We start from the raw sequence: 57,671 nt of genomic DNA on the forward strand, positions 1-57,671 counted from the left end.
CCGAGTAGAGCGACCGCTGGGCGTCGAGCACATCGAGGAGGCTGGTCTCGCCAGCCTTGAAGAGCGTGCTTTCCAGGCGCACCGCCTCGCCATAGGATTTCGCGGAAGAGGCAAGCCTGCCGTTCTTGATGCGCTCCTGGCGCAGCGAAATGATCGCGTTTTCCACATCCTCGAGCGCTGTCAGCACCGACGATCTGTAAGCGATGAAATACTGGTCGCGCTGGGCTTTGGCGACCTCGACGGCGGCCTTCAACTGGCCGGCGTTGAAGACCGGCACGCTGAGCGTTGGCCCGAAAGACCAGCCGATCGAGGAGTTCTTGCCGAGGTCGCCGAGTTTGAGCGCGGATGTGTCGATGTCTCCGGTGAGACTGACGCTGGGATAGCGGGCCGCCTCCGCCTGGCCGATCTTGGCGGTGTATTGCGCGTATTGCCGCTCAGCCATGCGCACATCGGGGCGGGCAAGCAGAATGTCGGACGGAATCCCGGTCGGGATAGGCAGACGCGGCGCCGGTATCGGCGCGCCGTGCTTCAGCCGCTCGTTCAGGGCGGCGGGCGGTCGGCCGGTGAGCACCGAAAGGCGGTGTACCGCTTCGGCATAGCCTGCTTCCAGCGTCGGGATATCGGCTTCGGTGCTGCTTGCCTGGCCCATGGCTTTCGCGACATCCGCTGCCGTCGCAGTGCCGGCCTTCGCCATGGCCCGGGTGAGTGCGGCGGTTTGATTTTGCGAGGCGGCTGCGCGCCGGGCGAGTTGGATACGCGCCTGATAGCCACGCGCCTGGGTGTAATAGGATGCAACATCGCCGACCAGTGTCAGCAGGGTCGAGCGCAGCTCCTCCGCGGAAGCATCCAGCCTGTAGCGGGCGGCCTCTACGCTTCTATGATTGGCGCCGAACAGGTCGAGTTCCCAACTGGCGTCGAAACCCGCCTGGTATTCGCTGTAGGTAGCGCTGGTGCCTGACGTAGTCGCCGCCGACTTGCTGCGGGCGGCGGAGCCGGAGCCATCGACCGACGGCAGCAATGTGCCGAGGCTCTGGCGATAGCTGGCGCGCGCCTCGCGGATCCTGGCCTTGGCGGTGGCGACATCGAGATTACTGGAAACCGCCTGCTCGACAAGCGCGTTCAACTCCGGATCGCGCAGGCGCTGCCACCATTTCGACAGTTGCGCCGGTTGAGCGGATTTTGCCGGCTTCTGGCCGCTCCAGTTTGCCGGCATCGGCAGGATCGGTGTTTGATAATCCGGACCGACGACGCATCCCGAGAGCAGGGCGGCGGTGAAAATAGGCACAATCGTCCGCCTCGCGGCCCACGAGCCACGTTCAAAACCTGTCATGGAAAGAACCCTTATTGCTGGTTGGCTGTTGCTGGCGTCTCGCCCGTATCCTGCCCAGTATCCTTGACTGCCTTGCCCCTAAAGATGCGCCGCACCGTGACGAACAGCAGCGGCACCAGGAACACGCCAATCACCGTCGCCGCGATCATGCCGCCCATGACGCCGATGCCGACGGAGTTCTGCGCCCCCGAGCCGGCGCCGCTGGCGATGGCGAGCGGCGTGACGCCGAGGATGAAGGCCAGCGACGTCATCAGGATCGGTCGCAGCCGTTGTCGCGCAGCCTCCAGCGTCGCCTCGACGAGACCCATGCCGGCGGTCTGCCGCTCGATGGCAAACTCGACGATGAGGATGGCGTTCTTGGCGGCGAGGCCGATCGTGGTCAGCAGCCCGACCTTGAAATAGACGTCGTTGGTCTGGCCGAACAGGCTCGCCGCCAAGAGCGCACCGAAGATGCCGATCGGCACCGACAGCATGACCGCGAAAGGGATCGACCAGCTTTCATAGAGCGCGGCCAGGCACAGGAACACGACCAGCGCCGAAATCGCATAGAGCGACAGCGCCTGATTGCCGGAAAGCCGCTCCTGATGCGACAGCCCGGTCCATTCGTGGGAATATCCTGCGGGAAGCTGCGCCACCAGCCTGTCGATCTCGTCCATCGCAGCACCTGAACTCACGCCAGTGGCCGCAGCGCCCTGGATCTCCACCGCCGCCGAACCATTGTAGCGTTCGAGCCTGGGCGAGCCGAATGTCCAGTGGCTGGAGGCGAAGGCAGAGAACGGCACCATGGCGCCGTTGGAATTGCGGACCCGCCATTTGTCCAGGTCTTCCGGCTGCATGCGGAAGTTCGGGTCCGACTGCAGATAGACCGGCTTCACCCGTCCGCGATCGATGAAGTCGTTGACGTAGTCGCTGCCCCAGGCAGTGGAAAGCGTGTTGTTGATGTCGGCGAGGCTGACGCCCAGCGCGCTCGCCTTTTCCTCGTCGATATCCACCGAAAATTGCGGCTGGTCTTCCTGGCCGTTGGGGCGAGTATTGGCGAGCAGCTTGCTCTGCCCGGCCAAGGCCAGAAGCTGGTTGCGCGTCTGGATCAGCGCGTCATGGCCGGCGCCGTTGACGTCCTGCAGGTAGAAGTCGAAGCCGTTGGTGTTGCCGAAACCCTGGATGGCGGGAGGGGCAAGCGCGAAGACCTGGGCATCCCTGATCTTGGAAAAAGCGCCCATCGCCCGGCCGGCGACAGCTTGCGCCGCCAAGGCCGGCGATTTGCGATGGCTGAAATCCTTCAGTGGCACGAACGCAATACCGACATTCTGCCCGGCGCCGCCAAAGCCGAAGCCCGAGGCGGTGAAGACCCCTTCGACCGCGTCCTTTTCGTCCTTGAGATAGTGGTCGGTCACTTGGGCCAGCACGCGCTCGGTCCGGTCCTGCGTCGCGCCGACCGGCAATTGCACGCTGGTGATCAGGATGCCCTGGTCCTCTTCCGGCAGGAACGAACTCGGCAACCGGGCAAACATCCAGCCCATGGCGATGACGATGGCCAGGAACACGACGAGGAAGCGCTTGCCCCGGTTGATGATGCCATGCGAGCCGTCGCGATAGGCTGTTGTGCCGCGGTCGAAGACCCGGTTGAACCAGCCGAACGGACCCTTCTGCGTCGCATGGTCCTTGGGTGGCCGCAGGATGGTGGCGCAAAGCGCCGGCGTCAGCACAAGTGCTACCAGCACCGACAGCACCATCGCCGAGACGATAGTGACCGAGAATTGCCGGTAGATGATACCGGTCGAGCCGCCGAAGAACGCCATCGGCACGAACACCGCCGACAGCACGGTGGCGATGCCGACCAGCGCACCGGTGATTTCGTTCATCGACTTGCGCGTCGCCTCCTTGGGCGGCAGGCCCTCCTCCTGCATCACGCGCTCGACATTCTCGACGACGACGATGGCGTCGTCGACGAGCAGGCCGATGGCCAGCACCATGGCGAACATGGTCAGCGTGTTGACCGAATAGCCGAAGAGCGACAGCACGCCGAACGTGCCGAGCAGCACAACCGGCACGGCGATCGTTGGAATGATGGTCGCGCGCAGGTTCTGCAGGAAGACGAACATCACCAGGAACACCAGCACGATCGCCTCGGCCAGCGTCTTGACCACCTCCTCGATCGACAGCCGCACGAAGGGCGAGGTGTCGTAGGGATAGACGACCTCGACGCCTTGCGGGAAGGTCGAGCTCAGCCGGTTGATCGTCGTGCGCACCGCCTCGGCGGTATTGATGGCGTTGGCGCCGGTCGCCAGGTTGACGGCGACACCAGCTGCCGGCTTGCCGTTGTAGTTGGCTTGAGTCGTATAGCTTTCGGCGCCGAGTTCGACAGTCGCGACATCGTTGAGGCGAACCAGCGAGCCGTCCGTCTGGCTCTTCAGGATGATGTTGCGAAACTGTTCGGCGGTTTGCAGCCGGCTCTTGGCGGTCACCGTGGCATTGAGCTGCTGGCCCTTGCGCGCCGGCAGGCCGCCGAGCTGGCCTGCTGAAACCTGCGTGTTCTGCGCTTCGATCGCCGAGGCGATGTCGCTCGGCATCAGGGCATATTTGGCGAGCTGGTCCGGGTCGAGCCAGATGCGCATGGCATAGCCGGAGCCGAAAAGCTGCGTCGAGCCGACACCCTCGACGCGCTTCAGCGTGTCGTTGATGGTAGAGTCGACATAGTCGGCGAGATCGGTCGAGTTCATCTTGCCGTCGCTGGAGACGAAGCCGATGACCATCAGGAAGCCGGTCGAGGATTTGGAGACGGTGATGCCGTTGCTCTGCACCACCTGCGGCAGTTGCGACTGCACCAGTTGCAGCTTGTTTTGCGTCTGCACCTGGGCGGTGTCGGGATCGGCGGCCGTGGTGAAGGTCAGCGTTATCGAGGCTGAACCGGTCGAGGTCGACGTCGCCGTCATATAGTCGAGATTGTCGATGCCGGTCATGCCTTGCTCGATGACCTTGGTCACCGAATTTTCCACCGTCTGGGCGTCGGCGCCCGGATAGGTCGCGCTGATGTTGACCGTGGTCGGCGCAATCTGCGGGTATTGCGAGATCGGCAGCGAGGTGAGCGCGAGCAGGCCGCCCAGCATGATCACGATGGCGATCACCCAGGCAAAGATCGGCCGGTTGATGAAAAACGCGGACATGATGTGCCTCAGTTGTTGCTTGAGGCGCCTTGCGCCGGTTTCTGGCCGCTATCGGCTGCTTGCAAGGGAGCGGGCGCGGCCGAGGATTGACGCTCCTCGATCTCGCCGGTCGCTTCGTCGATCGTCACTTCGACACCCGTTGCATCGCCGCCGGCGCGCACGAGCTGCATGCCCTCGACGATGACGCGGTCGCCGTCGCCGACGCCTGAATCCACCAGCCAGTTGTTGCCGACGCTGTTGCGCACGGCGAGAACGCGCGTCTCGACCTTGCCCTCGGCATTGATGACCATTGCCGTCGCCTCGCCCTTGGTGTTGCGGCTGACGCCGCGCTGCGGCACCAGGAAACTGTTCGGGGCGACGCCCTCCTCGACCAGCGCCCGCACATACATGCCGGGCAGAAGCAGGCGGTCCGGATTGGGGAACTCGGCTCTCAGCGCGAAAGTGCCGGTCGTCTGGTCGACATTGGCGCCAGAGAATTCCAGCTTGCCGGTCTGCGCATAGATGGTGCCGTTGTCGAGCTTCAGCTTGACGCTGACATTGGGGCCGCTGAACTTCAGCCGCCCTTCCGAAATGGCCTGGCGCAGATTGAGCAGATTGGTACTCGACTGCGTGACATCGACATTGATCGGATCGAGCGCACGGATGGTGGTCAGCACCGTATCCTGGTTGGCGGTGACCAGGGCTCCGGGGGTCAGCGTGGATTTGTCGATGCGGCCGGCGATCGGCGCGGTGATCGAGGTGCGGTCGAGACTGATGCGCGCGGTCTCGACGCTGGCCTTGGCCGACGCCACATCCGCCTGGGCCTGTGCAAGTGTGGCGGCGGCATCGTCATAATCCTGTTTCGAGACCACGTTCTGCTTCAGCAATCCGGCATAGCGGTCGAACTTGGCCTGCGCGGAAGGCAAGGCGGCCTCCGCCTTCTGCCGGGCCGCGACGGCGCTGTCATAGTCCGCTTTGTAGCTTGCCGGATCGATGAGGTAGAGCGGCTGCCCCGCCACCACTTCGCTGCCCTCCTTGAACAGCCGCTGCTGGATGATGCCATTCACCTGCGGCCGGACCTCGGCAATCAGCGAAGCCGAGGTGCGCCCCGGCAATTCGGCGGTGATCGCCACCGATTGCGGATGCAAGGTGACGACGCCGACCTCGGGTTTGCCGACACCGCCCATACCTGCAGGGGCGTTGCTTTGCTCCTGCGAGCAGGCAGCCAGAAGAAGCGCCGCGCACAGCATTCCGGCCCAGGGCGCGATCCGGCGTAGCGGCAGCGGAGACTGACTAGACTGGATGCGCATGGCCTGGATCTTTCCCTGAAATTGCGGTCGCCGCCTGGCTGTCGGCATCGGATCGTTCCACCAGGAGCCGAGACAGATGCCGGCCGAGAAAGTGCTGGATATCGTCCATGAAGGTGTAGACGACCGGCACGTAGACGAGGCTGAGCAGGGTCGACGAGATGAGCCCGCCGATTACGGCGATGGCCATCGGCGCGCGCGTCTCGGCATCGGCGCCGATGCCGAGTGCGATCGGCAGCATGCCGGCGCCCATGGCGATCGATGTCATGACGATCGGCCGCGCCCGCTTGCGGGCGGCGTCGAGCAGTGCCTCGAAACGGCTCATGCCGCGTTCCTTCTGCGCCACCAGAGCATACTCCACGAGCAGGATCGAGTTTTTGGCCGCGATGCCCATCAGCATCAGTATGCCGATGAGCGGCGATAAGCCAAGCGCCTTGCCGGTGATCAGCATGAAGCCGAGCGCACCGCCCACCGACAGCGGCAGCGCCACCAGGATCGTCACCGGCTGCACGAAGCCGCGGAACAGAAGCACCAGTGTCAGATACATCAGCACGATGCCGGCGGCGATCGCCATGGCAAATCCGCTGAACAGTTCCTGCATGCGGGCGGCGTCGCCCCGCGCCAGTTCGTGCACGCCCGCCGGCAGATTTTGCATGGCCGGCAAATCGCGGATCGCCGTAGTCGCCTCGCCGAGCGTGATGCGGGAAAGATCAGCCTCTATCGTGGCGCTGCGGCTGCGATCCACCCGCGTGATGCTGTTGGGGCCTGCGCTGAAGCTGATGTCGGCGATCGCGGCAAGCGGTACGGTGCCCTTGCTGCCGGTCAGCGGCAGGATGGCAAGCTTTGCGGGATCGTCGATCGCGCCATCGGGCAAGGTCACCACGATCGACACCTGGCGGTCGCCGAGATTGAATTTCGGCAGGCTGGTGTCGGTGTCGCCGACGGTGGCGATCTTCACCGTCTGGGCGATCTCGGTCGGAGTAATGCCGAGCTCGGCCGCCCTGGCGCTGTCGGGGCGCACGATCAGCTCCGGCTTTGTAGTCGCAGCCGTCGAGGTCGGATTGCTGAGGCCGGGAACCGACTTCATCTGGTCGATCAGCGCATCGCTGGTCTGCTGCAGCGCATCGCCATTGTCGCCGACCAGCGTGATCGACACCTTGGCGCCCGAAAAGCCGTCGGCGCCGAACTGGATACGGGCACCGGGAATGTCGTTGAGCTTCGGTGAGGCGTCGGCCTCAAATTCCTGCTGGCTGACCATTCGCTCGTCGCGCGGCTTCAGATTGACGGTGACATTGGCGCTGCGCACTTCGGCCGAGGTCGATCCGCGATTCGGGCCGCCGCCCGACTCGGCCGCCGTGCCAATCGTGGCGAAGACGCTGTCGACCGCCGGTTCGCCCTCGAGGCGTTTGGTGATGTCCTTGACCACGGCCGTCGTCTGCTCGATCGTCGATCCCGGCTGCAGCTCGACCGAGATCATCGAGCGGCCGCGATCGGTCGCCGCCATGAATTCGGTCGGCAGCTGCGCCGCCAGCGCCATCGAGCCGGCAAAGAAGGCGATGCCGGCCAAAAGCGTGATCCAGCGATGGTCGAGCGCCTTGCGCAGCAGCCACAGATAGGTCGGCACCCAGGCCGGCGTGTCCTCTTCGCTGTGGCCGCCGGCGCGCACGAGGTAGGCGCCCATCAGCGGGGTCAGCATGCGCGCCACCAGGAGCGAGAATAGCACCGACACGCACACCGCGACCGCGAACGAGAAGAAGAATTTTCCGGGAATGCCCGGCATGAAGGCCACCGGCAGGAAGACGGCGACGATGGTGGCGGTGGTCGCCACCACGGCGAGCCCGATCTCGTCGGCAGCCTCGATCGCCGCCTGATAGGCGCTGACGCCGGTCTGTCGCATATGGCGCACGATGTTCTCGATCTCGACGATGGCGTCGTCCACGAGGATGCCGACCACCAGCGACAGCGCAAGCAAGGTGATATTGTTGAGCGAGATGTCGAACGCCGCCATCACCGCGAAGGTCGGGATCAGCGACAGCGGCATGGCGACCGCCGACACCAGCGTCGCCCTGATGTCGCGCAGGAACAGCCAGACGACGCCAATGGCCAGCAGCGCGCCGAGCCACAGCGCCTCGAACGCCGCATCGTAACTTTCCCTTACGAAGCCGGAAGACGAGGTGACCTCGGTAAATGTCGCCGCTGTTGTCTTCGAACCCATCTCCGCGATTGCGGCGCGCGCGGCCTTGACCACGTCGATTTCGCTCGAGCCGACGGACCTGTAGATATTGAAAGCGACGACCTCCCTGCCATCGAGATAGGCGGCCTGCCGTGGCTTTTCCCAGCTGTCGACGACTTTGCCGAGGTCGGAGAGCTTGACGTCGCCGGCCTTCGAAAACGCAACGCGTGTATCTGCCAGTGCCTCGACAGTGGTAACGCTGCCCAGCGTGCGCACCGACTGCTCCTGGCTGCCGATGGTGGTGCGGCCGCCCGGCTGGTTGACGTTGATGGCAGCGAGCGTCTGGCTGACATCGCCGGCGCTGATCCCGAGCGCGGCGAGGCGGTCGGGATCGAGCTCGACACGGATGACCCGGTCGACGCCGCCCGAACGGGTGATCTTGGACACGCCGCCGACGCCGAGCATCGCCTTGGCGACATCGTTGTCGATATACCAGCTCAACGCATCGGGCGACATGGTTGGCGCCTCGACCACATAGGTCAGCACCGAATTGCCCGTCGCATTGACCTTCGCCACGACCGGCGCCTGGGCGGCCGCCGGCAGGCTGGCCTGCACGCCGGAAACCGCATTGCGCACATCGTTGGTGGCCGTCTCGGGGTCGGTGTCGAGCGTGAACTCGACCGTGGTAACCGAGGACCCTTCACTGAGCGAGGTCGAGACGTCATCGACGCCGTCCAGGCTCGCCACGGCGTTCTCGATGACTTGCGCGACCTGCACTTCCATCTCGCTGGGTGCTGCACCCGCCTGCGTCACCGTGACAGTGACCGTCGGCAGGTCGATGTCCGGCATGTTGTTGGTGCGCAGTTGCATGAAGCCGTAGAGGCCGGCGATCGTCAGTGACAGGAACAGAACGATGGTCGGAACCGGATTGCGGATCGACCAGGAGGAAATAGCGTTCATCGCACCGTCTCCGTGCTCGATACGGCCTTGTCACTGTCGCCCGCCGCGACGCGAACGAGGTTGCCGTCATTGAGCAGGCCGGCGCCGGAGACGACGACGCTCTCGCCTTCAGCCAGCCCGGAGGCGATGGCGACGCGGCCATCCTTGCGGCTGTCGGTCTCGACGCGGCGGGCCGCGACCTTGCCATCCTTGCCGACGACGAAGACTCCCGGCCTGCCGTCGCGCCAGGTCAGCGCGCTTTCCGCGACGTTCAGCACCTCCGCCGCCGACGTGGCGATCGAGACTCGGGCGAACATGCCCGGCCGGAGCCCAGAATTGTCCAGCGGCGCGACATAGACCGTGCCCAGCCTTGTGGTGCCGTCGACCTTCTCGGCGATCGAGCTGACCCTGCCGGAAAACACCCGGCCGGAGGCGTCGGTTATGGTCGCCGCCTGGTCGGTCGTGATCGCCGCCAGATCCTTCTCGGGCACCTGCACGGCGACCTCGACCTTGCCGTCGCGCACAATCCGCATCAGTTCCGTGCCTGACTGAACGATGGAGCCGGCGACCGCCGGCCTGGTGGAAACCGTGCCGTCGAAGGGAGCGTGGATTTCAGTCCGTGCGAGCTGCGCGGCGATGTTGTCCGCCGCCGCCTCGGCCTGGGCGAGCTGCGCCTGGCTGGTCCTGACCGTGGTTGCTCTTTCCTCGGCCGTCTCGGCGCTGATCGCATTGCTGGCGATGAGTTTCCTGGCGCGGGCCGCCGCCGTCTCGGCCGCCTCCAGCGTCGCGCGCGCCTGCTCGATGGCTGCCTTCTGCTCGGCGAGTTGGGCCTTCAGCACCGCATCGTCGAGGCGCGCGATCACCTCGCCCTTGCTGACATGGTCGCCTTCGGCAACGAGGATCTCGGTCAGTTGCAGGCCGCTGGTTTGCGCGCCGATCATGGCTTCCTGCCATGCCTGGGCCGTGCCGGTGGCGGTGATCACCGCAGCGATTTCATCCTTGCGCACCTTTTCGACCGAAACTGTCAGGGAGGCCTGCGTGACGGCGGCCACGCGGTTCGCGGTCGCGCCAGCCTCGCTCGCATCGGCATTGCCGCGGCCATAGGCCTTGAGGATGGCGGCAATCGCAATGGCGAGAATGACGGCGCAAAGCAGCAGGTATTTCTTGCGCGATGAACTAGAGGCCATGTGACTTTTCGCCGTCAACTGAATTCTCGATAAAGGGAGCGCCGAGCGAAAGACGCCAGGTGCCGAAGACGAGCCTGGTCGCGCCGGTGAAGGCCTGCAGCGACCGAAGCGCCGTCGCCGAACCGCGGCGATGCTGCTGGGGCGCGGCCGCCATCAGCAGCCGCAGCATAAAGAACATCTCCCACATGGAAATCCTCGTTCATAAGAGGCCGGCCGGCCCGGCACAACGGCGGGGGGCGACGGGCCGGCCGGTGCAGCCGGTCAGAGTTGCTCGCCCATCCGGGGTAGGGGTGGCGGAAGCTGCCTGCCAGGATCGGGCAGGCCTCCGGAGCCGGCTGCATCATTCGGCGGATTGCCCCATGGGCCTCGGGGTGGTCCATGAGGTCTATCCGCCGAAGCAAGGATTTCGAGCTGTTCGGGCGTCAGCTTGGCGCGAAGTGTCGCGATCGCATCCTTCAGCTTTGCTGCCGAGGCGGCGCGAGCGGTGACATCGTCGGCCAGCTTTTCCTGGAAAGCGAAGGGATCGCGTGGACCCTGATTGCCATTGCCGCCAGGGCCTCCCGCGGCGGCACCGTGCTTGCCGGGACCATCCGGACCATGATCGGGCCGCGCCAGCACCGCTTGCAGCGCGCTGGTATAGTCGCGCCAGGCGTCGAGCTGCTCGACCCTGACGCCGATACGGGTCTCCAGCATGGACAGCCGGGCGGCGAGTCTGAATTCCGGCGGTGGTCCCATGCGGCGCGGCCCGCTGCCTTGCGGGCCGAAGCGCTGCGGATCGGAACCATCCGGGCCGGGCCGCATCGGCCGGTGTGGGCCGCCCCACGACATTGGACCGTCATCCGCCCCGCTCTGCATAACTGCGAACTGCGGTTCCCCGCCGGATCCACCGGCAGGGTCGGTCGGCTGCGAAAGCGCCGGATGGATGAGCGCGATGGAGAAGAGGCTGAGGGCAAGAAGTCTGCTTTGCATGATGTAATCCTTTCCCGCATGCTTCGGATGGCAGCAGGATAGGAAGCGTCCTTTTCTCCTTTGCTTCGCTCTGTTGCCAAAGGTTTCCAGAAAAGGGAGATTTGTTTCCGAATGTTTCTGCCTGCCTGCCGGAAACATTCAGTTGCAATTTTCCATGCCGCTCGCCCACCGCACTCCCTATAATCGGCACGGAACAGGCAACAGGCTGACAATGCAGGCACAATCCCACATCCTTGTCGTCGACGACGACCGCGAGATCAGGACGCTGCTTGGGCGCTATCTCGACGGCCAGGGTTTTCGTGTCTCGGTGGCGGCCGACCGGCGCGAATGCGAGCAGAAGCTCGGCTCCGGCCAGTTCGACATGATCGTGCTCGATGTCATGCTGCCCGACGGCTCCGGGCTCGACATCTGTCGCGCCTTGCGGGATCGCAAGCCACATATTCCGGTCATCCTGCTGACGGCGCTGAAGGAGGATGTGGACCGCATCATCGGTCTGGAGCTCGGCGCCGACGATTATCTCGGCAAGCCGTTCAATCCGCGCGAACTTACCGCCCGTATTCGAGCTGTTCTCAGGCGCTCGACGCCGGAGGAGACCGCCCCGCCTCGCATGCGCGTCTACCGGTTCGCCGGCTACAGGCTGGAGCCGGACACGCGCAAGGTGACGGATGCCGAGGGCGCGCAGGTCGACCTTACCGGCGCCGAGTTCGACCTGCTTCAGGTCTTCCTTGACCGCCCCGGACGGCTGCTGTCGCGCGATCAGCTGCTTGATCTGACGCAAGGCCGCGAGCGCGATCCGCTCGAACGTTCCGTCGATGTGCTGATGAGCCGGCTGCGCCGCAAGTTCGCCGGGATCGACGAGGGACCCTTGTTCAAGACGGTGCGCAATGGTGGCTACCAGCTCACTGCGCGCGTCGAGACGGCGGAGACCTAGCCATGACCTCGCTGCGCAGGCGCCTGATCATCCTGCTGGTGGTCTCGATCATCGGCGTCGTCGGCCTTGCAACGACGGTCGCGATCAAGATCCTCGGCGGGCCTTCGCCGGAGCTGATCATGGGGCCGGTCGCCCGCGAGATCCAGCTTATGGTGCAACTGGTTCCGGGCCATGTGGCGGGCTTGGGCGACGCGCCGATAACCGTCGAAGACCATCCCGCCGCCGGCCTGGAGGACCGCAAGCACACGCGCGTGCTCAACGACATCCTGCATCGCGAAGGCCTCGATCTATCGGCCGTCGTCAGCCGCAATCCCGACGGCCCCGGCATGGTCGCTTCGGTCGCGCTGCCTGACAGGCGCTGGATGATCGTCGACGTCCCCGACTTCAACCCGCCGCGAGACGTCTGGCTCGTGCTCGCCGGCTGGATCACGCTGATCGCGCTCGGCGCCACCGCGGTGTCGGTCTATTTCACCGCCGTGCTGGTGCGGCCGCTTGAGATGCTCGAAACCGCCGTCAGCAAGATCGGGTCGGACGGTGTGCTGGCAACGGTGCCGGAAGAGGGGTCCGCCGAGGTCAGGGCGACAGCGCATGCACTCAACCAGCTCTCCGCCAGGCTGAAGACGGCGATGGAAAGCCGCATGCGCCTGGTCGCCGCCGCCGGCCATGATCTCAGAACACCCATGACGCGCATGCGGCTGCGCGCCGAATTCCTCGACGAGGACCGCGAAAAATGGCTTCACGATCTCGACGAACTCGACCGCATCGCCGACAGCGCCATCCGGCTGGTGCGCGAGGAGGTCGACCAGGATGCCGTCGAACCGGTCGATCTGGCAAAGCTGGTCCGCGACATCGAGGCCGAGATGATTTCGCTTGGCCATGCGGTCTCGGTCAGCCACCTGGACAAGGTCTCGGTCCGGGCAGGCGCGCTCGGCCTTCGCCGCGCCTTGCGCAACCTGATCGTCAACGCCGCGACGCACGGCAAGGCCTGCAGCGTTTCCCTGTCGGGCACGGAAGGTCGGGCTATCCTCACCATCGACGATCGCGGCCCAGGCATCCCACCGGAATTGCTCGGCAAGGCGTTCGAGCCGTTCTTCCGCGTCAATCCCGGCCGCCTGCAATCGATCCCGGGCGCCGGCCTCGGCCTCGCCATCGCCAAGGAAATCATCGAACGCTACGGCGGCGCCATCACGCTGGAAAACCGCGGCGGCGGCGGCCTTTCCCAGAGGGTGGTTTTCGACGCTGTCTCCTGATTGAGGAATACCACCCTTCTCAGGCACGTTGGGCGTTCTAAGTTTGCTCCTTCAAAGGAGATAACAGCAAGGCTGGCAGGTACCGACGTGGAGCAACCTTGATCAGCTTCTGGCAACGTCCTCAAAACTCAGATCGAACCGCGAGAGATATTTGCGCAGCCGGTCGGCGTCGTTACCTGTGGTCTTTTGCAGCCGCGAGACCGCGAACAGTTTTCGCCCAGCCGCGCTGATCGACTTGCTGTCGCGGCAAACCTCAAGCACGGCGGCAAGCTGCGCTCGATCGAACATGTCGATCCGGCTTTGCCGGTCGAGACCTAGAACGTCCAGCAGGATGGCTTCCCGGTCGCTGGCGTCGCCGGCTCGCCACAGCGCCGTCAGGCGCTCGATCTCGTCGCGTACGGCCTCTTCGTTGATGCGGCCAAGCGGCGCCAGAGTCGCCATGCGCGTGACGGAGGCCGAGAGGTCGCGGAAATTCGCTCGCCACATGGCATCAGGCGCCATGGCAAATTTCAGGTAGAGCTCGCGTGCCTCCTTGTTGAAGGTAGCATTCTGTCCCTCGCGCTCGCTGAACCGGCGGAGTTCGAATTCCAGGTTCGGTTCGATGTCCTCCTTGCGGTCGCGCAGCGCCGGCAGCTGGAATGTCCACAAATTGAGCCGCGCGAAAAGATCCTCGCGAAACTTGCCTTCCTTCACGCCGATCGACAGGTCACGATTGGTGCCAGCGAGAAGCTGGAAATCCGACATGACATCCTGATCGGCGCCGACCGGCAGAAAACGCTTTTCCTCGATCGCGCGCAGGCACATGGCCTGTTCGTCGAGACCGAGTTCGCCGATCTCGTCGAGAAACAGGACGCCCTTGTTGGCCGATTTCATCAGCCCTGCGCGCTCATTCTGGGCGCCGGTGAACGCTCCCTTGACGTGGCCGAACAGCGTCGACATCGCCTGGTCGCCGCGCAGCGTCGCGCAATTGACCTCGATGAAGGCACCGGTCACTTGCCGCTGCGCCTTCTTGAGTTCGTAGATGCGCCTGGCTAGCTGCGACTTGCCAGCGCCTGTCGGGCCGGTGAGCAGCACCGGCGCGCGTGAGCGGATCGCCACCTTCTCGATCTGGTCGATCATCTGGTTGAAGGCGGGATTGCGCGTGGCGATGCCTGACTTCAGAAACGACGTCGCCTCATCACGTTCGGCGGCAAAGCGTGTGGCGATCGCATCATAGCGGGACAGGTCGAGATCGATGATCGAATGGCTGCCGGAAACCTCATCGCTGCCCTCGCGCCTGCGTGGCGAGAGCTGAAGCAGCCGCGCCGGGATGAAACGTGCTTCGATGAGCAGGAACCAGCAGATCTGGGCGACATGCGTGCCGGTCGTGATGTTGACGAGATAGTCTTCCTTCTCGGGATCGAACGCATAGGCGCCGGCAAAATCGCGCAGGTGGGTATAGACCTCGCTGAAATCCCAGGGATCCTTCATGCCGATGATGTGCGGCCTGACTTCGGTTGCTGGCGAAACCTGTTCTATGTCGGCAATGATCTGAGTGGCCAATCGCTGCGAATGCACGTCATGGATGAGCTCTAGCCGATCAATGAACAGTCCCGGCTGCTGGCACAGCGCAACCGTTGGCCGCCACCTTTTCCAGCGGTCGTCCCGCCCGCTGGCGTCGAGTGTGGTGCCAAGAATGCCTATCGCAACGCGTCTTCGCATTTTATCCTTTGATATAAATTACGATATCCATATATCAGTTCTCTGATACTGGCGTAAACAGCTTTGATTGCCGCCTGATTTCCATTCGAAATTATTTAATAACAAAACCAACGGTTTGTGCAGCATGCGCAATCGAAAGGCAGGTTCCCCCTTTAAACTGGCACGCGGCTTGTAATGCTGCTGGTGTGAAAATGAAGGATGAGAACAATGGCGAACAAATCCGTGTTTGCGACGATTGCAGGAAAGCTGCTCCCGCCGGCTGACGCTCGGAACCATGAGGGCGCCCAGGCTTATCGCCTGTCGCCTGAGCAGGCTCTGGCGCAGCTGGCGGCGACGGGAACGTTCAACGCGACCTTCTATGCCGAGCCGCGCGAGCAGCTGGACGAGGTACTGAAGCTCGCCTTGCAGGTCGAGCCGGGATTCCTGGCCAAAACCGCCGTCCACGCCTTCGAGCAGGGCTACATGAAGGATATGCCGGCATTGCTGCTGGCCGTTCTCTCCTCGATGCAGGGCGACGAGTTCGACCGTGCTTTTGGGCGTATCGTCAGGAACGGCAAGATGCTGCGCAACTTCGTGCAGGTCATGCGTTCCGGCGCCACCGGGCGCAAGTCGCTCGGTACGCGGCCGAAGCGCCTTGTCCAGGCTTGGCTCGAACAGGCGGCCGATTACGAGATCATGCGGGCTGCGGTCGGCAACGATCCGTCGCTGGCCGATGTCATCAAGATGGTTCACCCGAAGCCGAAATCGGCCTCGCGTGAAACGCTCTACGGCTACCTGATCGGCAAGCCGCATGACGTGGCCGTGCTGCCGGACGTGGTAAAGTCATTCGAGGCGTTCAAGCGCGATCCGTCGCTGCCTGTGCCTGAAGTGCCGTTCCAGATGTTGACCTCGATGCCGCTTTCGCGCGAGCATTGGGTGCAGATCGCGGAAACGGCCGGATGGCAGATGCTGCGGCAGAACCTCAACACCTTCGCCCGCAATGGCGTGTTCGAAGTGGAGGGGTTCGCGGAAAGGCTGGCAGCGCGCTTGCGCGATCCGGAAGAGGTCCGGCGCGCGCGGGTGTTCCCGTACCAGCTCATGGTGGCGTTCACCATGGCCGATGTGAAGGTGCCTGGCGTTGTCCGGGACGCGTTGCAGGATGCGATGGAAATCGCACTCGGCAACGTTCCCCGGATCAGTGGCCATGTGGTCGTGTGCCCGGACGTTTCGGGCTCGATGAGCTCGCCGGCGACCGGTTACCGCAAGGGCGCGACGTCGGCCGTCCGCTGCATCGACGTGGCTGCCCTGGTGGCCGCCGCGCTGCTGCACAGGAATCCGACAGCCAGGGTAATGCCGTTCGAGAACGATGTGGTTGATATCAGCCTCAACGCTCGCGACACGGTGATGACCAACGCCGCCAGACTTGCTGCCATCGGTGGTGGCGGAACCAACTGTTCGGCTCCGCTGGCACGGCTGGTGCGCGAGAAGGCGAAGGTCGACCTGGTGGTGTTCGTGTCGGACAACCAGTCCTGGGTGGATGCCTCTGCGCATGCGCATCGGGGCACCACGACGATGCAAGAATGGCAGAAGCTGAAGGGGTGGAACCCGGCAGCCAAGCTGGTCTGCATTGACATCCAGTCTCATCTGACGACGCAGGCCAAGTCGCAGGTCGACATCCTGAATGTCGGCGGCTTCTCCGACCGCGTCTTCGATGTGGTCGGCACGATGCTGTCTTCGGGCGGCGACCCGGACCATTGGGTGCGCACGATCGAGGCGATCGAACTGTAGAACAATGATCCCGGCGGCGCGTCCGCCGGGACCACCGGGACAAAAAACAGAAAACAGAGCATGACGAATGCCGATGGAACTACAGGCTGTTCACCTCCAGGTCGCGGGTTCGAATCCCGTCGGGTCCGCCACTATGGACCCGTAGCTCAGCGGTCAGAGCGGGACGTTTCGTCAAACCTTGTCGTCATGCCCGACAGCTTTTGCGCGGCTCGGGTCGAACCTCGAGAAGAAAGGAACTGAATATAGGCATGACGGATGCCGGTGGAACTACAGCTTCAGGTGCTCCTTACGCAGGTTCGATTCCTGCCTTGCTCGATCGAGCATGTAGCCGAGTGGTTAGGCGGGAAACGTTTCACCAATACCTTGCCGTCATGACCTGAAGAAACCGCGGCGAATGCCGGATGGAACTACAGCATCAGGAACGGGATGCTCCGTGAGGTTCGACTCCTCACCTCGCAGGCGCTCTCTGGCACGAGCGGGACTCCCGGGTTTCATCTTCTCTTGTCGCCGCGGCGATTGAATGAATGGCGAATGCAGGCAGGACTACAGGTAGCGCGCCCGCCGATAAGGCGGGAGGTCGGGTGTTCAAATCACTCTCTCGTTCTACGGAACGGGGTGGCGCAGTCACCGTCTTGCCAATCCTTGTCGCCAGCCGATTAAGCAGGGCGAATGCCTGTGGGAATACATTGGTATCTGGCGGTTCGAATCCGCCCGTCGGTCGGTTGACCGATCGGTTTCTCGCAGAGACTTTGTCGACCACCTGGAAAAGAAAAGGAATGGCGAATGCAGGCAGGACTACAGGGATAGAGCGTCTGCGGCGAAGGTCGCGGAAGGTCGGATGTTCAACCCATCCCTTCCATCCCACTGGGACGGAAAGTAGCTCAGTTTTTGTCTTGCCGACCCTTGTCGCCAGACCGAACGAAAAGGACGAATGCCTGCGAGACTACAGGTAGACGCAGCCCGCTGCGAGCAACAAGCCAGCGGGTGCCGAAAGGCGTGGGGGCTCGTGTCCCTCCTTCGCATCTTGCGAAGTGGCGGAAAGATGTCTCGCATTCCCTTGTCGTCCGCCCGCAATGCGCAGTGCTGCCCCAGGCAGTCGTGCCGAACATGGCAGTCATACCGAAAGTGAAAGACATGACCGAGATTTTGAGTGGACAGGATTTGATCGATGCCGGCATGCCGCAGGGCAAGTGGTTCGGCAAGGCGCTCGCCGCCGCAAACGCGGTGCTGGAGAGTGGCGGATCGCAGGGCGATGCACTGGAGGCCGCGCGTGCTTTCGCGCCGCCGCCGGCCTTGCCGCTGCATGCGGCCGTCTGCATGCCACTACATCTAAACATCGAGGCTGAGACGCCTGAGGAAGCCGCCAACGTCGAATCGGTCACGCGCAGCATGACCGAGCTGATGCGTACGCCGGTGATCCGTGCCGGCGCCATCATGCCAGACGCCTGTCCGACCGGTCCGTCGGGCACCATTCCAGTCGGCGGCGTCGCCGTCTCCGAGGCGATCCACCCCGGCATGCATTCGGCCGACATCTGTTGCTCGATGGCGATCTCGGTATTCCCTGGTGTGGCGCCTGCCACGCTGCTCGATGCCGTGCACTCGGTTACCCATTTCGGGCCGGGCGGACGTCCTCGCGGCCAGCAGATCCGGCCGGCCAGGGAGGTCTTCGAGCGTTTCGAGGCCAACCCCTTGCTACGCGATGTGACCAGTGCCGCGATCGAGCATTTCGGCACCCAGGGCGACGGCAACCATTTCGCCTATGTCGGCACGCTGAAGTCGAGCGGTGAGACGGCGCTGGTCACCCACCATGGCTCGCGCTCTCCGGGTGCCCGGCTCTACAGCAAGGGCATGAAGATCGCCGAGGGTGTCCGCAAAACGCTGTCGCCGGAGACCTTGCCGCAGAATGCCTGGATCCCAGCCGACACCAGGGAAGGCGATGAGTATTGGGACGCCCTGCAAACGATCCGCGAATGGACCAAGGGCAACCACATGCTCGTCCACGATATGGCGGCCGAGCGTCTGTCGGCGAAGGTGTCGGACCGGTTCTGGAACGAGCACAACTTCGTCTTCCGTCGCTCGGACGGGCTGTTCTACCACGGCAAGGGCGCCACCCCGGCCTTCGACAACTGGGCCGAGGATGCGACCGATCTGACCCTGATTCCGCTCAACATGGCGGAACCGGTGCTGATCGTGCGCGGCAAGAATGCGGAGCACGGACTTGGCTTTTCGCCGCACGGCGCTGGGCGCAATTTTTCGCGCAGCCAGCACCGGCGCATGCAGGCCGGACGCAGCTACGCCGATATCTTCGCGGAAGAGACGAAGGGCATCGATGCCCGCTTCTTCTCGGGCGTGACGGACATTTCGGAGCTGCCGAGCGCCTACAAGAACGCCGCGTCGATGCGCCGCCAGATCGAGCATTTCGGCCTGGCGGAGATCGTCGACGAGGTCATGCCCTATGGCTGCATCATGGCCGGCGACTGGGAAGCCAACGCGCCCTGGCGCAAGAAGAGGGAAGCGCGCTCGTAAGAGGGGCGTCGGCCGTAGCGAAGACGTCGCTGTGTGCGAGCAGCAATGCCCGCACACAGTGACCTTGGTTGATTATCTCAGGTTGAACAGAAAGGGCGCTGTACGGGTTATGCGGGAACCGAGTCCTTGCGGCGGCGTCGGCACCTTGGCTCCCTGCAACGCGCTGAGCGCGGCGCGATCGAGGTCCGAGTCACCGGAGGAACCGGCCAACCGGGCGGATAGGACCCGACCCGACGCATCGACCGTAAAGGTCACTTTCGGGCTACCTTGCGCGCCTCGGGCCTTCGCGGCGCTTGGATAGCGTGTGTGCCGTCTTATCCACGCACTCAGCTGCGAATTCCATTTCGACGCGTCTCCCCGGGACGCCGAGGCCGACGCCTTGGCCGATTTAGGGGCCGCCGCCCGGGGCGCGGGCTTCGCAGTGGCGCTGGCGGCGGCCGTCTTCGCCGGGGCGGCTTTCTCCTTCTTCGAAGTCTTCTTGACCTTTTCGACGGGCTTCTTGGCCTTGGCTTCGGGCTTCTTCGCCTCAATCGGCTTCTTTGCCTTGACCGGTTTCTTCACCTCGGCCTCGACGGGAGCTTCGACCGGCTTCGGCTGCGGTAGCGGAATGACCACGTCCGGCGCGACGGTCTCGACGATATCGGGCACGACCTCCTCCAGCGGTAGCTGGTCGACCCGTTCAGGCATGGGCGGCTGGGCGGGTTCGATCGCGTCGGTCGCAGCCGTTTGCGGTGACTCGGCCGCCGACTCCGCCTGCTCGGCAGGCGGTTCGGCCACTGGCTCTGCGATCTCGACGGGCGGTTCGGGCTCCGTCACCGGCTTGGCTTCGGCTGTCTCGACCTCCTCGACCGGCTCCGCCGCATCGGGCGTCACCACATCCGCTACGTCGGCCTCTTCCGCCGGCATGATCACCATCGGCGACAGCTCGATCAGCTGCGCCGGTGGCGGCCCGCCATCCATCTCGGCTGGCCGCAAATCCTGCACTGCATAGGCGATCGCGACATGCGCCGCGAGAACCAGCGCCGCCGCCGCCGCCCACAGGCCGGTCTCGCGCGCACCGAGGCGCGACAGGTCAACCGTGGGGGAAGCGGCCATCATCGACATTATTGGCCCGCCTGCGGTGCGGCGGCATCGGCCGCAGGCAAGGTCTCGAGGCCAACCAGCGCGATCTTCAGATAACCGGCGCCGCGCAGCAGGTTCATCACCTCCATCAGGTCGCCATAGCCGACCGCCTTGTCGGCCCGCAGGAAGATGCGCGTCTGCTTGTCGCCTTTCGTCCTGCCGTCCAGCGTGGCGGCGAAGGAACCGCGCGGCACGGTGTCGTTGCCGATCGCCAGGCTGAGGTCGTCTTTCAGCGTCAGGAACAGCGGCGTCTCCGGTCGCGGCGCGGGCGTCGCGGTCGAACCAGGCAGGTCGACATTGACGTCGACTGTCGCCAACGGCGCCGCGACCATGAAGATGATCAAGAGAACCAGGATGACGTCGATGAAAGGGGTGACGTTGATCTCGTGGTTTTCCTCGAGATCGCCGTCGATGTTTTCTCGAATTCTAGCCGCCACGGCGCTGCTCCCCTATTCCGCGGCCAGCGCCGTTGCCGGCGCGACGTTGCGGAAATCCAGATCCCGGCTGACCAGTCGTTCGACCCCGGCCGAGGCATCGGCGAGGATCTGCCGGTAGCCGGCTATGGACCGCGCAAAGACGTTGTAGATGACCACCGCCGGGATCGCCGCGACAAGGCCCATCGCGGTGGCGAGCAAGGCTTCCGCGATGCCTGGCGCCACGACGGCGAGGTTGGTGGTCTGCGCCTGCGAGATGCCGATGAAGGCGTTCATGATGCCCCAGACGGTGCCGAACAGACCGACAAAGGGCGCCGTCGAGCCGATCGTCGCCAGCACGCCAGTGCCGCGCGACATGCGCCGCGCCGCCGCCGCCTCGATGCGCGACAGGCGCGAGGCGACCCGTTCCTTCAGCCCGTCGCCGGACACCTGCTCGAGCGCGCCGGCTGAAAGTGCTGCCTCTTCCTCGGCCGCCCGCACCAGCAGGGCTCCAGGGCCGCCGGTATGGCCAAGCGCGCGCCTGGCTTGGTTCAGCGAGGCGGCATTGCCGATCGCGCTGGCCGCGCGGCGGGCATTGAGCTTGCCGCCGAGGATCTCCAGCGACTTGGCCAGCCAGATCGTCCAGGTGACCAGGGAGGCAAAGGCCAGCCCGATCATCACCCCTTTCACGACGATGTCGGCGGCCATGAACATGCCCCATGGCGACAGATCGTGCGGCAGGGTCAGCGACACGTCCGTCGAGGAACCCTCCTCGGCTGGCATGGCCGCGCCAGGCTGCTCCGTCGGCGACACAGTCGCATCGGGCGCCGCCAAGGGGGGAGAAGCGGGAGCAGGCGTCTCGATCGCCGGTGGCGGAGCCGCCGGTTGCTCCTGGGCAGCAGCGCCGCCGGCCGACAGGAGGACGGATGCGATCAACGCCGCGAACAAACCATGTCTGGACAAATGATGTCTGGGCAAGGGCTTCTTCCTTATTCTCGCAATTCTCACAACTGGCCTCACTGCACATAGCCGATAGGCTGGCCGGTGACGGGGTGCGCGAACACGCCCATCTCGACGCCGAAAATGCCTTTGAGCACGTCGCCCCGCATGATCTCGTCGGGGGTGCCGCGCGTCAGCAGCCTGCCCTCCTTCAGCGCAATCAACTCGTCGCAGTAGCGTGCCGCCATGTTGGGATCGTGCAGCACCACGACGACGCAGAGGTCGCGCTTGCGGCTGAGCTCCTTGACCAGCCCCAGCACCTCGACCTGATGGGCGATGTCGAGCGCCGAAATCGGTTCGTCGAGCAGCATGACGCCGGCATTCTGCGCCACCAGCATGGCCAGCCATGCGCGCTGGCGTTCGCCGCCGGACAGTTCGTCCACCAGCCGTGCGCCGAAATCCGCCATGTCGGTCAGGACAAGCGCCTCGTCGACATGGCGCCTGTCCTCATGCCCGAAACGGCCGAGCGCGCCATGCCAGGGATAGCGGCCGAGGCTCGCCAGCTCACGCACGGTCAAGCCCGTCGCCGCCGGCGTCGTCTGCGGCAGATAGGCGAGCGCACGGGCCAGTTCCCGCGCGCCCCACTGCACCAGCGGGCGCTGCGCGAAGGTGATGCCGCCGGCACTTGCCGGCTGCTGGCGCGCCATGAGTTTTATCAGCGTCGACTTGCCCGAACCATTGTGCCCGATCAGCCCGTAGACGCGCGAGCGTTGCAGTTCGAGCGTAACAGGACCCAGCAGCGTCCGCTCGCCGACGGCAAAGCGCACGGCGTCTATGTGGAAGGCAGTCTGATTTCCAGCCACGGTGTTGGCCTCTCTCCGGCTTCGCGCGCATTTCCACAATCCGCTTTTCGGCGAGCGATGCCGGTTGACTATGAAACATGACTTTACTAGTCAACAATGAAGATGACTATTTGAGTCAACAAAATGTCGCGATGCGCCCGCGTTGCGTCGAAATCCGGAAAAAGTGGGAGCGTGCCGAGATGGTGACGGGTCGCGGAGCGCCCTGCCTGGCTGCAACCATGCGGTCGCGCAGGATTTCGCCAATCTCCATCGCCGCAAGACGTGAGCAGACGCTGGAGTTGCCGACCTCCCCCTCGTGGGGAGATGTCCGGCGGGGCGAAGGATCGCTACAGCCCATAAGGGTCTGTCGAATTTCGGCGCGCCACGCTGCGTGCCTACTTCCCGGACGCCCAGGCCGCCAATTGCCGCCACAGTGGCGCATAACCCTGCCACTCGACGAAAGCGGCCGGCGCCCAGTGCGGCGCGCAATCCGAGGTGAAGGCGACGCTCCTGCCCTTGCCGTACTGGCCGGCGACGATCAGCGGGTCATCGCCGACCTTCGCGACCACCGTGGCGCCGCTTTTCGGCTTCACACGGTTGTAGCCGAGCAGATGCGGCCAGACCGGCCCGAGGCCGGCGACGATCGGATGTGCCGTCTTGAGGATCTGCGGCGTCACGCCTTGCGGAGACTCCACGCGATCGTCCGTCGCGGCGATGTTGACCGGCAGGATCTCCTCGATCGCTGTTCCGGAATACTGGCCTTTGGCCTCGATGCCCTGGAACGTCATATAGCCGCCGACCATGACAAAGCCGCCGCCCGCCGCGACATAGTCGCGAATCGCATGCAGCCTGTTGGGCAAGGCGACCGAACGGACGAACGTATCGGGATGGAGCAGCAGCGTGTTGGCGCCGACATCGCTCAGCATCACGCAATCATAGTGCGACAATGCTTTCGCATCGAACGGGAATTCACGCGCGGCGACATGGGCAGGCTGGTAATCGACCTGCCAGCCGCCGGTTTCCAGCGCATCGCGCAGCCAGCGGATCCCTTCCGCATATTCCACCGTCGAAAAACTGTCGAAGCCCTTCTGGTGGGTGCTGTGCACCGTCCATGACTCACCGGCAATCAGAACGCGTCCCGTCGCGGCCATTTCCCTCTCCCTGTCGAATTATCGCGGCAGCGTTCGCAAAGCCTGCCCGGGAAAAGAGCGTAATTTACGAAACCGGTTTAGTAAAGCGGTTTACAAGTCGCATTTCCTGTGCTGAAATCCTGATTGACAGGGAACATTGGCGAAACCGCCTATGAAGAAGCCTACGGCATCGACGATCAGGAACGTGGCGCACGCGGCCGGCGTGTCGGTCACCACCGTCTCGCGTCACCTGAACGGCCGTATCAAGCTGCCGGCCGAAACCAGCGAGCGCATCAGCGCGGCGGTGGCGAAGCTGGAATACCGCCCCAACGCCATTGCGCGGCGCCTGAGCAAAGGCAGCAGTGAAACCATCGGCCTGATCGTCTCCGACATCTCCTACCCGTTTTTCGCCGCCATCGCGAGCGCGGCGGAAGAGGAGGCGAGCCGCCTCGGCTACAGCCTGGTGATGTTCAACAGCCGCAACATCGCGGCCAAGGAACTGGGCTTCCTGTCGCGCATCGACGACGCGCAGGTCGACGGCATCCTGCTGATGACCAACCATCCCGACGATGGCGCGCTGGTCCAGAAGATCAATGCCTGCAGCAACGTCGTGCTGGTCGACGAGGACGTTCCCGGCGCCATCGCGCCGCGCCTGTTTGCCGACAATCGTCTCGGCGCCACGCTTGCGACCGAGCATCTTCTGGAGCACGGCCACCGGGCGATCGCCTTTGTCGGCGGACCGCCGGCACTGCTCAGCAGCAAGGAACGGTTCGGCGCCTTTGCGGACAGTCTCAAATGCCGGGGCCTTGAGGTGAACCCGGACTACGTCTTCTTCGGCGACTATGACGAGCAGTCCGGCCTTGACGCATTCCTGCGGTTCGCCTCCCTCGACAATCCGCCGACTGCCATCTTCGCCTCCGCCGACATGCTGGCGCTGGGGATTTTGCAAGGCTGCCGCACGCTCGGCATTGCCGTGCCGGTCGATCTATCGCTGGTCGGTTTCGACGACATCCGCAACGTCGACCTTCTCGACCCGCCGCTGACGGCCGTGCACCAGTCGGCGGAGGAATTCGGCCGCCGGGCGGTCGGCTTGCTGATCGACCACATCAACGGCGCCGAGATACCGGATGCGGCGCCGGTGGCGGTGAAGCTCATCGTGCGCCATTCCGTGGCCGCGCCGCGCAAGGCGCATTGGAAACCGACTGGAAACGCTACGGCGGAAAAACGACCGCCGGCAAGAGTGGGAACTTAATAGAGACGGATCAAATCCGCGAAGACCTGCAGTCAACATCAACAATGGGAGAATTAACAATGATAATCTCGCACTTCGCAAAAGACGCGGCTGAGATCGCGCTGGAAAAGTTCAACCGCGGTGAGATCGATCGCCGCTCTTTCCTCTTTGCCCTCGGCGGCCTCGGACTTGCGGCCGCCTTCAAGCCTGGCGTTGCCCAGGCCGACGCCTCCGAAATCGTCGTCTGCAACTGGGGTGGCGCCGCGGTAGATGCCTTTGCCAAGGCCTATGGCGACCCCTTCACCAAGAAGAGCGGCATGAAGGTGGTGATCGATGGGGCTGGCCCGGCGGTCGGCACCATCCGCGCCATGGTCGAATCCGGCAAGGTCATCTGGGACGCCACCGACGGCGGCATGATCGACTCGCTGACGCTGGGCAAGGGCAATCTGGTCGAGAAGATCGACTACTCGATCGTCGACAAATCGCAGGTACCGGAGAATTTCGCCGGCGAGTTCGGCGTCTCGAACTATGTCTATTCGAACGTGCTCGCCTATGACGCCGACGCCACCAAGGGGACAGCACCCACCGGTTGGGCCGACTTCTTCGACACGGCGAAATTCCCGGGCAAGCGCACCATGTGCAAATGGATCCAGGGCCAGCTCGAATTCGTCCTCATGGCGGACGGCGTCGCGCCCGCCGACCTCTATCCGCTCGATGTCGACCGGGCGTTCAAGAAGCTGAAGCCGATGCTTGCCGACATCATCTTCTGGGAGGGCGGCGCACAGACGCAGCAATTGTTCCGCGAGGGCGAAGTGGTGATGGGCAATATCTGGCACACCCGCGCCAACCTTCTCAACAAGGAGACGCCCGACAAGTTCAAGTGGATCTGGGAACAGAACATCCTGTCGGCCAGCGCCTGGTCGGTTCCCAAGGGCAATCCCGCCGGCAAGAAAGTGTTCGATTTCATCAATTCGACGCTCGATCCGGCCGGCCAGCTCGTGCTGCTGCAGATCATGGGCAATGGGCCTTCCAACCCCAAGACGCTGGCCTTGATGACGCCGGAGGATGCCAAGGTCAATCCGACGACCAAAGAGAATGCGGCCTCACAGATCATGCTCAACCCGGCCTACTACGCCGAACATGAGACCGAGCTCCAGAACAAGTATCTGGATTTCATCTCGAGCTGACCGCACGCCAACAGAGGAAAGGGCTGCCGCCGGCAAGGCGGCGGCCCGAATCTGACGCGAAATTGATCCGATGCGAAATTTCAAGACAACAGCCCTGCTGCTGACGGTTCCCGCCAGCCTGGTGGCGATCGGGCTCTATGCGGCGCCGATCCTGCAGGTTCTGGCGTTGAGCCTGACCGAGCCAAAGTTCGGGCTGGCCAACTATCAGAGCCTGTTCGCCAACGCCGCGGTCGGACGCGTGGTGATGACGACGCTCAAAGTGTCGGTCATGACGACGGTGCTGACCGTGCTGGCGAGCTATATCGTCGCCTTCGCCATTATCCACATGTCGGCCGGCTGGCGCCGCATCTCGCTTTTCCTGGTGCTGGTGCCGTTCTGGATATCGGTGCTGGTCAGGGCGTTTTCCTGGATCACCATCCTGCGCCGGCGCGGCGTCCTCAACAGCACCTTGATGGATACGGGCGTCATCTCGACGCCGCTCGACCTGGTCTACAATCTCTTCGGCGTCACCATCGGCATGGTCCACTACATGATGCCGTTCGCCATTCTTTTGCTCTACGCCAATTTGTCTGACATCGACCGCCGCATCATGCAGGCGGCGCGCTCGCTGGGCGCGCGCCCGGCGACGATCTTCTGGCGCGTCTGGCTGCCGCTCAGCCTGCCCGGCATCGCGCTGGCGACCTTGTTCGTCTTCGTCTTCTCGCTCGGCTTCCTGGTCACGCCCGCTCTCCTCGGCGCCGGCAAGACCCTGATGATCGCCGAATACATCTCGGTGCAGATTTCAAGCACCTCGCGCTGGGACCTCGCGACATCGCTGTCGACCATGTTGCTGCTGGTGGTCGGCATCATCGTCTTTGCCGCCATGCGCAGCCCGGCGCTGCGCGCCGCCTTCGTCGCGAGGCCGCAGCAATGAAGCCACGACGCATCATCGAGGTCGGTCTGCCGCGCCTTTTGGCCTGGTGCCTGCTCGGCTTCCTGTTCGTGCCGATCCTGGTGGTGATCCCGGTCGCGCTCACCGACCGCGATTACCTGTCGCTGCCGCAGGACGGCATGTCGATGCAGCATTTCGCGGCACTGGCCGACTGGAGCAAGGGCTGGCTGCCGAGCATGCTGACCAGCGCCGGCATCGCGCTTGCCTGCGCCGCGATCGCCACAGTGCTCGGCGTCGCCTTCGCCGTCGGCGCCTGGGCGGCGGGCGGCTGGTGGCCGTCGCTGATGCGTATCCTGCTTTTGTCGCCAATGATCGTGCCGCCGATCATCTACGCCGTCGGCATGGTGAAGCTGTGGGCGCGTCTGTCGCTGCTCGACAGCTATACCGGCGTCATCCTGGTGCATGTCGTGCTGGCCCTGCCGCTGACGGTGCTTGCCATCGGCGCGTCGCTCTCCAATCTCGACCAGCGGCTGGTGCAGGCGGCGAGAAGCCTCGGCGCCAGGCCGATGACCGTGTTCGGCAAGGTGATCCTGCCGAACATCGTTCCCGGCGTTGCCGCCGGCGCCCTGCTCGCCTTCGTCTCCTCCTGGGACGAGATCACGGTGACGCTGTTCATCACCGGACGCGCCGTCGTCACCCTGCCGCGCCGCATCTGGACGAGCATCCAAGATGCGGTCGATCCGGCGCTGGCGGCGATCGCCACCGTCCTGCTTGTCATCACCGTGCTGGCGCTGGTCGCACGCGCGCTGGTCGAGCAACGGCAACGGCAACGGAAGTTCTAGTTCAAACACCCCGATCGTCGGGACCATTCGAAAGGAAAGGAATACCCATGAGCACCGCGATGAGCGACAACGAGTACCGGGAGAACAAGTTCTTCAGCATCTTCGGCTCCGTTCCGGAACCGGGCTTCGACACGGCTGAGGAGCAGATCCCGGTATGGGGCCGCCATTGGGGCTGCTCGAACGATGTCGGCAAGCTGCGCGCCGTTCTGATGCATCGCCCCGGCGACGAGCTTTCCGTCGTCGAGAACAAGCCGATGCCCGAGGTCGGTGGTTTCGGCGATCCGGAAAAAGGCTGGTATTGGATGGGCCGCACCATGCCCGATTTGCCGGCCATGCAGCGCGCCCATGACGAATTCACCGGCCTGCTGCGTTCGGAAGGCGTCGATGTCATCCTCGTCGACAAGGCCGCCCCCGGCGCGATGAAGCAGATCTATACGCGCGACAGCGTCATCGGCATTCCGGGTGGCGCCATCGTCACGCGCCTGGCGCGGCGGGTGCGCCGCGGCGAGGAATTGCCGGTGACCCGGGCGCTGGCCAAGGCCGGATGCCCGATCCTCGGCACCATCCACGGCTCGGCCGTCTTCGAAGGTGGTGGCTTTGCCTTCATCGATTCCAAGACCGCCGTCTGCACGGTCTCCATCGCCTGCAATCCGGAAGGCGTGCGGCAGGTCGAAAGTATCCTCGCCGGCCTCGGCGTGACGCTGATCAAGGTGCCGATGCCCGGATACCGTATTCACATCGACGGCGCTTTCATTATGGTCGACGTTGAGACGGCGATCGTCAATGTCAACGAACTGCCCTACCCGTTCATCGAATATCTGGAGAAGCGCGGCATCAAGATGATCGAACTGCCTCCCGAGGACAGCGCCATGTCGCTCAACTGCCTGGCCGTCGCGCCCGGTCGCGTGATCATGCATGGCAGCCGCTCGAAGCGTCTGGCCGACAGGCTCGACGCCGCCGGGATCACCGTGCTGACCTGCAATTACGAGACGGTCGAGCTTGGCGGCGGCGGCCTGCATTGTTCGACGGCGCCGCTGATCAGGGACCCGATCTGACATGGTCCCGTCCGATATGGTCCCGAACTGACATGGCATTGCTGGTCATCGACGATCTGGCAAAGACCTATGACAAGGTCACCGCCTTGACTGGGATCAACCTCTCGGTCGAGGCGGGAGAGTTCGTCACCTTGCTCGGGCCCTCGGGGTCCGGCAAGACGACGCTTCTGATGTCGCTGGCCGGCTTCACTACGCCGAGCAAGGGCATGATCAGCCTCGATGGCAAGGACATCACCCATGTCGACCCCGAGGACCGCAATTTCGGCTTCGTCTTCCAGGGTTATGCGCTGTTTCCCCATCTCACCGTCGCCAACAACATCGCCTTCTCGCTCAGGGTCCGCAAATGGGAGAAGGCGAAGATCGCGGCACGGGTGACCGAGATGCTGTCGCTGGTCGGTCTCGACAATCTGGCCGAGCGCAAGCCGCGCGAACTGTCCGGCGGCCAGCAACAGCGTGTCGCCATCGCGCGCGCCTTGGCCTTCGGGCCGCGCATCCTGCTTCTCGACGAGCCGCTCTCGGCCCTCGACCGCATGCTGCGCGAAACGATGCAGAAGGAATTGAAGCGGCTGCATCGCGAGACCGGAGTGACCTTCGTCTATGTCACCCACGATCAGGAAGAAGCGATCGCCATGTCCGATCGCATCGCCGTGTTCAACCATGGCCGCATCATCGAGATCGGACCGCCGCGCGACCTCTACAAGAAACCGTCGACGCGCTTCGTCGCCGGCTTTCTCGGCGAGAACAATTTTCTAAGCGGCCACCGCGCCGATGACGATGAGACGATGGTCGAGGCGTTCGGCACCCGCTTCGGCTTTCCCCTGGCCAAAAGCCGCGAATGGCCCGGCGACAGTCTGACCGTATGGGTGCGCCCCGAGGACATCCGCATCGGCCAGGCAATCGGGGAGGAGGTCGGCTTTCGCGCGACGGTGGTCGAGAACTCCTTTGTCGGCGCGCTCGAGCGCATCCTGCTCAGGACAGCGACCGGCGAACAGATGGTGGCGACGCTGCGTTCGGAGGCAGCCGTCGCCGCCTTGCCGGGGCAGATCATCGACTGCCGGATTGACCCGTCCGCCATCGGTGTCCTGCCGAACGAAACTTCGGGGCTTTGAGCCGGCAAACATATCTCGCTGCAGAAAGAGAAAAAATGATCAAGGCGACACCTTTCGATTTCCCCTATGATGGCAAGCTGGTGCCTGGAAATACCGCCCTGATCGTCATCGACCTGCAGGAGGATTTCCTGTCGACTACAGGCTATTTCGCCAGGCAGGGTTACGATCCCTCGCCATTGCGAGCCATCCTGCCGACGGTAAACCGCCTGATCGCTGCCGCCCGCGCGGCGGGCATGAAAATCATCCACACAAGGCAAGGCTACCGGGCCGACATGGCCGACATGACGCCTTACGAGAAATGGCGCCGCAAGCGGGCCGGCCTCGAGGGAACCGACATCCTGCTGCGTTCAAGCCCCGGCTTCCAGATCGTTCCCGAGATCGATGTCGCGGCTGAAGACATCATCGTCGACAAGACCTGCAACGGCGCCTTCACCTACACCGATTTCGAACACGTGCTGCGCGCGCAAGGCATCACCCATCTCATGTTTTCGGGATGCACGACCGATGTCTGCGTGCATACCACCTTGCGCGAGGCCTGCGACCGGAACTTTCAGTGCCTGACCATCTCGGATGCCTGCGCCAGCGGCGACAGACAAGCGCATGAGGCCGCGCTGCACATGGTGACGGTCGAGAATGGCATCTTCGGCGCACTGACGGATTCGAGCGCCGTCATCGCCGCGCTATCGCAACTCTCCGGCAAGGGACACTGAGATGTCGGGCGAGACTGCTGGCACACCGGCCGCGACCAGCCGGCTTTACATTTCGCTGATGCGGTTGACGGACAAGGGGCTGGCGGAACTAGCCGGCAGCCCCGATCGCCGGAAGATCAGCGAGGAGCGGGTCGCGGCCCTCGGCGGCAAATCCATCGCTTTCTATGCCACGCTTGGCGCCTATGACTTCGTCCAGGTCTTCGAAATGCCTGACAACGAGGCCATGCTGCAATATGTGCTCACGGCCCGGCGGGACGGCTTCGTCGAGCCGCTTATTCTGCCGGCATTCGATCCGCAAACCTACGGCGCAATTGTCGAGCGCGTCCTGAAGTAACGACCGCTCTCAGCCGACCCGCACGTCCTGCGCCACGCGCGAGGCAAACGCGCCCGGCTGCGGAACCTCGGCCTCGCGGCGCGCCAGCGAATTGCGCAAGAGTGCGATCGTTTCGCGCGCGCCGAACGCGATCTCGCGCGGCCTGTCGACGCCAACGATCATGAACTCCTGGATACCCAAAGCCGCGTAGGGGAGCAGTGACAGCGCGACCTGCGCCGGCGGCCCGGCGATCTCGACCGCCTTTTGGCAGGAGGCTGCATTGCCCGCCGAACCAATCCGGACGGGAAGCGCGAAGCGCAGCCTACCGGCCCGGCCATGCTCGGCGGCGGCGCTACGCACCCGCTCCATCAATTGCCGGATCTCGTCGAGCGAGCCTGGCGTGAGCTCGAAGACATCGGCATGCCGGCCGGCCACTTTCAGCGCCGTTCCGGACTGTCCGCCCATGCGGATGGTCACATCGGCGCCATGTGGCCCCTTGCGCGGCACATAACCGCCCTTGATGCTGTAGAAGGCGCCTTCATGGTCGAAGGGCCGGTCGTTCGCCCACAGCCGCTTCAAGAGCACCAGATATTCGTCGATGCGCTGCCAGACGACGGTATGGCCGACCGGGCGCGTCTCGGCATCGTCGTCGCTCAGCGGCTCGCTGAGCATCCTGAGCGACAGCCGCCCGCCACTTTTCATGTCGAGGCCCGCTAGCTGCCGTGCCGCCACGGTCGGCTCGATCACGCCAGCCCAATGCGTCAGAACGACTTCCAGCGACGAGGTGCGGCCCAGTGCCTGGGCAGCGAGGTCCATATTGGTCAGCAATCCGGCCGGATCGTCGACGACGATCTTCTGGAATCCGGCGTCCTCGATAAGCGACAGCTTGGTCGCGGTCTCGACGAAATCGTAGAAAAAGCTGGCGTTGGCGGGTTGCGTTTTACCGGGAACATGCGTGAACTCGATCGGCATTGCCATCTCCTCCATCACGTTGGAAATATGGGCATCACGTTGAATCACGGGCGCGCGAAAGCGCTCCGGCATTCGGCTCATTCAACTCCGGTACTTCTGAAAGCGGCTATTTCTGAAACGGCAAGCCGCTCGCCGATGAGATCAGGGAATCAAGCCCAGAACGACTGCCCCGGTGAACACGAACGCAAGGGCAAAGACGAGATAGGCGAAAGCGCCTGCATAGGCCGGCCGAAAGGTCTGGGCATTGGCCAGCCTTTGGCCGTTGCGATCAGTCTGGGTGTTCTGGATATAGGACATATCGACCTCCGTCTCGCCAATTAATCTATAAAATCAGTAGACTTTGTCGAGTGCTATTTTTGGGCAATTTATAGAATGGATTTCTCAAATCGTCCGAAAGATTGGTTTTGTTTACCGAGTACTGCCCTGCCAGGAACAATCGCCAGGAAGGACGACGAAGCCGAGCCACGGAATCGCCACAGTCCAACAACTGTACCAGGAGGTCGCACAGGTCAGCGCTCAGCCAGCAGATGCTTGATGAACAGGTTGAACAATTCAGTCTGGCTGGAAATGTCGAGCTTGGCATAGATGTGCTTGCGATGGATCTTCACCGTGCCTTCGGCGATCTCCAGGATCCTGCCGATCGACATGCTGGAATGGCCGCGCAGGATGAGGCTGACAATGCCTTGCTCGCGCCGCGTCAGCCGGGACGGTGCGAAAGTTTCGAACGCCTGCTCGACATCCTGGCTGGCGGGCTTCGGCTCGGCAAGGGAACCGGCCGGCGCCAGATGCTCCCAATGGCGCTGTGCAAGAATCGTCACCATCGCCGCGGTTTGCCGGAGACGGCCAAAATCCTCGTCCGAGAATGGCGGGCTGGCGTTCGCGCGAAGCAGCGAATAGGCAAGATAGAAGCTGCCCTGCACCGGAACGAGAAAGACGATCTCTTCGGCCAGCGTGCCGGATTCCATCGAAATGCAGGGATGCACGTCGGGGGAATTATAGTATTCGCCCTCGAAGAAGGCATCCGGCGCCAGGTCGCGCAAGCGGTGCAGCCCTTGCGGGGCGCGCCGCGCGCAGGCCGAATAAACGGCATCCAGAAGATAGGTGCCGTTGAGATAGTTGGTCATGATTTGGGTCGAGGAGACAGCGCCAAGACCGTCATGGAGAAACATAGGCCGCGCGCGGCCGGGATAGGCGAACACGCAGCTCAGATCGAACGGCGCCACTGCCCGCAAGGCGCCATCGAGCCTTTCGGCGAAACCTTGCTTGCCGATCAGCGACACGAGATCGGGCAAGGCCTCGTGCCAGGCCGCCAGTGCCGACAGATGTGATCCTTCCATCGAAACGCCCTCGCATCTGCACGTTCTGGAGGCAGCCTCGCCTGACCGACATATCTCCTTGGGGATATATACGCCGACGAAGCGCTCTTGAACTATGCCCGGATCGCAAATGGCAAACCAAGGGGAACGGCGATGACGGAGCAGATTGCGGATCGCGGCACGGGCGGTGTCACCTATCAGAGCGTCGACAGGGACTATTTCGAGCAGCGCCAGTTGCAGCGCCATGCCGGCCTGTTCGCGTTGTGGATGATGGGCGTGGGCGCTGTCGTTGCCGGCGAGTATTCCGGCTGGAACATCGGCCTAGCGCAAGGAGGCTTCGGCGGCATGCTGCTCGCCGCGCTGATCATCGGCTTCATGTATATCTGCCTGTGCTGTTCGATCGGCGAGATGAGTGCCGCCTTGCCGCACACCGGCGGCGCCTATTCCTTCTCGCGCACCGCGCTTGGCCCCTGGGGTGGTTTCACCACCGGCCTTGCCGAAAACATCGAGTTCGTGCTGGCGCCCGCCGCCAACATGTTCTTCATGAGCTCATACCTCGCGGCAATCTTCGGCACGCCGGAAAGCGCGCTGCCGCTGTGGTGGGTGGCCGGCTATGTCGTGATGCTTGGGCTTTCCCTGCGCGGGCTCGAATTGTCGATGAAGGTCGTCATCTATGTCACCGTTGCGGCGATCGCCGTGCTGCTGTTCTTCTTCGTCGTGGCGATCCCGCATGTCGACTTCTTCAAATACGCGCTGAACATCGGCGCGGCGGCGGATGGTCCGGCCGCATTGGCCGAGGGCAATGGCCCGTGGCTGCCCTTCGGTTTCACCGGCGTGATGCTCGCTTTGCCCTTTGGCGTCTATATGTTCCTGGCGGTCGAGCAATTGCCGTTGACCGCGGAGGAGGCCAGGAACCCGACCCGCGACATGCCGCGCGCGCTGATCCTGTCGATCGTGACGCTGATTGCCCTGGCGCTCGGCGTGCTGTTCTTCAGCGCCTCCATCCCGCAGGGCGCGCACGCCATGGGCTCGTCTGGCGAACCGCTGCTCGACGGCTTCCGCACCATATTCGGCGACGGCTGGGCAAAGCTGCTCGCCTCGGTCGCGGTGCTCGGTCTCGCCGCCAGCTTCTTTGCCGGCAGCTTCGCCTCGGGCCGCAACATCTATTCGCTGTCGCGGGCCGGTTATCTGCCGACGGCGCTCTCAGTAACCGGCGCCCGCACCAAGACCCCCAACCGGGCGCTCACCACCGGCTCAGCCATGGCTTTGTTCATGCTGCTTCTGGTCTGGTATCTCGGCGGCAATAACAATGTCGCCTTCATGGGCGGCTTCCTCGTCAGCATGATCGTGTTCGCCGGCATGGTCTCCTACATCTTGCAGAGCATCGCTTACCTGCGCCTGCGCACGCTCTATACCTCGATATCGCGGCCCTTCGTCAGCCCGCTCGGCAGGTTCGGCGCCTATGCCACGATTCTGATCTGCATCGTCACGCTCGCCTACCAGTTCTTCGACCCGCTCTATCGTTGGGCAGCGATCGCGGCGGCGGTCTGGTATGCGATCGGCCTCGCCTATTTCGCCTTCTACCGCCGCCACCGGCTGGTGCTGTCGCCGGAAGAGGAGTTCGCGGTGTCCGGTGGCTCGCTTGGCCATCCGGCGCGCGAGGGATAGCATCGCCGCAGAAGCGGCAATGCGACGTGACAAAAAGCAGACACAGGGAGCATAGACATGGGCACGAGACTGGCCGGCAAGGTCGCCATCATCTCCGGCGGCGCGACGGGGATGGGCGGGGCGGCATCGGAGCTGTTCGCCGCGGAAGGCGCCAAGGTGGCAATCATCGACCGCAATGGTGACGCGGCTGCCGCCACCGCAGCCGCGATCCGGGCTCGAGGCCATGTCGCCGAGCATTTCGTGGCTGATGTCTCGGATCAAGCCCAGGTCGAGGCGGCGGTGAAGGGCGCGACGGACAAATTCGGCCCGGTCACCGTGTTGTTCAACCATGCCGGCACCATCGTCATCAAACCTTTCCTGGAGACGACGGTTCAGGAATGGGACTGGCTGCATGCCGTCAATGTCCGCTCGATGTTCCTCATGACGCGCGCCGTGCTGCCCGGCATGATATCGGCCGGCGGCGGCTCGATCGTCTGCACCTCGTCGATCTCGGCAGTGGTGGCGACACCGAACGAGGTGCTCTACGACACCACCAAGGGCGCCTGCCACATGTTCGCGCGCGCCATCGCCGTCGAGTTCCGCGACCGCAACATCCGCTGCAACGCCGTCTGCCCTGGTTTCATCCGCACGCCGCACGGGCTGCGCGAGGTCGCCGACCTCGGCAAGCTCGGCGTCGACGTCTCCGACGCGGCACTTGCCGCGCAGCAAGGGCGGATCGGCGAGCCGGAAGAGGTGGCGAAGGCGGCGCTGTATCTCGCCAGCGACGAGGCCAGCTTCGTCAACGGCGCGCATCTGTTCGTCGATAACGGCTTTACCGCGATGTAATGGACAGCCTGGCGCCCTTCCTCTCTCCCCATCGATCGGGGGAGAGGTGTCGAGCGTAGCTCGACGGAGTGGGGGTCGACCTTGGGGCGGCGCGACAAGACGTTGCTTGCGCCTCGGTCCATCCTATGTCCGTTCGCGGCGGCGGTTGACAGGTGGTTCCCCCACTCCGTCTCGGCTTCGCCGAGCCACCTCTCCCCTCCGGAGGGAGAGGAAGGGAGTCCTGCTCGCCTACCGCTCTTCCCTGCGGAACGGCTTGAGCAGCGCCGATGGCGCCACCGCGTTGCGCGACATGAAAGCCATCGCAACGATGGTGAAGATGAAGGGCAGCATCAGGAACGCTTCGTAGGGGATATGGCCGAGCCCGCTCGCCTGCATGCGCAATTGCAAGGCATCGACGAAGGCGAACAGCAGCGCGGCACCCGCCGAGCGCCACGGGTCCCAGCGGCCGAAGACGACGAGCGCGATCGCCACCCAGCCGCGCCCAGAGACAACGCCGAAGGTGAAGGCGTTGAACTGCGCCATCGACAGGAAGGCACCGGCCAGCCCCATCAGGGCGCCGCCGAGAATGACCGCCTGGAAGCGCGTCGCAATCACGCTGACCCCGGCCGAATCGGCGGCGCGGGGATTCTCACCGACCATGCGCACCGACAGGCCCCAGGGCGTGCGGTAGAGCACGAAGGCGGCCAGAGGTATGGCCAGCATTGCCATGTAGACCAGCGCAAACTGGTTGAACACCGCCGGCCCGAGCACGGGAATGTCGGAAAGAACAGGGATCGGCAGCGTGGCGAAACCCTTGATGCTCGGCGGCACCGATTGCTGGCCGAAGATCAGCCGATAGAGGAAATAGGCAAGGCCCGAGGAGAACAAGGTGACGCCGATGCCGCAGACATGCTGGCTCAAGCCCAGCGCCACCGTGAACAGCGCATGCAGCGCGCCCATCAGCATGCCGGTCAACACCGCCGCCAGCACGCCGAGCCACAGGCTGCCGCTGAGGCTGGTGGCCGTAAAACCGGTCATCGCCGACAACAGCATGATGCCCTCGATGCCGAGATTGAGCACACCAGCCCGTTCGGAGAACATTTCGCCGAGCGTCGCAAAAGCCAGCGGCGTGGCGATGCGGATGATCGCGGCGAGGAAGCCGACCTGAAAAATCTGTTCCAGCACCACGCTCATCATGCCACCCCGATGCGGCGAATGCGATAGGCGGTGAACAGCAGCGCCACCAGCATGGCAAGCAGCGCCGTGCCCTGGATGACATCGCTGAGGAAGGCCGGAACGCCTGTCGCACGCGACATCGCCTCGGCGCCGGTCATGACGGCGGCAAGGAAGATCGCCGCGGGCACAACGCCGAGCGGATTGAGCCGCGCCAGCATGGCGACGACAATGCCGGAATAGCCATAGCCCGGCGAGATGTCGCTCATCACCTGGAAATGCACGCCGCCGACCTCGCCGACCCCAGCCAGACCGGCGAGCGCCCCGGAGAGCAACGCTGTCGAGAGCAGCACGCGTTCGACACTGATGCCGCCATAGCGCGCCGCTTCGGGGTTCTCGCCGGTGACCCTGATCCGGAAGCCGAGTGTCGTGCGTACGATCAGGAACCAGACAATGGGTGCGGCGATCAGCGCCACCACGACGCCGAGATGCAGCCTGGTGCCTTCCATCAGCACCGGGAAATTCGCCGTATCCTCGATCGGCGGCGAGATCGGATAACCGCTGAAGGAGTCCTTCCAGGGCCCTTCGATCAGCGCCATCAGCGCATAGAAGATGACCGAGTTGAGGAGCAGCGAGCTGACCACGTCATCCACCTTGAACTTCACCCGCAGCGTTGCCGGGATCAGGGCAACAGCGGCACCGGCCGCAGCACCCGCCCCCGCCATCAACAGCATGGCGAGCGGTCCCGGCATCGGAATGGCGCCAACCGCGCAACTCGCCACAGCGCCGGCCAGCAATTGCCCTTCGGCGCCGATGTTCCAGAATTTGGCGCGGAAGGCGACGGCGACGGCAAGTCCGGTGAAGATCATCGGGGTTGCCCGAACCAGCGTTTCGGTGATGGCGTAGCTGTCGCCAAGCGAGGCCGAGAACATCACGCCATAGGCCTCGATGACGCCGGCGCCAGCCAGCGCAATGAGGCCGCTGCACAGGATTAGCGTTGCTGCGATCGCCAGCAGCGGCAGCGCCAGATTGAACCAGGCGGGCGTCGAGATGCGGGCTTCGAGGCGGAACATCAGGCCGCTTCCTCGGCCTGCCCGGCCCCGGTCATCATCAGGCCGAGTCGCGCGATCGTGGCGTCCGCGCTGTCGAGCGTGCCGGCGATGCGCCCCTCATACATCACCGCGATGCGGTCGCAGAGCATCAGCAGCTCTTCCAAATCCTCGCCGATCACGATGATGCCGCAGCCCTTGGCGCGCATGTCGAGGAATTTCTCATGGATGAAGCGGGCCGCGCCGATATCGAGGCCGCGTGTCGGCTGCGACACGATCAGCACCTTGGGATCGAAGGCAAGTTCGCGCGCCAGCAGCGCCTTCTGCAAATTGCCGCCGGACAAGGCGCCGGCGCGCGTCATCGGCCCGGGACAACGAATGTCATAGGCCTTGATCTGCGCCTCGGCGAAGGCGCGGATCGCATCCGGTCTGAGCAACCCCTTGTTGCTGAACGCAGCTGTGCCAATGCGCGGCAGCACCATGGAATCGGCGAGCGGCAGGTTGGTGACCAGCCCCGTCGTCATGCGGTCTTCCGGGATGCGGCCGAGGCCGAGCGCCTGCACCGCGCGTGGTGAGAATTGCGAGACCGCTTTGCCGGCTATCGTCATCCGCCCGGCATCGGGCGCGAGCACGCCGGAGATCACCTCGGCAAGCGCCCGCTGGCCATTGCCGGAGACGCCGGCAATGCCGAGGATCTCGCCAGCGCGGACGAAGAGGGAGACGTCGCGCAGCGCCATGCCCGAATGGCGCGACGTCGAAATGCTCTCGATGGTCAACACCGCCGCACCTGGCGTCGACGGTCCTCTGGCCGGCGGAACGATCTCGTGGCCGCACATCAGCCGCGCCATCTCCGAGGATGTCGTGTTGGCGGGCGTGTCGACGCGGCCGGCAACGCGCCCGTGCCGTAGCACCACGCAGCGATGCGTCAGCGCCCGGACCTCGTTCAGCTTGTGCGAGATGAAGATGATGCCGAGGCCCTGGGCGGCCATCGAGCGTAACGCCGCAAACAGCCCGTCGATCTCGCTCGGCGCCAGCACCGCCGTCGGCTCGTCGAGGATCAGGAGCCTGGCGCCGCGAAACAGCGCCTTGACGATTTCCAGCCGCTGCTGTTCGCCGACCGACAGCGCCGCAACCGGAAGGTCGGGATCGAGCGTCAGCCCATGCTGCCGGCCGATTTCGCCAAGCCGCGCCAGTCCACCGGCGCGATCGATACGGCCCGACTTGCCTGGAATGCCGATGAGCAGGTTTTCCAGCACCGACAGCCGTGGCGCGAGGTGAAAATGCTGGTGCACCATGCCGATCCCGGCGGCAAGCGCATCGGCCGAGCTGTTGATCGTCACCGGTCGGCCCTCGATCAGGATCTCACCGGCATCCGGCGCATAGGCGCCGAACAGCACATTCATCAGCGTCGTCTTGCCGGCGCCATTCTCGCCGAGCAGCCCAAGAATTTCGCCCGGCGCGACCTGCAGATCGATCGCCTCGTTCGCCCTGACGGCGCCGAAGCTCTTGGTGATGCCGCGCATTTCGATGAGAGGAGGGGGCAAGGGCGGAATCCTAGAAGCGTTGGCACGGATACCCCTCCCCCTTGAGGGGAGGGTGCCGAGCGAAGCGAGGCGGGAGGGGTCGCCTCAACCGCCTCGACATTTGACTTGAAAGGATGGAGCGCGCCGCGGAGGACCCCACCCGGCCCTTCGGGCCACCCTCCCCTCAAGGGGGAGGGACTTAATCCGAGACCGGCGTGTTCTCGTCCACGTCGACGCGGAAAATGCCATCGAGGATTTCGGCCTTCTTCTTCTCGACCAGTTCCTTGACGTCCGCCGGCAGCGTCTTGTCGAATTTGTGGTAGGGCGCAAGATGCGAGCCGCCCTTGGCCATGCGCGAGAAATCGCCGTAATCCTGCGCCGTGAAGACGCCGGCCTTGACCAGCTTGATCGCCTGTTCGACCGTCGGATACATGTTCCAGACCGGCCCGGTGATCACCGTGTCGGGGCCGAGGCTCGACTGGTCGGACATGTTGGAGATGGCGAGGATCTTCTTCTCTACCGCCGCTTCGATGACGCCGAAGCGCTCGGCATAGATCACGTCGACGCCGGCGTCGATCTGCGCGATCGCGGCTTCCTTGGCCTTTGGCGGGTCGAAGAAGGAACCGATGAAGGCGACCTTTTTCTTGATATCAGGATTGACCTCCTTGGCGCCGGCAAAGAAAGCGTTGACCAGCCGGTTAACCTCGGGAATGCCCATCGCCGCCACCGCGCCGACCGTGCCTGATTTCGACATCTTGCCGGCGATCAGGCCGGAGAGATAGGCCGGTTCGTGGATCCAGTTGTCGAAGACGCCGAAATTCGGCTCCGCCGGTCCCGCGCCCGAGCCGAACAGCCACGCGACCTTCGGGAACTGCTTCGCGGTCCTGCGCGATTCGCGCTCGGCCGCGAAGGCATCGCCCAGCACCAGCTCATAGCCGCCTTGCGCATATTCGCGCATGACGCGACTGAAGTCGGCGGTCTGTACCTTCTCCGACCATTTGTACTCGATGCCGAGTTCCTTCTCGGCCTTCTGCAAGGCGACATGGATCTGGTTATCCCATGGCTCCTCGATCGGCGTGGCGAAGATCGCCGCCACCTTCAGCTTCTTGTCCTGCGACCAGGCCCTGCCCGGCAGCATGGCCGCCGCCAGGCCGAGTGCGCCCAGCTCCAGCACATTGCGGCGCGAAAAACCTTCGCGTTTCGATTGGAATCTGCTCTTCCCGTTTGCCATTCTCATACCCCTCTGTTCGACAGCCATGTCGAGCCGGCTGTTCGCTAAAATATGAAGACAGGGAACTATGGAACGACGCCGGACTTTTGTCCACATGGTCAAATTTGATCGCGGCAAGACTCTGCCGCCAAGACGACCAAAAGGACCGGAGATCAAACCCGTTCGAGTGCTATCGCAATGCCTTGGCCGACGCCGATGCACATGGTAGCCAGCGCATAGCGGCCGCCACCTTCGCGAAGCTCCAGCGCCGCCGTGCCTGAAATACGCGCGCCCGACATGCCGAGCGGATGGCCGAGCGCGATGGCGCCGCCATTCGGGTTGACGTGCTTGGCGTCCTCGCCAATGCCGAGCTGGCGCAGCACCGCGATACCTTGCGAGGCAAAGGCTTCGTTGAGCTCGACGACATCGAACTGCTGCGGCGTCAGGCCAAGCCGCGCGCACAACTTCCGCGTCGCCGGCACTGGGCCGATGCCCATGACACGTGGCGCGACGCCGGCGGTTGCTCCGCCGAGGACGCGAGCAATCGGCGTCAGGCCATACCTTTTCACGGCCGCTTCCGAGGCAATGACCAGCGCCGCAGCGCCATCATTGACGCCCGACGCGTTGCCGGCGGTGACAGTGCCACCTTGCCGGAACGGCGTCGGCAGCTTCGCCAGCGCCTCGATCGTCGTGCCCGCGCGCGGATGTTCATCTTTGGAAACGATAATCGGGTCGCCCTTGCGTTGCGGGATGGTCACCGCTGTGATCTCTTTCGCCAGTCGGCCATTGGCTTGTGCGGCGACCGCCTTGTCCTGGCTGCGCACGGCAAATGCATCCTGGTCCGCGCGGGAGACGGCGAACTCTTCCGCCACGTTCTCGCCGGTCTCCGGCATCGAATCGACACCATACTGCTGCTTCATCAGCGGATTGACGAAGCGCCAGCCGATGGTGGTGTCGTGGATCTCGGCATTGCGCGAGAAGGCCGTCTCGGCCTTGGGCATAACGAACGGCGCACGCGACATCGACTCGACGCCGCCTGCTATCATCAGCTCCGCCTCGCCAGCCTTGATCGCGCGCGCGGCGATGATGACGGCATCCATGCCCGAACCGCACAGCCGGTTGACGGTCGAGCCGGAAATCTCCTTGGGCAGGCCGGCCAGCAGCAGGGACATCCGCGCCACATTGCGGTTGTCCTCGCCGGCCTGATTGGCGCAGCCATAGACGACGTCGTCGACCGCTTGCCAGTCGATGCCGGAATTGCGCTCGACCAGTGCCTTCAGCGGCACGGCGCCAAGATCGTCGGTGCGGACCGAGGACAGCGCCCCGCCGAAGCGCCCGATCGGCGTGCGGATATAGTCGCAGATATAGGCCTCGGCCATTTATGCCGCCTTCTCTTTTCCGGTTGCCGCATGCGCCGCCTTGGTGCGGGCCTGCAGGTCGCGCAACGTCTTCAGTTCGAGCGCGGTCGGCGCTGGCGTTTCTTCGAGCGCATCGGTGAATTTCACCGTCCAGCCGCAGGTCGCCTGCACCTCGGCGCGCGAGACGCCCGGATGCAGCGACACCACCGTGAATTCCTTGGTCACCGGGTCGGGTTTCCAGATGGCGAGGTCGGTGATCAGCAGCGTCGGGCCTGCTGTCTCGATGCCGAGGCGTTTTCGGTGATCGCCGCCCTCGCCATGGCCGAAGGAGGTATAGAAGTCGATTGTCTCAACCATGCCGCGCTTCGACTGCGCCATGGTGATGTAGATCTCCTTCGACGAGGTGGCGATCTCCGGCGCGCCGCCGCCGCCGGGCAGCCGCGTCTTCGGGTGAAGATAGTCGCCGATGACCGTGGTGTTGATGTTGCCGAACTTGTCAAGTTGGGCGGCACCAAGGAAGCCGATCGAGATGCGGCCACCCTGCAGCCAGTAGCGGAACATCTCCGGCACGGAGACGGTGGTGACGGCGGTATCGCACAATTCGCCGTCGCCGATCGACAGCGGCAGAACATTGGGCGCGGTACCGATCGTGCCGCTCTCATAGATCAGCGTGATGTCGGGCGCATGCGTCAGCCGCGCGACATTGCAGGCGGCCGACGGCGCGCCGATGCCGACAAAACAGACATCGTTGTTCTTCAGCGCCCGGCTGGCGGCGATCGTCATCATTTCGTTGGGCGTGAAACCCAGCTTGCTATCGCTCATGCCGCAATCCTCAGATGCTCGACGCGGGCAGCGAAATCGTCAGCGGTCCTTTCCATGACATTCTTCTGCATCCACGCCCGGAATTTTTCACGGTCGGCGGCGATCTCGTCCCATTCGAGATAGGCGGCATTGTCTCTGATATAATAGCCATGCGTATAGGATGGGTGCGACCCGCCCGGCACGACCGAAATAGCTGATATCGTCCAGCTCGGCAGCACGGTCAAATTGGGATGCAATTCGTCGAAATTGTCGACCACTTCCTCCACCGTCACCACCGCGCGCTTTGCTGCCAGAACCGCTTCCTTCTGGATGCCGATGATGCCCTCGACCAGCACATTGCCTTTCCTGTCGGCTTTCTGCGCGTGGATGAAGGTGACGTCGGGACGGATGGCGGGAACCGCGGCCAGCACCTCCCCGGTGAACGGGCAAGAAACCGTTTTGATGTTCGGATTGACCGCAGCCAGCCCGGCGCCGCGATAGCCGCGGAACACGGCGCAAGGCAGACCGGCGGCACCCGCCTCATAGGCATTGGCCATGCCGGCATGGCTGTGCTCCTCGACCTCGATCAGCCGGGGAAAACCGTTCTCGATGGCGTCGCGGGCGCGCCGCAGCAGCCCGACGCCGGGATTGCCGAGATAGGAGAAGACGATCTTCCTGGCCATGCCCATGCCGATCATCTGGTCGTAGATAAGGTCCGGCGTCATGCGGATCAGCGTCAGCTCGCGAAACCCCTGGCGGATCGCCTCATGCGCCGCGGCAGTCGGGATCAAATGGGTAAAGCCCTCGAAGGCGACCGTGTCGCCATCGTTCAAATTCCACGCCACGGCCTCGCTGAGCGGCAGGAATTTGACCATCGTCCATGCTCCAAAGCTCAAAAAGTTCGTATTGCGAACTTATGTTTTATATGGGATACTTTTACGTCGGGTTTTGGCGCGAAGTCAATCTGGCAGCGCCGCCATTTTCAGGAGGCCACATGAACGACGAGGCCGCTTCCCGAGACCATATCGGCTCGCTCGAACGCGGGCTTGCGGTCATGGAGATACTGGCCCGGCATCCGGCCGGCATGACGCTGACCGAGATGGCGGAGCAAGCAGGGTTGACCCGCGCCGGCGCACGCCGCTTCCTGCTGACGCTGGCCGCAGCCGGCTACGCGACGCAGGCCGGCAGGCAATTTTCGCTGTCGCCGCGCCTGCTGACCGTCGCCCGCACATGGCTCGGCGGCGCATCGCTGTGGACTTATGCCGCTCCCATCATGCGCGAGGTCGCGGCGCAACTGAACGAGTCCTGTTCGGCCGCCATCCTGTCTGGTGAAGACATTGTCTATGTCGCCCGTGTTCCCGGCCGGCGCATCCTCAGCGTCTCGCTTGATGTCGGCACCAGGCTGCCCGCCTATTGCACATCGATGGGACGGGTCCTGCTCTCCGGCCTCGCGCCCGGCGAACTGGAGACCTTCCTCCGTCAGGTGACCATCGAGGGACGCACGCCAAAGACGATAACTGCAAGAGCAGCACTCGCCGAAGCCATTGGCAAGGCGAAGGCCAACGGCTTTGCCATCATCGATGAAGAGCTTGAACTCGGCCTGCGCTCCATCGCCGTGGCGATCAACGACCGCACCGGCCGGACCGTGGCAGCGATCAATGTCTCGACCCAGTCGGCCCGCTTCTCCGTCGCCGAGATGGAACGGGAGATCCTGCCGGCGCTGCTCGCGGCCAAGCAGCGCATCGAGGATTTCTTCGTCGTCTAACAGGCTTTCACCACTGCGCCCGCCTGCCCTCAGTGCTTGATGCGGTCGCGCATCGCGTACCATAGCATGCCGAGCACATAGAGCGGGCCGCGCAATGCGGTGCCTCCGGGAAACGGCAGCGGACTCAGCGTCGAAAACAGGTCGAGCCGCGAGGCATCACCAGTGATCGCCTCGGCCAGCAGCTTGCCCGATAGCGTCGACAGGATCACCCCCTTGCCGGAATAGCCATGCGCGAAATAGACCTCGCCATAATGCCCGACATGCGGCAGCCGCGACGTCGTCACCGAGACCAGTCCGCCCCAGGCATGATCGATGCGGCAGCCGCTGAGCTGGGGAAAGGTCTTTTCCATATGCGGCCGCACGAAGCCGGCAATGTCGGCCGGCGGCGACGGCGTGTAGCGCTCGCCGCCGCCGAACAGCAGGCGTCCATCCGCCGACATCCGGTAGTAATTGACGACGAAGCGCGTGTCGGACACCGCAACATTGGCGGGGATGACATTGCGCTTACCCTCCAGCGGCTCGGTGGCGACAATGTAGTTGCCGACCGGCATGATGCGGCTGTTGACGCGCGGCTCCAGTCCATGAAGCAGCGCGTCGCCCGCCAGCACGACATGCTTTGCCCGGACAGAACCCTTGGCCGTCGAGACGCGGATGGAAGGCTCCCGCTCCAGTCGCACGGTAACCGAATTCTCATGAATGACGACGCCGGCCGCGACTGCGGCGCGGGCAAGACCCAGCGTATAGTTCAGCGGATGCATATGGCCGCCGAGCTTCTCATACATCGCGCCATGATAGGGCGTGTCGACCTTGCCGCGCGCTTCCGCCGCCGGGAGCATCTCGACATCATGGAACTTCATCACCGTGGCCAGGCACTCGGCTTCTTCTTCCAGATCCTTGAAATCCTGGCTATTGACCGCGCCGACCAGATGGCCGGTCAGCCTGAGGTCGCAGTCGATGGCATGACGCTCGATGATATCCAGCACCAGCCCACGCGCCTCGAAAGCGAGATCGAACAGCGCCTTCGCTCGTTCCGGCCCATAGAGCTTGACTAACCCCTTGGCGCCCTTGCGCAGGCCGGGGATCATCTGGCCGCCATTGCGCCCCGACGCCCCCCAGCCGATCTTGCCGCCTTCCAGCAGCACCACCTTCAGCCCACCTTCGGCGGCGTGAAGCGCCGCCGACAAGCCGGTGCAGCCACCGCCGACGACAACGAGGTCGGCGTCGACATCACCTTGCAGGGCCGGGTGATCCCGCGCTGAGTTCGCCGTCGCGACATAATAGGATTTGCCGATATCAAGGCCTGAATTGAAGCCCATCATTACACCTTGAGCAGCAAATGGTCGCGCTCCCAGGACGTCACCACGCTCTGGAACAGGTCGAGCTCGACGCTCTTGACGCGCAGATAGGTCTGGAAGAAGTCCTCGCCGAGCAGCGCCCGCACCGGGCCACAGGCGGTGAAGCGATCCAGCGCCTCCTCCATGGTTTTCGGCAGCGTGCTCTTGATCTTGTAGGCGTTGCCCGACGCTTCCGCCGAACGCGCGATCTTCTCCTCGACGCCGAGATAGCCGGCGAGCAGCGAGCCGGCGATCGCCAGATAGGGATTGGCGTCGGCGCCGGGCAGCCGGTTTTCTATTCGCCGTGCGGCGCGGCCGCCGGCCGGTACACGCAGGCCGCAGGAGCGGTTGTCGTGCGACCACTCGATATTGGCCGGCGCGCTGTGGTTCGGCCGGATGCGCCGGTATGAATTCACGTTCGGCGCAAACAGCGGCATGATCTCGGGAACGTATTTCTGCAGGCCGCCGATAAAATGCCCGAACATTGGCGTGTCGGCATCATCTGAGCCGGCAAACAGCGTGTTGCCGGCCTCGTCGATCACCGACACGTGCAGATGCATCGAGCTGCCGGCCTGTGCCGCGATTGGTTTCGCCATGAAGGTGGCATGCATGCCGCACGCCTGCGCCGCCTGCCTGGTCAGGCGCTTGAACAGCAACACCTTGTCGGCCAGCGCCAGCGCGTCGCCGTGCAGGAAATTGATCTCGAGCTGCGCGGTGCCGGATTCATGGATCAACGTGTCGAGCGGCAGTCCGGCGGCGGCCGCGTGATCATAGATGCGCCGGATCACCGGTTCGAACTCCTCCAGTGCCGCCATGTCGTAGGGATGCTGCACGCTCTCGGCGCGGCCGTTGTTGCCAACTGGCGCGGTCAGTGGCCGGTCGGGATCGGGATTGGGCGCGGTGAGATAGAATTCGAGTTCCGGCGCCACCACCGCCCGCCAGCCGCGCTGGCGATAGAGATCGAGTACGGCCCTCAAGACATGACGCGGCGAGGCCTCCCACGGCCCGTCGTCCATATGCAAGGCATCGGCAAAGACATAAGCCTTGCCTGCACCGCCGCCTGGCGCCAGGCAAAGCGTCGAGACATCGGGCACCATGCGCATGTCTGGGTCCGCATAAGCAAAACCCTCGTCGACGGAGCCGGAATAGCGGCCGTCGATGCTGACCAGGAAGGCGCTGCTCGGCAGATAGAGCCCGCGGTCCTCCAGCGCCTTGAGGAATTTCGCCACCGGCAAGGCCTTGCCGCGCAAGACGCCATTCAAGTCGGGCACCAGGCATTCGACTTCGCTGATCGCATGCGCGGCCAGCCAGCTTCTTGGATCGTTGGCGCCGCTCAAAGGCGATGTAGTGGTTGCGTGATTGTCAGGCATTGGTTCATGTCCGTATCAGAGAGAGTATCGCTTCGGCGGCCACGTCCGTTCCGGGTTTCAGCGCCATTTGCGCTGCATTCTCCTTCAGACGGGCGCGCATTTCATTATCGGCCAGCAGGCCGAGAATGGCTTTCTCCAATACTCCTTCGGTCCAGCCGTCACGGCCGATATGATTGCCGACGCCGGTTTCCTCGGCGCGTTGCGCATTGTCGTGCCCGTCCCAGCAATAGGGCATGATCAGCGATGGCACCCCGAAACGCAGCGCCTCGCAAAAGCTGTTGTTGCCACCGTGATGGATGAACAGGTCGGACTTCGCCACCACCGAAGGCTGCGGAAACCAGGCGTCGAGATAGACATTGTCCGGCACCGCGCGGTAGCTGTCGCGCAAGCCACCGACATTGACGATGAAACGCGCCGGTAGCCTGTCGAACACGGCCAGCATGCGTTCGATCAGCCCGACATCCATGGCTCCAAGGCTGCCGAAGCTGACATAGACCAGCGGTCCGCCATTGCGCGGAAAGACCGGCACCTCGAACGGCCCTTCCGAGCGCACGCAGCCTTCGAGATAGGTAAAGCGCGCGGGATCGAGCGGCTCGGCACGTTCGCGCCGCACGACGGTCGGGGTCAACAGCAGGTTGAGGTCGGGCGAGGCCTCCAGGAACAGCCCCTTTGGCAAGGGGGCGAGACCGGCATCCGCCCGAAGCCGGTTGAACCGGTCGTGCGCCGGCGCGACCGCCGCGAGGTAACGCGCCTCGAAGGCCGCGCGGCCTGGATCGTCGGCGGCGAGGCCGGACAAATAGGGCGGCACCTCGGCATCAGGAAGCTCGGTCTCGGCGCAGGAGACCACGCGCACCCATGGGCAGCCGGCGGCGGCAAGGGCTGGAAACATGATGACATTGTCGAGCACCACCGTGTCCGGCTTCAGCCGTGCGAGCAATTGGCGCAGCGGCGCCTCGGCATTGGCCGCGGTGTCGACGATCGCTTCCCACGTCGGCGCGACATAGGTTTCGAGCTGGTCGATCGGGCTCAGCCGAAAATGCGGCAGATGGCGGCGCACGAAAGCTTGCCAGTAGCTCTGGCGTTCGCTCTCGCTCAACGGATCGTCGGTCGGCAGCTGGTATTCCTGAAAACCATAGTCGGCAAAGACACCGGAGAAACCGGCATGGCAGATGAACACCGGCCGGGCGCCGCGAGCGCGCAGTGCCTGCGCGATACCGACGCAGTTGAGCGCCGCGCCGAAGCTCGCTTCCGGAAACAGCGCGATGGTCGGGCTGGCTTTACGCATCACCTGGTCCTCGTCAATCCGGCCGGCTGATCATGCCGAACAATGCAGGCGCCCCGCGACTGGCCGCCTGTGGACGCTGGTTGCGCGACAGGCGCAGATGCACGCGAAGCAGGTCGGCGGCAACCTCAAACTGCCGGCTTTCCAGATGGTCGAGTATGGTGAGGTGCTCGCGCAGCGATTGCTTCAGCCGGAAGACGTTGACGCCGGCATAAGTGCCCGGCAACCGACGCAGCCTGAGATGGTCGGACAGCGCACCGGTGACGAAGCGGTTGGCGGAACCGTCGGCGATCATCGAGTGGAACTCGATGTCCAGCCGCTGGAACTCCCTGATATCGAAGGCCGCATCAGGCAGCGCCAGCAGCGCTTCCATGCCCTGGCGCAAAGCTGCAGCGCGGGACCCGTCCAGCCGGAAGCCAGGCGCCAGAATGGCGGCGGGTTCCAGCAACAGGCGGAACTCATAGCTTTCGCCTTGCGCCTCCGGATCGTCGGGTGTTCGCCGGAAAAGCCAGGATTGTCCCGGCGCGCGATCCAGCAGGTTTTCGTCTGTCAGTTTCTTTAGCGATTTTAGTACCGTCTTGCGCTCGGCATCGTACCGTCGCATCAGCGCCCCGACGGTGACCGTCTGGTCCAGCCGGCGCGCCGACCGGTCACGCAGGATCTTTTCGGCGAGTTCGTCCTCCTCGGCGCTCGGCAGGTCGGCGACCATGGTCGCCTGCGTGGCAAGGTCGATGGCCAGGCGATAGCCCGAGGCGGCCTCCCAGCGCACCACGCCTTTTTCGGTGAGCAGACGCAGCGCGGCCCGCACCGGGGTCCGCGAGACGTTGCACAGCGACGCGATCTGCTGCTCCGGCAGATGGGCGCCGGCTTCGAAGCCGCGCTGCCGGGCGACATCAAGGATGCGCTGCGCGAGATCGAGATGGTTGGTGCGCGGTCGTCTGGCGGCGGCTTGCATGGCAATTCCCGTGAACGGAGGTGACCGGTACGGTTTGGCCGATCGTCCTTGCGAACGCAATCGGCCAGATTCCTTGGTCGTCTGACAAATTATGGATTGACGTACTTTTTTCTGCAATAGTACTGTCACGGCAATCGGCAACAAAGAAGACCGGGGAACAGGATCGAAGCGGCGGCACGGGTCGCAAGCGCTGGTCCGACGAATGAAATTCGACGATCAACCAGAATGGGAGTCTGTCATGACAGCCACCACACCGCGGCACCGTTCGCTGAAAATATCCTCGATCGCGCTTGGCTTTGCCCTGACGCTGTCGGCGCCCGCTTTCGCCGCCGATCTCGTCATCTCCAACTGGGACGGCTACATGGCGCCCGATGCCATGGCCGCCTTCAAGACCGCGACTGGCGTCTCCGGCGAGGTCGTTGTCCACGCTACCAATGAAGAGATCATGGGCAAGCTCGTCGCCTCCGGCGGCAAGGGCTATGACGTCGTCTTCGTCTCTTCGCCCTTTGCCGAGGTGCTGAACAAGCTTGGCCTGACCGAGCCGATCGACCACGCCAAGGTCCCTAACCTCGCCAACCTCTATCCCGAGGCGACCAAGCTGCCGCACGATGTCGGCAATGCCTTTTCCGTGCCCTACACCTGGGGCACGACAGGCCTCTGCTACCGCTCGGATCTGGTGAAGGTGGCGCCAACCAGCTGGAGCGATCTGCTCGCCCCCTCCGACGATCTCAAGGGCAAGACCACCATGCTGGCGACCGACCGCTGGCTGCTGGCCGCCGGACAGCTCGACAAGGGTTACTCGGTCAACGAGACCGACCCGGCCAAGATGGCCGAGGTCAAGGACCTTCTGATCTCGGCCAAGAAGACGTTGCTCGCCTATGACGACACCACTTTCTATTCCAAGCTGGTTTCCGGCGAAGCGCTGCTGGTGCAGGCCTGGGATGGCTGGTGCAACTACGGCATCGCCGAGAAACCCGAGATCAAATACGTCATCCCCAAGGAGGGATCGGACCTTTGGGTCGATACGATGGTGGTGATGAAGGCTTCCGAGCACAAGGACGCCGCCTTCCAGTTCATCAACTTCATGCTCGATGCCAAGAACCACGCCTGGGCGGCCCAGAACATCGACTACAAGGTGCCGAACAAGCCGGCGATGGAAAGCCTGCCGGCCGACTTCCTGGCCAAATTCCCCAACATGGCGATGCCGGTAGCCGATCTCGTCAAGTTCGAGCAGCTGCGCGATGTCGGCGACGCCCAGCGCGACTATTCGAAGATCGTCAGCGAGATCAAAGCCGCGCAGTAGGCGCCTTCAAAGTCAGAGATCACGATCGACGGCGGGCTTCCGCCGTCGATCGTTGAACGCGGTACCGCAGTCGTGTCACAAACTAGATTTCGCTCCACCTTGCTGATGGCGCCGGCGCTGGCCTGGCTCACCGCCTTGATGGTGGTGCCATGCGCGTTGGTGCTGGCGCTCGCCTTCTTCCGGCGCGGCACCTATGGCGGCATCGAATACACCTTCACGCTGGAGAATTTCGGGCTGGTCTTCGACCCGCTCTATGCCGGTATCTTCCTCAATTCGGCGCGCATCGCCGGCACCGCGACCCTGATTGCGGTCGTCATCGGCTATGCCGCCGCCTATGCCATCGCGGCCGCACCGCGCCGGCTGCAGCCGGTATTGCTGTTCTTTGCCGTGCTGCCCTTCTGGTCCAATTATCTGATCCGCACCTATGCCTGGATCGTGCTCCTCAACCGCGAAGGTCTGGTCACCCAGCTCCTGCGCTGGTTCGGTTACACCGGCGAGCCGCCATCCATGCTCTACACCGAGGGCGCCGTCATCGCCGGCCTAGTCTACAACTATCTGCCGTTCGTCATCCTCGCCTGCTACGCGCCGCTGTCGCGGCTCAACCCCGAACTCGCCGAAGCCTCACGCGACCTCGGCGCTTCAGCTCTGACCACCTTTCGCCGGGTCATCCTGCCCCTAACCGTGCCCGGCATCGCCGCCGGCGCGGTCTTTGTCTTCGTGCTGTCGATCGGCAATTTCGTTACGCCGGCGCTGCTCGGCGGCGGCCGCTTCCAGATGATCGGCAACCTCGTCTACGACCAGTTCCTGACCGCCAATGACTGGCCATTTGGTGCCGCACTAGCCATGGCGCTGATCGTCATCATGCTGCTGGTATTGATGGCGCAGGCTATCGCCGCCGATCGAGCGTCGGGCCATGCTGCCGAAGCGAGAAGCAACGCCGATGGCTGAGCGCTCCCCCGCCACGCGACGCACGCTCTGGCTCGTGCTTTCGCTGGTCTTCGCCTTCCTCTACATCCCGATTGCGGTGCTGGTGGCTTTGTCCTTCAACGAAGGCGGGCTGCCGACAGCATGGTCCGGTTTTTCGCTGAAATGGTACGCCTCGCTCACCGGCAATTCCGAGATCCTTTCGGCCGCGCTCAACACGCTGATCGTGGCGCTGGTCTCGACGGCAATCGCTACCTTGCTCGGCACGCTGCTGGCGATCGGCATCGAGATGCGCCGCCAATACGGCAAGGGATTGGAAGCGCTGATCTTCGCGCCGATGATCATTCCCGACATCGTGCTGGCCATCGCGCTGCTCTCGTTCTTCTCCATGCTCAACATCACCATGGGCCTGCACACCATCATCCTCGCCCATGTCGTCTTCAACCTCGCCTTCGTCTGTTCGGTGGTGCGCGCCAGGCTGAAAAGCTTCGACTGGTCGATCACCGAGGCGTCCGCCGATCTCGGTGCTTCCGCGCTCACCACCTTCCGGCGGGTGACTTTGCCGGTCATCCTGCCGGCCGTCGTCGCCGGTGCACTGCTCGCCTTCACCCTGTCGGTCGACGAGTTCATCATCGCCTTCTTCGCCGCCGGCGCCGGACGCGCCTCGACCACCTTGCCGATGCAGATCTATGCGATGATCCGCTTCGGCATCACGCCGGAGATCAACGCACTGGCGAGCATCGTCATGGCGGTCTCGATCACCGCGCTGACCCTGTCGCAGCGGCTCAACCGCGGGGTCATCGGCCAATGAGCGAGCCCCGCACGCTGCTGGCGATCGACAAGGTGTCGAAGAACTTCGGCCGGGTGACCGCTGTCGACGGTATCTCGCTCGACATCCGCGAGAACGAGTTCTTCGCCCTGCTCGGACCTTCGGGCTGCGGCAAGACCACGCTGCTGCGCATGCTGGCCGGATTCGAGACGCCCAATGACGGGCGCATTCTGCTCGACGGCCGCGATATCGCCAGAACCCCGCCCAACAAGCGGCCGGTCAATCTGATGTTCCAATCCTACGCGCTGTTCCCGCATATGAGCGTCCGGGCCAACGTCTCCTACGGCCTGGAGATGGAACGTTTGCCGGCTGCCGAAATCCGCTCCCGCGTCGACGCCATTCTCTCGACGACCGAGCTGGTTCCCTTTGCCGATCGCAAGCCGGAGCAACTGTCGGGCGGCCAGAAGCAGCGCGTCGCGCTTGCCCGCGCCTTGATCAAGCGGCCCCGTCTGCTGCTGCTCGACGAGCCGCTCGGCGCGCTCGACAAGAAGCTTCGCGGTGCCATGCAATTGGAATTGAAGCGCCTGCAGCACGAGGTCGGCATCACCTTCGTCATCGTCACCCACGACCAGGAGGAATCGCTGGTCATGGCCGATCGCATGGCGGTGCTGAAAGACGGCAAACTGTTGCAATGCGACACACCGCACGCGGTCTACGAACATCCGGCCGACCGTTTCGTCGCCGACTTCATCGGCGTGATGAACTTTGTCCCGGGCAAGGCCACCACCGATGGCGTGGTGGCTGCCAATGGCGCCCGGATCACGGGCAAGGTGCCTGCAACGCTCTTGCCCGGTGCTTCCGCCGTCGCTTCAGTGCGGCCTGAGCGCATCCGGCTGTTCCCCGAGGCTCAGACCGCCAACCGCATTTCCGGCACCGTCGAAGCGCTCGCCTATCAGGGCCTCGACCTGCAGCTGCACGTCCGCACCGCTCTGTCGCCAAAACCGTTCCTGGTGCGCGTCACCGCCGATGCCGCGGACCGCCGGCCAGTTTCTGCCGGTGACACTATCGAACTTGGCTGGGATGCCGCCGATGTCAGAATTTTCAAGGATTGAAGGAGAAGCCTGATGGCGCAGAAGACGATCGCGTTTTTCCCGGAAGCGGCCTTTGGCCCGGCGCTGAATTCCGTCGGCATCGCCCAGGCGGTCGAGGCGCGCGGCCACAGAGCGGTGTTCCTGTCGGACCCCGGCTTTGTCGACGTCTACAAGGGCTACGGCTTCGAAGCCCATCCGGTGAACCTGTCCGAGCCGATGCCGCCGGAACAGATGGCCAAGTTCTGGGAGGACTTCATCAACGGCCACATCCCGAACTTTCGTAAGTCGCCCTACGATCAGGTCGACAACTATGTGAAGGATTGCTGGACGGCGATCGTCGACAGCGCGAAGTGGGCGCAGAAGGATCTGCCGCGCGTTCTCGCGGCGATCAAGCCCGATGTCATCTGCGTCGATAACGTCATCCTGTTTCCGGCGATCAAACAGTATGGCAAGCCATGGGTGCGCGTCATTTCCTGCTCGGAAAACGAGATCGAGGACGAGGACATCCCACCGCATCTCTCCGGCTGCGGCGAGAACGACCATGCCGGGCACCAGCGCTACCGCGACCATTTCAACGCGGTGATCAAGCCGATCCATGACGACTTCAATGCGTTCCTGACCGCCAACAACGAAGCGCCCTATCCGATCGGCCAGTTCTTCGAAGCTTCGCCCTATCTCAATTTGCTGCTCTACCCCGAGGCGGCGAAATTCAGGCGGCGCCATCCGCTCGACCCGGCGAAGTTCCAGTATCTGGAAGGCTGCGTGCGGCAGGAAAAACCCTATGCCGTGCCGACCTTTGCGAAAAACAATGACGGGCCGCTGCTCTATGTCTCTTTCGGTAGCCTCGGTGCCGGTGACGTCGACCTGTTGAAGCGCATCATCGCGACATTGGGCAGGACGCGCTATCGCGCGCTCGTCAACGTCGGCGGTTACAAGGACCAGTATTCGGACGTGCCCGGCAACGTCATCGTCGAGAGCTGGTTCCCGCAGCCTTCGGTCATCCCGCAGGTCGATGCCGTGATCCACCATGGCGGCAACAACTCGTTCACCGAGTGCCTCTATTTCGGCAAACCGGCCATCATCATGCCCTATGTCTGGGATGGCCACGACAACGCCACAAGGGTTGAGGAAACCGGCCACGGCTTCGGCATGCCGCGCTATGACTGGAACGACGCCGAGCTGATCGCCAAGATCGAAGCCTGCCTGACCGACCTGAAGATGAAGGCCAAGCTGGCCAAGACTTCGACACAGATGCAGTCGCAGAACGGCCCGGAGAAAGCGGCAGGCTTGCTGGAGAAATTGCTGTGACCTCCTCCGCCCCACACCTCCATCAGGCCTCGACCCGCACTGATCTCGTCGACTGGGGCGCCCAGCCCGACGCGCTGGAAGGCGCTTCGCATTCGACCGGCAGGCTGGTGCATAAAGGGCCGAACAACCAGCCGGAATCCGGCATCTGGGTCTGCACGCCCGGCCGCTGGCGGCTGGCTATCCCGCGCGACGAATTGTGCCATTTCGTTGCCGGGCGCGCGAGCTACCGGTCGGATGTCGGTGAGGTGATAGAAGTTTCCGCTGAAACCGTGGTGATGTTCCCGGCCGGCTGGGTGGGCGAATGCACCGTCCACGAGACCATCCGCAACGTCTATATGCTGGCCTAGAGCATGATCCCGAACCGAAGGACCGTGCCAGCGAAAAGTGGGAACCGGTTTTCGGACAAGATCATGCTCAAGCAGCCAGCAACTGGAGCTTCACGACATGCCGACACCGCACTGGCCGAAGGCCTCCACTGTGGAATTGGAAGACTGGGGCATGGGCAGCAACACGATATCAGGTTCGCCGCGCGCCTCGGGCAAGGTCCTGTTCAAGCACCTGGACGGATCGAGCGAATGCGGCCTATGGTCGTGCACGCCAGGCACACGCAAGGTCACCTTCCCTGCCGATGAGTTCTGCCATTTCCTGTCGGGGCGCGGCAGCTATGTCCACGACAATGGCGAAGCGATTCCGGTCGAAGCCGGCACGCTGGTATTCTTCCCCGCCGGCTGGACCGGCACCTCTGAAATCACCGAAACGCTGACCAAGGCCTTCATGTGCCGGTGAGCACATGAATCCATTGCAAGGAAATCGAAATGACCACGCCGATCATGCAATCCCCGCTCGCCATCACCGACCTCGTCGATTGGGGCATCATCCCGACAATGATCGAGGGTGAATCCCGCACCTCGGGCAAGCTGCTGCACAAAGGGCCGGAAGGCCGTTCCGAATGCGGCCTGTGGGTCTGCACCCCGGGCAAGTGGTACTGCCATGTCACCCGTGACGAGTTCTGCCACTTCCTCGAGGGCCGCTGCACCTATGTGCATGAATCCGGCGAAGTGATCGAGATCGGGCCGGACACGGCGGCATTCTTTCCGCAGGACTGGAAAGGCATCTGCACCGTCCATGAGACCATCAAGAAGGTCTACATGATCCGCTGAGCGGGCTTGAAAGGACGACCATGGACTTCTCCGCTGACCAGCCGGCCTTCTTCGTCAATCCGGAATATCGGCCGATGACCGGCACGAAAAAACCGGTGATCGATCCGGCGACGCTCGAAACCGTCGGTGCCATCGCTGCCGCGGCCGGCGGCGAGATCGACATGGTTCTATCGGCTGCGACGCAAGCTCAGGCTGCCTGGAAAAAGCTCGACGCCAAGAGCCGTGCCAAACATCTGCACGCCGTTGCCAACGCCATCGAGGCGGCCGACTTTACCCGCTGCGCCGAGTTGATGGTATGCGAGATGGGCAAGCCCTATCCGGAAGCGATCGGCGAGATCGCCAATTGCGCGCCGATCTTCCGCTACTATGCCGAGATGGCGCGCGACGAGGCCGGCAAGGTCGCCGGCACGACGCAGGCCGGCTCGTTCCAATATGCGCGCTACGAGCCTTACGGCACCTCCGTTCACATCATGCCCTACAATTTTCCGATCCTGCTGATGTGCTGGACGGTCGCCGCTTCGCTTGCCGCCGGCAATGCCTGCATCATCAAGCCGGCCGAGGCGACGACGCTGTCGACGCTGGATTACATGACGGTGTTCCGCTCGCTGCCGGAAGGCCTGGTTTCGTGCCTGCCCGGCGGCGCGGCGACCGCACAGGCGCTGATCGCTTCCGACCGCACCCACGCCGTCGCCTTCACCGGCTCTGTCGCCGCCGGCAAGGCTGTCGCCGTTGCTTGCGCCGAACGCATGAAGCCTTGCATCATCGAGGCCGGCGGCAGCGACCCGCTGATCATCAGCGAACACGCTCCGCTGGAGGTGGCGGCGGCAGGCAGCGTCACCGCCGCGTTCCACCTCACCGGCCAGGTCTGCACCTCGGCCGAACGCTTTTTCGTCGTCGATGCCGTGCATGACCGCTTCGTCGAGCTGTTCGCCGAAAAGACGCGCGCACTGCGCATCGGCAACGGACTGGACAAGAGCGAGATCGGACCGCTGGTCAGCGAGGTGGCGCGGGCCAAGGTCATGCGGCTGGTCGACGATGCGGTGCGCAGCGGCGCCACGGCGGTTACCGGAGGGCGCATCCCACCGGCGCACAATGTTGGCTGGTTCTACGAACCGACGATCCTGACCGGCATCACGCCCGACATGGCGATTGTGCGCGAGGAATGTTTCGGGCCGGTCGCGGCGATCTGCCGGGTGAAGGATTTCGACGAAGCGATCCGGCTTGCCAATGACAGCCCGTTCGGGCTCGGCGCCTCGGTCTTCACCACAGACCTGGCAGAGGCGCATGAAGCCGCCGAACGGCTCGAGGCCGGCATGGTCTGGGTCAACAACCCGCTGATCGACAATGACGCCCTGCCCTTCGGCGGCTGGAAGGCCTCGGGTCTCGGCCGCGAGCTCGGACGCCAGGGGCTCGACGCCTTCCGCCGTTCCAAGATGGTGATCATCGACCACAGACCGGAGATCCAGGGCTGGTGGTATCCCTATCCCGACAGCTGGTTTCGCGAGGCCGGCGGCCGCAAGCATGTGTGAGCTGTAAAACGGCAATGCCG

General features: G+C 63.9%; 51 protein-coding genes and 1 tRNA gene (1 of these 52 running past the window's edge). 25 read left to right on the top strand and 27 right to left on the bottom strand.

Annotation, left to right across the window (positions count from 1 at the left end; genetic code table 11):
* The 7 genes from OHD62_RS15880 to OHD62_RS15910 all read right to left on the bottom strand — a co-directional run.
* Positions 1–1,330: the 5' portion of an efflux transporter outer membrane subunit gene (locus tag OHD62_RS15880; RefSeq protein WP_263783720.1), read on the bottom strand. Its footprint begins 155 nt before the window's first position; only the first 1,330 of its 1,485 coding nucleotides appear in the window; it begins with the start codon at positions 1,328–1,330; the stop codon falls past the left edge of the window.
* Positions 1,331–1,341: 11 nt separating this feature from the next.
* Positions 1,342–4,494 (bottom strand): efflux RND transporter permease subunit, encoded by a 3,153-nt coding sequence (locus OHD62_RS15885; RefSeq protein WP_263783721.1) that lies wholly within the window; start codon positions 4,492–4,494, stop codon positions 1,342–1,344.
* Positions 4,495–4,502: 8 nt separating this feature from the next.
* Positions 4,503–5,783 carry an efflux RND transporter periplasmic adaptor subunit gene (locus tag OHD62_RS15890; RefSeq protein ID WP_318528602.1) on the bottom strand — a complete coding sequence of 427 codons (1,281 nt, stop codon included), beginning with the start codon at positions 5,781–5,783 and terminating at the stop codon, positions 4,503–4,505.
* On the bottom strand, positions 5,767–8,913 hold the full coding sequence (locus OHD62_RS15895; RefSeq protein ID WP_263783722.1) for an efflux RND transporter permease subunit: 3,147 nt from the start codon (positions 8,911–8,913) through the stop codon (positions 5,767–5,769). The genes OHD62_RS15890 and OHD62_RS15895 overlap by 17 nt, the downstream gene beginning before the upstream one ends.
* The gene (locus tag OHD62_RS15900) at positions 8,910–10,079 is read right to left on the bottom strand and encodes an efflux RND transporter periplasmic adaptor subunit (RefSeq protein WP_263783723.1); all 1,170 of its coding nucleotides are present in this window, start codon (positions 10,077–10,079) and stop codon (positions 8,910–8,912) included. Before OHD62_RS15900 ends, OHD62_RS15895 begins: the two co-directional genes overlap by 4 nt.
* Positions 10,069–10,248, bottom strand: a complete 180-nt coding sequence (locus tag OHD62_RS15905; RefSeq protein ID WP_263783724.1) for a hypothetical protein — start codon at positions 10,246–10,248, stop codon at positions 10,069–10,071. The genes OHD62_RS15900 and OHD62_RS15905 overlap by 11 nt, the downstream gene beginning before the upstream one ends.
* Before the next feature lie 92 nt (positions 10,249–10,340).
* Entirely contained in the window at positions 10,341–11,048 is a 708-nt protein-coding gene (locus OHD62_RS15910; protein ID WP_263783725.1) for a hypothetical protein, read from the bottom strand.
* 211 nt (positions 11,049–11,259) lie between these two features.
* Between OHD62_RS15910 and OHD62_RS15915 the strand changes: the two genes are divergently transcribed.
* A complete protein-coding gene (locus OHD62_RS15915; protein ID WP_263783726.1) occupies positions 11,260–11,979 on the top strand; it encodes a response regulator in 720 nt (239 codons plus the stop codon).
* Positions 11,980–11,981: 2 nt separating this feature from the next.
* On the top strand, positions 11,982–13,229 hold the full coding sequence (locus OHD62_RS15920; RefSeq protein WP_263783727.1) for an ATP-binding protein: 1,248 nt from the start codon (positions 11,982–11,984) through the stop codon (positions 13,227–13,229).
* Between the two features lie 102 nt (positions 13,230–13,331).
* Here the strand turns inward: OHD62_RS15920 and rtcR are convergent, their stop codons facing one another.
* On the bottom strand, positions 13,332–14,930 hold the full coding sequence (gene rtcR / locus OHD62_RS15925) for an RNA repair transcriptional activator RtcR (RefSeq protein WP_263783728.1): 1,599 nt from the start codon (positions 14,928–14,930) through the stop codon (positions 13,332–13,334).
* A gap of 207 nt (positions 14,931–15,137) precedes the next feature.
* Here rtcR and OHD62_RS15930 point away from each other — a divergent pair, with 207 nt between their 5' ends.
* The 3 genes from OHD62_RS15930 (at position 15,138) to OHD62_RS15940 (ending at position 19,223) form a co-directional block, all read left to right on the top strand.
* The gene (locus tag OHD62_RS15930) at positions 15,138–16,697 is read left to right on the top strand and encodes a vWA domain-containing protein (protein ID WP_263783729.1); all 1,560 of its coding nucleotides are present in this window, start codon (positions 15,138–15,140) and stop codon (positions 16,695–16,697) included.
* A gap of 518 nt (positions 16,698–17,215) precedes the next feature.
* Positions 17,216–17,302 (top strand) — tRNA-Tyr (locus OHD62_RS15935).
* A gap of 529 nt (positions 17,303–17,831) precedes the next feature.
* Entirely contained in the window at positions 17,832–19,223 is a 1,392-nt protein-coding gene (locus OHD62_RS15940) for an RtcB family protein (RefSeq protein WP_263783730.1), read from the top strand.
* 72 nt (positions 19,224–19,295) lie between these two features.
* Here the strand turns inward: OHD62_RS15940 and OHD62_RS15945 are convergent, their stop codons facing one another.
* The 5 genes from OHD62_RS15945 to OHD62_RS15965 all read right to left on the bottom strand — a co-directional run bounded on the left by OHD62_RS15945 (position 19,296) and on the right by OHD62_RS15965 (position 23,690).
* On the bottom strand, positions 19,296–20,327 hold the full coding sequence (locus OHD62_RS15945; RefSeq protein WP_263783731.1) for an energy transducer TonB: 1,032 nt from the start codon (positions 20,325–20,327) through the stop codon (positions 19,296–19,298).
* The gene (gene exbD, locus OHD62_RS15950; protein WP_263783732.1) at positions 20,327–20,782 is read right to left on the bottom strand and encodes a TonB system transport protein ExbD; all 456 of its coding nucleotides are present in this window, start codon (positions 20,780–20,782) and stop codon (positions 20,327–20,329) included. The genes OHD62_RS15945 and exbD overlap by 1 nt, the downstream gene beginning before the upstream one ends.
* A gap of 12 nt (positions 20,783–20,794) precedes the next feature.
* Positions 20,795–21,721, bottom strand: a complete 927-nt coding sequence (gene exbB, locus OHD62_RS15955) for a tonB-system energizer ExbB (protein ID WP_263783899.1) — start codon at positions 21,719–21,721, stop codon at positions 20,795–20,797.
* Between the two features lie 53 nt (positions 21,722–21,774).
* On the bottom strand, positions 21,775–22,560 hold the full coding sequence (locus OHD62_RS15960) for an ATP-binding cassette domain-containing protein (protein WP_263783733.1): 786 nt from the start codon (positions 22,558–22,560) through the stop codon (positions 21,775–21,777).
* A 374-nt stretch (positions 22,561–22,934) separates the two neighbouring features.
* The gene (locus OHD62_RS15965) at positions 22,935–23,690 is read right to left on the bottom strand and encodes a glutamine amidotransferase (protein WP_263783734.1); all 756 of its coding nucleotides are present in this window, start codon (positions 23,688–23,690) and stop codon (positions 22,935–22,937) included.
* Positions 23,691–23,841: 151 nt separating this feature from the next.
* Here OHD62_RS15965 and OHD62_RS15970 point away from each other — a divergent pair, with 151 nt between their 5' ends.
* From OHD62_RS15970 to OHD62_RS16005, 8 genes are all read left to right on the top strand, one after another.
* Entirely contained in the window at positions 23,842–24,921 is a 1,080-nt protein-coding gene (locus OHD62_RS15970) for a LacI family DNA-binding transcriptional regulator (RefSeq protein WP_263783735.1), read from the top strand.
* A gap of 59 nt (positions 24,922–24,980) precedes the next feature.
* Entirely contained in the window at positions 24,981–26,087 is a 1,107-nt protein-coding gene (locus tag OHD62_RS15975; protein ID WP_263783736.1) for an ABC transporter substrate-binding protein, read from the top strand.
* Positions 26,088–26,157: 70 nt separating this feature from the next.
* Entirely contained in the window at positions 26,158–27,000 is an 843-nt protein-coding gene (locus tag OHD62_RS15980; protein ID WP_263783737.1) for an ABC transporter permease, read from the top strand.
* Complete coding sequence (locus tag OHD62_RS15985) at positions 26,997–27,800, top strand: ABC transporter permease (RefSeq protein ID WP_263783738.1); 804 nt, start codon at positions 26,997–26,999, stop codon at positions 27,798–27,800. Before OHD62_RS15980 ends, OHD62_RS15985 begins: the two co-directional genes overlap by 4 nt.
* A 47-nt stretch (positions 27,801–27,847) precedes the next feature.
* Positions 27,848–28,855 (top strand): dimethylarginine dimethylaminohydrolase family protein, encoded by a 1,008-nt coding sequence (locus OHD62_RS15990; RefSeq protein ID WP_263783739.1) that lies wholly within the window; start codon positions 27,848–27,850, stop codon positions 28,853–28,855.
* Between the two features lie 32 nt (positions 28,856–28,887).
* Positions 28,888–29,964: an ABC transporter ATP-binding protein gene (locus OHD62_RS15995; RefSeq protein WP_263783740.1), complete on the top strand. Its 1,077-nt coding sequence runs from the start codon at positions 28,888–28,890 to the stop codon at positions 29,962–29,964.
* Between the two features lie 35 nt (positions 29,965–29,999).
* Complete coding sequence (locus OHD62_RS16000) at positions 30,000–30,674, top strand: cysteine hydrolase family protein (RefSeq protein ID WP_263783741.1); 675 nt, start codon at positions 30,000–30,002, stop codon at positions 30,672–30,674.
* 1 nt (position 30,675) lies between these two features.
* Positions 30,676–31,008: a GYD domain-containing protein gene (locus tag OHD62_RS16005; RefSeq protein WP_263783742.1), complete on the top strand. Its 333-nt coding sequence runs from the start codon at positions 30,676–30,678 to the stop codon at positions 31,006–31,008.
* 9 nt (positions 31,009–31,017) lie between these two features.
* On the opposite strand, the gene OHD62_RS16010 is transcribed toward OHD62_RS16005, so the two are convergent.
* The 3 genes from OHD62_RS16010 to OHD62_RS16020 all read right to left on the bottom strand — a co-directional run bounded on the left by OHD62_RS16010 (position 31,018) and on the right by OHD62_RS16020 (position 33,296).
* The gene (locus OHD62_RS16010) at positions 31,018–31,959 is read right to left on the bottom strand and encodes an LLM class flavin-dependent oxidoreductase (protein WP_263783743.1); all 942 of its coding nucleotides are present in this window, start codon (positions 31,957–31,959) and stop codon (positions 31,018–31,020) included.
* 141 nt (positions 31,960–32,100) lie between these two features.
* Positions 32,101–32,256: a hypothetical protein gene (locus OHD62_RS16015; protein WP_006327243.1), complete on the bottom strand. Its 156-nt coding sequence runs from the start codon at positions 32,254–32,256 to the stop codon at positions 32,101–32,103.
* Positions 32,257–32,468: 212 nt separating this feature from the next.
* Positions 32,469–33,296: a helix-turn-helix transcriptional regulator gene (locus OHD62_RS16020; RefSeq protein WP_263783744.1), complete on the bottom strand. Its 828-nt coding sequence runs from the start codon at positions 33,294–33,296 to the stop codon at positions 32,469–32,471.
* A 132-nt stretch (positions 33,297–33,428) separates the two neighbouring features.
* Here OHD62_RS16020 and OHD62_RS16025 point away from each other — a divergent pair, with 132 nt between their 5' ends.
* Positions 33,429–34,943 carry an amino acid permease gene (locus OHD62_RS16025; protein WP_263783745.1) on the top strand — a complete coding sequence of 505 codons (1,515 nt, stop codon included), beginning with the start codon at positions 33,429–33,431 and terminating at the stop codon, positions 34,941–34,943.
* Between the two features lie 57 nt (positions 34,944–35,000).
* Positions 35,001–35,768, top strand: a complete 768-nt coding sequence (locus tag OHD62_RS16030) for an SDR family NAD(P)-dependent oxidoreductase (protein ID WP_263783746.1) — start codon at positions 35,001–35,003, stop codon at positions 35,766–35,768.
* Positions 35,769–35,996: 228 nt separating this feature from the next.
* On the opposite strand, the gene OHD62_RS16035 is transcribed toward OHD62_RS16030, so the two are convergent.
* The 7 genes from OHD62_RS16035 to OHD62_RS16065 all read right to left on the bottom strand — a co-directional run bounded on the left by OHD62_RS16035 (position 35,997) and on the right by OHD62_RS16065 (position 43,736).
* Entirely contained in the window at positions 35,997–36,941 is a 945-nt protein-coding gene (locus OHD62_RS16035; RefSeq protein ID WP_263783747.1) for an ABC transporter permease, read from the bottom strand.
* Positions 36,941–37,993, bottom strand: a complete 1,053-nt coding sequence (locus tag OHD62_RS16040) for an ABC transporter permease (protein ID WP_263783748.1) — start codon at positions 37,991–37,993, stop codon at positions 36,941–36,943. The genes OHD62_RS16035 and OHD62_RS16040 overlap by 1 nt, the downstream gene beginning before the upstream one ends.
* Entirely contained in the window at positions 37,993–39,513 is a 1,521-nt protein-coding gene (locus OHD62_RS16045) for an ABC transporter ATP-binding protein (protein WP_263783749.1), read from the bottom strand. Before OHD62_RS16045 ends, OHD62_RS16040 begins: the two co-directional genes overlap by 1 nt.
* 178 nt (positions 39,514–39,691) lie before the next feature.
* A complete protein-coding gene (locus OHD62_RS16050; RefSeq protein ID WP_263783750.1) occupies positions 39,692–40,723 on the bottom strand; it encodes a BMP family protein in 1,032 nt (343 codons plus the stop codon).
* 152 nt (positions 40,724–40,875) lie between these two features.
* Positions 40,876–42,081 (bottom strand): 3-oxoadipyl-CoA thiolase, encoded by a 1,206-nt coding sequence (gene pcaF, locus OHD62_RS16055; RefSeq protein WP_263783751.1) that lies wholly within the window; start codon positions 42,079–42,081, stop codon positions 40,876–40,878.
* On the bottom strand, positions 42,082–42,882 hold the full coding sequence (locus OHD62_RS16060; RefSeq protein WP_263783752.1) for a CoA-transferase subunit beta: 801 nt from the start codon (positions 42,880–42,882) through the stop codon (positions 42,082–42,084).
* Entirely contained in the window at positions 42,879–43,736 is an 858-nt protein-coding gene (locus OHD62_RS16065; RefSeq protein ID WP_263783753.1) for a CoA transferase subunit A, read from the bottom strand. Before OHD62_RS16065 ends, OHD62_RS16060 begins: the two co-directional genes overlap by 4 nt.
* Positions 43,737–43,855: 119 nt before the next feature.
* On the opposite strand from OHD62_RS16065, the gene OHD62_RS16070 reads away from it, so the two are divergent.
* Positions 43,856–44,626, top strand: a complete 771-nt coding sequence (locus tag OHD62_RS16070; protein ID WP_263783754.1) for an IclR family transcriptional regulator C-terminal domain-containing protein — start codon at positions 43,856–43,858, stop codon at positions 44,624–44,626.
* Positions 44,627–44,655: 29 nt separating this feature from the next.
* On the opposite strand, the gene OHD62_RS16075 is transcribed toward OHD62_RS16070, so the two are convergent.
* From OHD62_RS16075 to OHD62_RS16090, 4 genes are read right to left on the bottom strand one after another with little or no spacing between them, the layout of a single operon-like run.
* Entirely contained in the window at positions 44,656–45,945 is a 1,290-nt protein-coding gene (locus OHD62_RS16075) for an NAD(P)/FAD-dependent oxidoreductase (RefSeq protein WP_263783755.1), read from the bottom strand.
* Entirely contained in the window at positions 45,945–47,330 is a 1,386-nt protein-coding gene (locus OHD62_RS16080; RefSeq protein WP_263783756.1) for a glutamine synthetase family protein, read from the bottom strand. Before OHD62_RS16080 ends, OHD62_RS16075 begins: the two co-directional genes overlap by 1 nt.
* Before the next feature lie 4 nt (positions 47,331–47,334).
* Positions 47,335–48,618 (bottom strand): glycosyltransferase, encoded by a 1,284-nt coding sequence (locus tag OHD62_RS16085; RefSeq protein WP_263783757.1) that lies wholly within the window; start codon positions 48,616–48,618, stop codon positions 47,335–47,337.
* Positions 48,619–48,628: 10 nt separating this feature from the next.
* Positions 48,629–49,567: a GntR family transcriptional regulator gene (locus OHD62_RS16090; protein WP_263783758.1), complete on the bottom strand. Its 939-nt coding sequence runs from the start codon at positions 49,565–49,567 to the stop codon at positions 48,629–48,631.
* 238 nt (positions 49,568–49,805) lie between these two features.
* On the opposite strand from OHD62_RS16090, the gene OHD62_RS16095 reads away from it, so the two are divergent.
* The 9 genes from OHD62_RS16095 (at position 49,806) to OHD62_RS16135 (ending at position 57,651) form a co-directional block, all read left to right on the top strand.
* Entirely contained in the window at positions 49,806–50,870 is a 1,065-nt protein-coding gene (locus OHD62_RS16095) for a spermidine/putrescine ABC transporter substrate-binding protein (protein WP_263783759.1), read from the top strand.
* 105 nt (positions 50,871–50,975) lie between these two features.
* The gene (locus tag OHD62_RS16100) at positions 50,976–51,818 is read left to right on the top strand and encodes an ABC transporter permease (RefSeq protein ID WP_263783900.1); all 843 of its coding nucleotides are present in this window, start codon (positions 50,976–50,978) and stop codon (positions 51,816–51,818) included.
* On the top strand, positions 51,811–52,605 hold the full coding sequence (locus OHD62_RS16105; RefSeq protein WP_263783760.1) for an ABC transporter permease: 795 nt from the start codon (positions 51,811–51,813) through the stop codon (positions 52,603–52,605). The genes OHD62_RS16100 and OHD62_RS16105 overlap by 8 nt, the downstream gene beginning before the upstream one ends.
* Complete coding sequence (locus OHD62_RS16110) at positions 52,602–53,675, top strand: ABC transporter ATP-binding protein (RefSeq protein WP_263783761.1); 1,074 nt, start codon at positions 52,602–52,604, stop codon at positions 53,673–53,675. Before OHD62_RS16105 ends, OHD62_RS16110 begins: the two co-directional genes overlap by 4 nt.
* Positions 53,676–53,687: 12 nt before the next feature.
* A complete protein-coding gene (locus OHD62_RS16115) occupies positions 53,688–54,962 on the top strand; it encodes a glycosyltransferase (protein WP_263783762.1) in 1,275 nt (424 codons plus the stop codon).
* Positions 54,959–55,309, top strand: coding sequence for a cupin domain-containing protein (locus OHD62_RS16120; protein WP_263783763.1), 351 nt, complete (start codon positions 54,959–54,961; stop codon positions 55,307–55,309). Before OHD62_RS16115 ends, OHD62_RS16120 begins: the two co-directional genes overlap by 4 nt.
* 97 nt (positions 55,310–55,406) lie before the next feature.
* Positions 55,407–55,748 (top strand): cupin domain-containing protein, encoded by a 342-nt coding sequence (locus OHD62_RS16125; RefSeq protein WP_263783764.1) that lies wholly within the window; start codon positions 55,407–55,409, stop codon positions 55,746–55,748.
* A 29-nt stretch (positions 55,749–55,777) separates the two neighbouring features.
* A complete protein-coding gene (locus OHD62_RS16130; protein ID WP_263783765.1) occupies positions 55,778–56,122 on the top strand; it encodes a cupin domain-containing protein in 345 nt (114 codons plus the stop codon).
* Between the two features lie 20 nt (positions 56,123–56,142).
* On the top strand, positions 56,143–57,651 hold the full coding sequence (locus tag OHD62_RS16135) for an aldehyde dehydrogenase family protein (RefSeq protein ID WP_263783766.1): 1,509 nt from the start codon (positions 56,143–56,145) through the stop codon (positions 57,649–57,651).
* Positions 57,652–57,671: the final 20 nt, after the last annotated feature.

This window comes from Mesorhizobium sp. YC-39 (assembly GCF_025753795.1).
Taxonomy (GTDB): domain Bacteria; phylum Pseudomonadota; class Alphaproteobacteria; order Rhizobiales; family Rhizobiaceae; genus Mesorhizobium.

Excerpts from the sequence above, each read along its gene's own strand:
- OHD62_RS15885 (WP_263783721.1), bottom strand. The coding sequence starts at position 4,494 with ATGTCCGCGTTTTTCATCAACCGGCCGATCTTTGCCTGGGTGATCGCC.
- OHD62_RS15890 (WP_318528602.1), bottom strand. The coding sequence starts at position 5,783 with ATGCGCATCCAGTCTAGTCAGTCTCCGCTGCCGCTACGCCGGATCGCG.
- OHD62_RS15895 (WP_263783722.1), bottom strand. The coding sequence starts at position 8,913 with ATGAACGCTATTTCCTCCTGGTCGATCCGCAATCCGGTTCCGACCATC.
- OHD62_RS15900 (WP_263783723.1), bottom strand. The coding sequence starts at position 10,079 with ATGGCCTCTAGTTCATCGCGCAAGAAATACCTGCTGCTTTGCGCCGTC.
- OHD62_RS15905 (WP_263783724.1), bottom strand. The coding sequence starts at position 10,248 with ATGCTGCGGCTGCTGATGGCGGCCGCGCCCCAGCAGCATCGCCGCGGT.
- OHD62_RS15910 (WP_263783725.1), bottom strand. The coding sequence starts at position 11,048 with ATGCAAAGCAGACTTCTTGCCCTCAGCCTCTTCTCCATCGCGCTCATC.
- OHD62_RS15915 (WP_263783726.1), top strand. The coding sequence starts at position 11,260 with ATGCAGGCACAATCCCACATCCTTGTCGTCGACGACGACCGCGAGATC.
- OHD62_RS15920 (WP_263783727.1), top strand. The coding sequence starts at position 11,982 with ATGACCTCGCTGCGCAGGCGCCTGATCATCCTGCTGGTGGTCTCGATC.
- rtcR (WP_263783728.1), bottom strand. The coding sequence starts at position 14,930 with ATGCGAAGACGCGTTGCGATAGGCATTCTTGGCACCACACTCGACGCC.
- OHD62_RS15930 (WP_263783729.1), top strand. The coding sequence starts at position 15,138 with ATGGCGAACAAATCCGTGTTTGCGACGATTGCAGGAAAGCTGCTCCCG.
- OHD62_RS15940 (WP_263783730.1), top strand. The coding sequence starts at position 17,832 with ATGACCGAGATTTTGAGTGGACAGGATTTGATCGATGCCGGCATGCCG.
- OHD62_RS15945 (WP_263783731.1), bottom strand. The coding sequence starts at position 20,327 with ATGTCGATGATGGCCGCTTCCCCCACGGTTGACCTGTCGCGCCTCGGT.
- OHD62_RS15965 (WP_263783734.1), bottom strand. The coding sequence starts at position 23,690 with ATGGCCGCGACGGGACGCGTTCTGATTGCCGGTGAGTCATGGACGGTG.
- OHD62_RS15970 (WP_263783735.1), top strand. The coding sequence starts at position 23,842 with ATGAAGAAGCCTACGGCATCGACGATCAGGAACGTGGCGCACGCGGCC.
- OHD62_RS15975 (WP_263783736.1), top strand. The coding sequence starts at position 24,981 with ATGATAATCTCGCACTTCGCAAAAGACGCGGCTGAGATCGCGCTGGAA.
- OHD62_RS15980 (WP_263783737.1), top strand. The coding sequence starts at position 26,158 with ATGCGAAATTTCAAGACAACAGCCCTGCTGCTGACGGTTCCCGCCAGC.
- OHD62_RS15985 (WP_263783738.1), top strand. The coding sequence starts at position 26,997 with ATGAAGCCACGACGCATCATCGAGGTCGGTCTGCCGCGCCTTTTGGCC.
- OHD62_RS15990 (WP_263783739.1), top strand. The coding sequence starts at position 27,848 with ATGAGCACCGCGATGAGCGACAACGAGTACCGGGAGAACAAGTTCTTC.
- OHD62_RS15995 (WP_263783740.1), top strand. The coding sequence starts at position 28,888 with ATGGCATTGCTGGTCATCGACGATCTGGCAAAGACCTATGACAAGGTC.
- OHD62_RS16000 (WP_263783741.1), top strand. The coding sequence starts at position 30,000 with ATGATCAAGGCGACACCTTTCGATTTCCCCTATGATGGCAAGCTGGTG.
- OHD62_RS16005 (WP_263783742.1), top strand. The coding sequence starts at position 30,676 with ATGTCGGGCGAGACTGCTGGCACACCGGCCGCGACCAGCCGGCTTTAC.
- OHD62_RS16010 (WP_263783743.1), bottom strand. The coding sequence starts at position 31,959 with ATGCCGATCGAGTTCACGCATGTTCCCGGTAAAACGCAACCCGCCAAC.
- OHD62_RS16015 (WP_006327243.1), bottom strand. The coding sequence starts at position 32,256 with ATGTCCTATATCCAGAACACCCAGACTGATCGCAACGGCCAAAGGCTG.
- OHD62_RS16020 (WP_263783744.1), bottom strand. The coding sequence starts at position 33,296 with ATGGAAGGATCACATCTGTCGGCACTGGCGGCCTGGCACGAGGCCTTG.
- OHD62_RS16025 (WP_263783745.1), top strand. The coding sequence starts at position 33,429 with ATGACGGAGCAGATTGCGGATCGCGGCACGGGCGGTGTCACCTATCAG.
- OHD62_RS16030 (WP_263783746.1), top strand. The coding sequence starts at position 35,001 with ATGGGCACGAGACTGGCCGGCAAGGTCGCCATCATCTCCGGCGGCGCG.
- OHD62_RS16035 (WP_263783747.1), bottom strand. The coding sequence starts at position 36,941 with ATGAGCGTGGTGCTGGAACAGATTTTTCAGGTCGGCTTCCTCGCCGCG.
- OHD62_RS16040 (WP_263783748.1), bottom strand. The coding sequence starts at position 37,993 with ATGTTCCGCCTCGAAGCCCGCATCTCGACGCCCGCCTGGTTCAATCTG.
- OHD62_RS16050 (WP_263783750.1), bottom strand. The coding sequence starts at position 40,723 with ATGGCAAACGGGAAGAGCAGATTCCAATCGAAACGCGAAGGTTTTTCG.
- pcaF (WP_263783751.1), bottom strand. The coding sequence starts at position 42,081 with ATGGCCGAGGCCTATATCTGCGACTATATCCGCACGCCGATCGGGCGC.
- OHD62_RS16060 (WP_263783752.1), bottom strand. The coding sequence starts at position 42,882 with ATGAGCGATAGCAAGCTGGGTTTCACGCCCAACGAAATGATGACGATC.
- OHD62_RS16065 (WP_263783753.1), bottom strand. The coding sequence starts at position 43,736 with ATGGTCAAATTCCTGCCGCTCAGCGAGGCCGTGGCGTGGAATTTGAAC.
- OHD62_RS16070 (WP_263783754.1), top strand. The coding sequence starts at position 43,856 with ATGAACGACGAGGCCGCTTCCCGAGACCATATCGGCTCGCTCGAACGC.
- OHD62_RS16075 (WP_263783755.1), bottom strand. The coding sequence starts at position 45,945 with ATGATGGGCTTCAATTCAGGCCTTGATATCGGCAAATCCTATTATGTC.
- OHD62_RS16080 (WP_263783756.1), bottom strand. The coding sequence starts at position 47,330 with ATGCCTGACAATCACGCAACCACTACATCGCCTTTGAGCGGCGCCAAC.
- OHD62_RS16090 (WP_263783758.1), bottom strand. The coding sequence starts at position 49,567 with ATGCAAGCCGCCGCCAGACGACCGCGCACCAACCATCTCGATCTCGCG.
- OHD62_RS16095 (WP_263783759.1), top strand. The coding sequence starts at position 49,806 with ATGACAGCCACCACACCGCGGCACCGTTCGCTGAAAATATCCTCGATC.
- OHD62_RS16100 (WP_263783900.1), top strand. The coding sequence starts at position 50,976 with ATGGCGCCGGCGCTGGCCTGGCTCACCGCCTTGATGGTGGTGCCATGC.
- OHD62_RS16105 (WP_263783760.1), top strand. The coding sequence starts at position 51,811 with ATGGCTGAGCGCTCCCCCGCCACGCGACGCACGCTCTGGCTCGTGCTT.
- OHD62_RS16110 (WP_263783761.1), top strand. The coding sequence starts at position 52,602 with ATGAGCGAGCCCCGCACGCTGCTGGCGATCGACAAGGTGTCGAAGAAC.
- OHD62_RS16115 (WP_263783762.1), top strand. The coding sequence starts at position 53,688 with ATGGCGCAGAAGACGATCGCGTTTTTCCCGGAAGCGGCCTTTGGCCCG.
- OHD62_RS16125 (WP_263783764.1), top strand. The coding sequence starts at position 55,407 with ATGCCGACACCGCACTGGCCGAAGGCCTCCACTGTGGAATTGGAAGAC.
- OHD62_RS16130 (WP_263783765.1), top strand. The coding sequence starts at position 55,778 with ATGACCACGCCGATCATGCAATCCCCGCTCGCCATCACCGACCTCGTC.
- OHD62_RS16135 (WP_263783766.1), top strand. The coding sequence starts at position 56,143 with ATGGACTTCTCCGCTGACCAGCCGGCCTTCTTCGTCAATCCGGAATAT.